This is a genomic window from Pseudorhodoferax sp. Leaf265 (assembly GCF_001422365.1).
GTDB lineage: Bacteria > Pseudomonadota > Gammaproteobacteria > Burkholderiales > Burkholderiaceae_C > Pseudorhodoferax.
Window position 1 is genome coordinate 1 of sequence record NZ_LMMT01000017.1, and the last position, 54641, is coordinate 54641.

The following is a 54641-nucleotide window of genomic DNA, read 5'->3' on the forward strand; positions in this document are numbered from 1 at the left end:
ACCGAAGAAGTTATCCACACCATGAGTCCCGCTGGGCTCTATCCAGGGTGGGTCAAGGTTCGATGGAAATGGCGGGTCAGGAATACGTGGAAATCAACACAGGGGCAAGGGCGGCACATTCTTCGAGGTCTGGGTGCTGCTCAGCCCACGGCGTCTGGAAGCCATTGAGGCCGAGCGCGCGACCCTTCGCAGCAGGGTCACCGTCGAAGTCGGCGCCATGGTGTTTGCTGGCCTGCAGTCCTCTCTGGAAGGAGCCACGGCATGACGTACCGCCCCCGCCCCGAGAGCCTGGCCGCCAAGGTCTGCTGCTGGTTCGCCCTGCATCCCGAATCGGCGCTGACGCTGGCCGACATCGTTGACCGGTTCGTCATGCCTGGTGACAGTCGCAACGTGCACGCCCAACTGGTCGTGGCCATGGACCACGACTTGATTACCTTCAGCGGCGACGACAAGATGTTCCGCAAGGGCCCCGCTGACTTGCCCAGCTGCGCCCTGCCCCATGACGACAGCGAGGATCGCGATGACGAGGCGCCTGTGGACGAAGGAGGACGAGGACCAGCTGCGGGCCCTGTACCCGGTGACGAGCGTGGAACAGATCTCGCAGCTGACGGGACGCAACGTGCCGGCGATCTACAAGCGGGCGTACGAGCTGGGGCTGAAGAAGCTTCACCATCCGGCGCGCAACTGGAGGCCTATCGGGTCGGAGCGGTTGGACCGCGGCATCTTGATCCGGAAGGTGACGGACACCGGCAACCCCAAGAAGGACTGGAAGCGGGTGGACGTGATCGAGTGGGAAGCCAAGAACGGCCCGATCCCACCGGGGTACAGCCTGATGCTCAAGGACGGGAACGGCCCAAGGACGCAGGACAACCTGGCGCTGTTCACGAAGAGCGAGCATTTCGAACGGGCGAGCGTGCGCGCCATGCCGCCCGAAGTGGCCGCTTTGTATCAGCTCAAGGGGCAGATCACGCAGGCGATCAACAGGCGGACACGGACGGCCCAACAAGCCCCATCGCTGCCATCCGACGACACCTGATGGCCACGCTGGCGGATCTGCGCGACCGTGAGAACCCGATGCCTATCGACCGCGCCAAAGCCGTGGCCGAAGTGGCCACGGTGCTGATCAACAGCGCCAAGGTGGAGGTCGAGTACATCAAGGCGACGAAGCGCAAGTCCGGCGAGTTCTTCCGGCCAGGGAAGGTGATCGAGAACGGAGGCTCCAATGGGTGAACAACGCCGAGTTCGGGCCATCCCTGGACCAGGCGAACAGCGCGGCCTAGCGCGGCTCAACGTCGCGCGACAGAAGAAAGACCTCGCCGTCAGCAAATCCAGGGTGCGCCCGCGCAAGCCTATGTATCAGCTCCCAGAATTGGCGATAAGCCATCACAGGTGCTTCGCCGCCGATGAGGCTGCGTCCTGCCAACAACTCAAGTGCAGGAACACTGATCCGGCAGGACCGATCGCTCCCATGAGCAAGGAATTCAACGCGTCGCGGGTTGATCCGGTACTGCGCGTGCTGGTCGGCTCTCACTTCGGTCTTTTCGGGGCCTCACTGGGGTCAAAGCAGCAGTGTGGCGCACGGCTGGGAAGACTGGTACATCAAAAGATGTCCTCAGCGCCGATTCGCAGCTTCGAGCGCACGGGCCGGAAATTTCCCGGCATCCGCGGCAAAGTCAGGAGCGAGGAGTGCCGACCATGAACGCGACTGTTCGATGGGTCACCGTCGCGCTGGCGTCCGAGCTGACCGGCTTCACCGAGGAGTTCTTCGCGGAGCACTCGCGCGGCGGCCTGTGGATCGAGGGGAAGGTCTGGAAGTGGGTTCAGGGCCGGCGCCTGTTCGACATGTTGGCTCTGTACGAATGGATCGACCAGCAGCCGAGCATCCCGACCAAACGCGGCCGCAAGCCGAAGGCAGAGCAAGGCGAGGTGATCGACGTATGAGCGGCGTGATCGTGCGCGACCGGCACCTACAGATTGACCTGCGCGCCCAAGGCTACGGCCGCGAGCGCCTGGAGATCGAGCCCACGCCGGTCAACATCAAGTACGCCGAGCGGCTGCGCCTGGAGATCCTGGGCAAGATCGAGCGCGGCACTTTCGCCCTGGGCGACTACTTCCCGAGCTCGCCGCGGGTGGCGAAGGATGCGCCGAGCATGACCTGGGCCGAGGTCGCGGCCGAATGGAAGAAGGTCAAGCGCGGGGAGATCGAGCACAGCACTGCGCACAGCTACGCGCAGACGCTGTCGTCCAAGCACTTTGCCGACTGGCAGGACATGCGCATGAACGCGTTGGACTATCGGGCGCTGATGGCCAAGCTGGCCACCCTGCCGCAGCACCCGAAGACCTGGAACAACATCGCCAGCGTGCTCAGCATGGTGCTGGAGTACGCCTTCAAGGCGAAGCTGGTGCGCGAGCCGCTGCACGAGCACATTGAGATGCGCCGGCCGACGAAGCCACAGCCGGACCCATTCACCCTGAGCGAGGCCGAGCTGATGCTGTCGAAGATGCGCAACGACCGCGGCCGCCGGTACTACGAGTTCGCCTTCTTCAGCGGCCTGCGCCCCAGCGAACAGATCGCGCTGCGCTGGTCCAAGGTGGACTTCAGGCGCGGCACCGTCACGGTGGACACGGCCTTCACGCGCAGCGCTGAGAAGGGCACCAAGACCGGCGTGTCGCGCGAGGTCGAGCTGACCGGCCGGGCCCTGGCCGCGTTGGAACAGCAACGCGCTGTCAGCCAGCTGGCCAGCGACCACGTATTCCTCGGCATGGACAACCTGTTCTACACGACCACCAAGGGCCCGCTGGACTGCTGGTGGAAGCCGGCGATGAAGCTCTCCGGCCTGCGGAGCCGAGACGCGCGGCAGACCCGGCACACGTTCGCCACGATTTGCCTGCACGCCGGCAGCACGCCGGCCTGGGTCGCGCGCCAGCTCGGGCACTCAGTCGAGATGTTCTACCGCGTGTACTCGAAGTGGATCGAGGCGGCCGACGCCGGGTCGGAAGTCAGGCGCCTGAACAGCTTCCTGTCGGGCCAGAAAACCGGGACACAAACCGGGACATGACCCCTGTTTTCGGCTGCGCTCGCCGGACCGTTTCAGAGGGAGAACAGCAGAGCAAAGGAATTCGGCTGTTTTCCATTTGCCTATAGGCGCGGGTTCGATTCCTGTCGAGGGGACCAGCAGGCTCAGGCCATTTCAGCCAGCGCCTCCTTGACACCCTCTTCCCGCAGCGGGAAGTCCGCGCCTTCCAAATGCAAGGCCGCATCCTTGGGCGTCGGCGTCGCGCACTCCTTGTAGATGACCCCGTCCTTCATCACCAGCTGGATCTTCGCCGGGTCGGTCAGGATGGACAGGTCCTGCAACGGGTCACCGTCGACCAGCACGATGTCGGCGGTGTAGCCGGCCTTCAGCTTGCCCAGCGTGTCGGGCTGCATCATGATCTCGCCGCCCAGCGCGGTCGCCGCCAGCAGCGCCTCCTTGGGCGTCATGCCGATGTAGTCGACGAAGTACTGCAGGTCGTTGGCATTGGTCCCGTGCGGCATCCACGCAAAGCCGTAGTCGCCGCCAGGCAGGATGCGGATGCCACGCTTGTGCATCTCGCGCAGGCTCTGCGCGGCCACCTCGAGTTCGCGCTTGTAGCCCATCTGCGTGGCCACGGCCTCGGTGATGCCGTACTCGGCCGCGTGGTAGGTGGTGCGCACCAGCCAGCCGATGCCCGGGGCCACGAAGTGCCTGTCCTTGGCAGCCTCGAGCATGTCCAGCGCTTGCGCGTCGGCGAAGCTGGCGTGGTAGACCATCTCGATGCCATGCCGCACGCACAGCTTGACGGATTCGCTGGAGCGTGCGTGCGCCGCGATGCGCTTGCCGTAGCGCTTGGCCTCGCGTGACAGCATGGCCACCTCTTCTTCGGAAAACGGCGACATCTCGGCCGGCAGGCCGGCGATGTACTCGCCCGACAGGTTGATCTTCAGGTGGTCGACGCCGTACTTGATGAAGGTGCGCGCCGCGCGGCGGATCTCCTCCGGGCCGCTGCAGACGCTGCCGAAACTCAGCTCTTCGAAGGGCATGTGCGGCAGCGTGTTGTCACCCAGCGCCCCGATGGTCGTGATCTCCTGCGAGCCCGCCAGGTAGCGCGGGCCCGGGAACTCGCCCGCGTCGATGGCGTTGCGCAGCACCACGTCCAGCCGCGGCTTGGCGGCGGCCGCACCGATGGCGCAAGTCCAGCCCATGTCCAGGTAGCGCTTTGCCACGCGCACGCACCAGAGCATGTGCTCTTCCGGCGGCATAAACTGGATGGCGGCCAGCGAGGGCTGGTCGTTCCAGGAGAAGTGCGTGTGGGCCTCGGTCATGCCGGGCATCAGGAAGCGGCCACGGCCTTCGAACACGCGTGCGCCTTCGGTGCCGACCTTTTCCGGCGCGCGGGCGACCTGGATGATTTTCTTGTCCTCGACCAGCACGTCGCCCAGGTACGGGTCCTCGCCCGTGCCGTCGAAGATGCGAACGTTCGTGAATGCATACCGCGTCATCTCTGTCTCCTTGACCTGGTGGTCACGTGGGGTTCCCGGCCGGGCCGGAAGGGGTGGCAAACGAGGGTGGGTTCAGCGCAGGCGCGCGTGGAAGGCTTCGAGTTCCTGGGCGCAGCGCTGGGGCTGCTCCAGGGTGGTCCAGTGACCGCAGCCGGGCAGCACGGCCATCGAGGCATCCGCCAGGCGATGGGCCATGGTTTCGAGGCTGCTTGGCGGCGCCACGCCGTCCTGGTCGCCGGTCACCAGCAGCACGGGCGCCGCGATGGATTCCAGCGCCGCAGACTGCGCCGCAGCCAGCGCCTCGCAGCTCTGCGCATAGCCCTCGCACGGCTGGCGCATGATGAGCTCGCGCACTGCGGCCACAACCACGGGGCGGTCGGCCTTGGTCTCCCTGCTCGTGGCGCCTTGCACGATGGCATCGGCGATCTCCTGCATGGCGAGCACGCCCTGGCGGGCCAGTGCGGCACGTGCGCGGATGCCGGGGCGGCCGGCGTCTGGCGGACACACCAGCGGACCGAACAATGCGAGCGAGCGCACCAGCGGAGGGTGCGCCACGGCCAGGTGCTGGGCCACGATGGTGCCGAGCGAGTGCGCGACCACGTGAACCGACTTCAGCTCCAGCGTGTGCACCAGCCCCGCGATGGCCTGCACGAGGCTTTCGATGGAAAGCGGGCCGGGCGTCAGTGCGGAGCGCGCGCTGCCAGGCAGGTCGGGGGCGATGCGCTGGAACGGCTGCAGCGCGCCCGCGATGGGCGTCCACACGTTGGATGAGCCACCCAAACCGTGGATGCACAGAACCGCATCGCCCTCGCCGGCGATCTCGACGGCCAGGCCGTTGATGCATTGCGTGGCCATGGCGTTCAGACGAACCTGTTCTCGATGGCCCCCAGGCCATCCACCTCGATGCGCACGGCGTCACCGGCGCGCAGGTAGCGCGGGGGCACGAGGCCCATGCCCACGCCGGCCGGCGTGCCGGTGGCGATGACATCGCCCGGGTACAGCGTGATGCCGCGCGAGATGGTCTCGATCAGCGTCGGGATGTCGAAGATCATGTTCTCGGTCGGGCCGTCCTGGCGCAGCTCGCCGTTGACCCAGCAGCGCACGCGCGTCTTCGTGCCATCCAGTTCGTCTGCCGTGACGATCCACGGGCCCATGGGACAGAAGGTGTCGAACGACTTGCCCATGTCCCACTGCTGGTGGCGCATCTGCACGTCGCGCGCAGTCACATCGTTGACGATGGTGTAGCCGAACACATGCGACAGCGCCGCCGCCCTGGCGATGTTCTTGCCGCCCTTGCCGATGACGACGGCCAGTTCGGCCTCGTAGTCGATCTGCTCGGAGAGGTCGGTCGGAACATGGACGGCATCGTGTGGGCCCACGACGCACTCGGGCACCTTGGTGAACACGATGGGCCAGGACGCAGGGTTGGCATCGTTGTCCTTGAACACCGAGGCCGAGAGTTCCTTCGCGTGCGCGTGGTAGTTGCGGCCCACGCACCAGATGTTGCGGCGTGGTTTGGGCAGCGGCGCGTCCAGCTGCACGCCCTTGACGTGGAACCGGCGGTCCGTTGCCGCAGGCAGCGGCCTGCCCTCGGCCAGTGCCTGGATGACGGGCAGCACGCCATATGCGGCCTGGGCGGCAGGCACATCGAGCGCGGTGATGGTGTGTCCGGTGGGGTCGACCAGGCCGACATGGGAATGCCCGTCGACCAGGAATGCAGCGAGACGCATGGGATGCTCCAGAAGGTTGGGGGGACGGCCTGCCTGCCCATCTGGCGGGGCAGCACAGACCGCTGGCAAAACTGTAGGAGCCGGCCGCCCGGCGCGCTTATCGCCGAGTCGCCCGGCGTATCAAAGAGTCAGATGCATTCCTCAGGGCTTACCCGAGGAGCCTGACGTTGACGCCGGCCGGGGCACCAGAATCCGCGCCACGTTGTGGGAGTTGGGGCATGGCAGAGGCGTACGCACTTCACGAAGGAGCCTTCGGCACGGCCATCGTGCTGGAGTTGCGGGGCAACCTGGTCCCGCACGCGCATTCGGAAGCGCAGATCGCGTTCTGGCTGGGCGGGGCGCGCGGCACGGCGCGCGTCGGCGATGAACGCGTCGAGTACAGCGAAGACCTGGCGCTCGGTGTCAACGCCTTCGAGTCGCACGACTTCGCGATGCACGAGGACAGCGGGGTCGCGGTGTTCCTCGTGTTCATGGTGCGGCACGAGTGGCTCAAGGAGCGAGCCGACGCCGCGGGGCGCGGGTTCCGCTTCGCGACCCCAAGGGTTCACATCGACGCAGCACTGCGCCGGGCCTGCTGGCAGGTGCTGGACCTGATCCTGTCGGCACAGTCGCCGCGCGCCGCGGTCGACGACCAGGTGGAGCGGCTGCTCGAGGCCGCCACCGATGCCGCCAACGAGGTGGCACCGTGGCCGCACATCGCGCTCGGCGCATCGCTGGACCACCGCCTGCGCGCGGCCATCGCGCACATGCGCGCGCACGTGTCCGACAAGGCCACCATCGACGAGATCGCGGGCCGCGTCGGCCTGTCACGCGGCCACCTGTTCGCGCTGTTCCGCGACCAGTTGAACACGACGCCCCAGGTGTTCTGGAGCGCGGTGCGCGTGGAAGAGGCGATGCGGCGCGTTGGCGACGGCGCGCCGCTCACCGACGTTGCGCTCGATCTCGGTTTCTCGGCGCCTGGCAACTTCTCGCGCTTCTTCAAGGAGCACACCGGCGTGTCGCCCTCGATCTTTCGGCGGGCCGTGCGCGCGCCAATGCCATCGACCGTGACGGGCGTTCCACGCTGAGCGCCGCCGGCGGGTCCGCGCACATCGAAGCGAGGCCCGTCTCTGTAGGACTTTTGCCATTCAGTGTCAGAACTTTCCTACACCACCACCCGCCTCACAACAAGAGAACAAACCTTGTAAAACGTCGATTTTTTTGACAACTAGCACTTCATCTGCTCCTTTTGCGCGCGCTAACTACCTGGTACTAGACGCAAAAATCGAACAGGCACGGCATTTGCGCGTTGCAGCATTCGCCGGGTCCCAGACCTGTTCTTTCCCTCAACGCAAAGGAAATGCAATGCGCTCTCTGAAATCAAGCCGTGTCGCCATGGCCGTCGCTGTTGCCCTGGCAGCATCGGCCGCGAGTGCCGCTCCTGTCGCCAACTGGACCTACGAGGTGACGAGCGCGTTCGACACGGCCCCCGCCGCCACGACGTTCGTGAACTCGGGGACGAATCCGGGCCCCGTCAATCCATCCACCGGCTACTGGACCAGCGCGAACCTGCTGCAGTGGGGCCAGAACGACGGCAGCATCGCCACCGGCACCCGCAGCGGCCTGGAGATCACCAACTCTCCCTCCAACGGCCCGATCGCCACCAATGGCGCCTTCGTCCCGGCCAACAGCTACACCCACTACAACAACGCCGCACTGGGCGCCAACAGCTGGACGTTGAGCACGACCAAGATCGACTCGACGCTGAGCCTGTCTGCACCTGGTGTGGACAAGCTGTTCGAGACCTCCTACAGCGTGTACTTCACGGAAACGCCGAACCGCAACACCGGCTGCCCGTCCGCACCCGAAGCCAACCCCTGCAGCGACATCTTTGTGCTGGTGGGCGGCTTCGGCGAGTCGTTCACCTACGACGGCTACGAGTACAGCTTCCAGTTCATCTCCGACCCGGCGTTCACCGAGTTGAGCGATGCCCAGTGCGTCGCCGCTGGCTACCAGGCTGGCTGCTTCGGCTTCGCCACGCCAGAAGGCCAGGACTACACCGTGGACTTTGCGTTCCGCCTGGTCGCAACGGAAGTGCCCGAGCCTGCCACCCTCGCGCTGATCGGTGCGGGCCTGCTGGGCATGGCCGGTCTGCGTCGTCGCCAGCAAGGCAAGTGCTGAGCACTCGGCGGCCTCAGCCAACCCCGCTTTGGCGGGGTTTTTTGTGTCCAGTGCTGGCATCGCGTCCATGCCACGCCACGGAGAAATGCGCGGCCTAGAATTCGGCGCAGCTCCGCACCCGCACCAACCAGGACGTCGCCATGGCCCGCCACCTTCTTCGCAGTTGCACCATTGCCCTCGCCGCGCTGACCGCCCTGTCGGCACAAGCGGCGAGCCCGCTCGACAGGCTCAAGAGCGCGGCCGGCGAACAGTTGGGCGCCGGCAGCAGCAGCGGCGCGGCCGGCATGCTGGGGGGCCTGGGTCTGCCCAGCATCGGCGGCGGCACGGCCAGCAACGCGGCGGGCGTGCTGCAGTACTGCATCGAGCGCAAGTACCTGGCCGGCGGCGCGGCCGGCATCAAGGACAAGTTGCTGGGCAAGATCGGCCTGGGCGGCGGCAAGGAAACGCAGGACAAGGGCTACCAGAGCGGCCTGTCCGGCATCCTGAGCGGCAGCGACGGCAAGTCTTTCGACATGGGCAAGATCCAGGACCAGCTCAAGGACAAGGCCTGCGAGTACGTGCTCGACAACGCCAAGTCGCTGATCTGACCAGGCCTCAGTGCCAGACCCCGGGGAACGCCCAGACCAGCGACCCCGTCATGAGCAGGTAGCGCAGGAACTTGCCGATGGCCATGTAGAAGAGGCAGGGCCAGAACGGCAGCCGCAGCCAGCCCGCCACCGCGCACAGCGGGTCGCCCACCGCGGGCAGCCATGCCAGCAGGCAGGCCTTCGGCCCCAGCTTCTTCAGCCAGCCCAGCACCCGCACGTGGTGCGAGGAATGGCTGTAACGGTCGGCCACCTTGTGGGCGCCGTAGCCCAACCACCAGTCCACCGCACCGCCCAGCGTGTTGCCCACGGTGGCCACGACAATGGCCGGCCAGAACATCTCCGGGTTGAGCTTGACCAGGCCGAACACCACGGGTTCGGAGCCCAGCGGCAGCAGCGTCGCCGAGATGAAGGACACGACGAACACCGTGCTCAGGCCGAACTCGGGCAGCGCCAGCGCACTCAGCAATTGGTTCAGCCAGGCTTCCATGAGCGGGCCAGTATAGGGGCCGCCTCCGGCCCGCCATGTAGGCAAGCAGCCGTTTCAATTGCTGAAATTTGAGGCAGCTAGAATCCCTCCCCCGCCTCCGACCCTCCCCCGCACCCCAGCATGCAGATCGGCCAGTTCACTTTGGCGAACAACGTGTTTGCCGCCCCCATGGCCGGGGTGACGGACCGCCCGTTCCGCCAGCTGTGCAAGCAGCTGGGGGCGGGTTACGCGGTCAGCGAGATGGTGACCTCGCGGCGCGACCTGTGGACTTCGCTGAAGACCTCGCGCCGCGCCGACCATACCGGCGAGGTGGCACCGATCGCCGTGCAGATCGCCGGCACCGATCCCGAGACGATGGCCGAGGCGGCCGCCTACAACCTGGAGCGCGGCGCCCAGATCATCGACATCAACATGGGTTGCCCGGCCAAGAAGGTCTGCAACAAGTGGGCCGGCTCGGCATTGATGCAGAACGAGGCGCTGGCCGTGTCCATCGCCGAGGCCGTGGTGGCCGTCTGCGCACCGCAGAACGTGCCGGTCACGCTCAAGATGCGCACGGGCTGGTGCGCCGAGCAGCGCAACGCCGTGGTGCTGGCGCGCGCCTTCGAAGGCGTGGGTATCCAGATGCTGACCGTGCACGGCCGCACACGCGAGCAGGGCTACAGCGGTCACGCCGAGTACGACACCATCGCCGCCGTGAAGGCCGCCGTGCGCGTGCCGGTGGTGGCCAATGGCGACATCACCACGCCGCAGCAGGCGCGCGCGGTGCTGGCCGCCACGGGCGCGGACGCCGTCATGATCGGCCGCGCGGCCCAGGGCCGGCCCTGGATCTTCCGCGAGGTCGTGCATTTCCTGGCGACGGGCGAACACCTGGCGCCGCCGCTCGTGGCCGAGGTCCGGCGCCTGCTGCTGGACCACCTGGCCGAGCATTACGCCCTGTACGGTGAGTACACCGGCGTGCGCTCGGCGCGCAAGCACATCGGCTGGTACGTGCGCCAGTTGCCGGGCGGCGAGGCGTTCCGTCAGCGCATGAACCGGCTGGAGACGCCGGCCGAACAACTGGCCGCCGTGGCCGAATTCATGGACGAGATGGGCAGCCTTCAGGAGCGCATGCCCGCCACCGTGACCAGCGAAGAACTTCTGGAGGAGAGCGCAGCGTGAGCAAGAAAAGTATCGAAGAGTGCGTGCGCAGCAGCCTGGAAACCTACCTGAAGGACCTGCACGGGATCGAGCCGGGCGGGGTCTACGACATGATGATCCGCGCCGTCGAGAGGCCCATGCTGGAGGTCGTCATGCAGCACGCCGAGAACAACCAGTCGCGCGCGGCCGAGTGGCTGGGCCTGAACCGCAACACGCTGCGCAAGAAGCTGGTCGACCACAAGCTCATCAAGTGAGCCAGCCCCCCATTCCTTAGCTTTATTCCTCCGATCCGATGAACGCACTGATCTCCGTTTCCGACAAGACCGGCGTGCTGGCGCTGGCCCAGGGCCTGCACGCGCTGGGCGTCAAGCTGCTGTCCACCGGCGGCACCGCCAAGCTGCTGGCCGATGCCGGCCTGCCGGTGACCGAGGTCGCCGACCACACCGGCTTCCCCGAGATGCTGGACGGCCGCGTCAAGACGCTGCACCCCAAGATCCACGGCGGCCTGCTGGCGCGCCGCGCGCTGCCTGCCCATGTGGCCGCGCTGGCCGAACACGGCATCGAGACCATCGACCTGCTGGTCGTGAACCTCTACCCGTTCGAGGCCACCGTGGCCAAGGCCGGCTGCACGCTGGAAGACGCCATCGAGAACATCGACATCGGCGGCCCGGCGATGGTCCGCAGCGCCGCCAAGAACTGGCAGGACGTGGCCGTGCTGACCGACGCCTCGCAGTACGACGCTGTGCTGGCCGAACTGCAGGCCGGCAAGGGGAAGCTCTCGGACAAGACGCGCTTCGCGCTGTCGGTGGCCGCGTTCAACCGCATCGCCGACTACGACGGCGCCATCAGCGACTTCTTGTCGGCCGTGGACTTCGAGGCCAGCGCCGGCCAGCCGGCGCCCGTGCGCGCGCTGTTCCCGGCGCAGAGCAACGGCCGCTTCGTCAAGCTGCAGGATCTGCGCTACGGCGAGAACCCGCACCAGCAGGCCGCGTTCTACCGCGACCTGTACCCGGCGCCCGGTTCGCTCGTCAGTGCCAAGCAGCTGCAGGGCAAGGAGCTTTCGTACAACAACATCGCCGATGCCGACGCGGCCTGGGAATGCGTCAAGAGCTTCGACGTGCCCGCCTGCGTGATCGTCAAGCACGCCAACCCCTGCGGCGTGGCCGTCGGCACCGACGCGCTGGACGCGTACAGCAAGGCCTTCCAGACCGACCCGACATCGGCCTTCGGCGGCATCATCGCCTTCAACCGCCCGGTCGACCTGGCCACGGCGCAGCAGGTGCACAAGCAGTTCGTCGAGGTGCTGATGGCACCGGGCTACAGCGACGAGGCGCTGGCGCTGTTCCAGTCCACCAAGGCCAAGCAGAACGTGCGCGTGCTGCAGATCGCCCTGCCCGCAGGCGGCGCCACCGACTGGGACAACGGCCGCAACGCCATGGACGTCAAGCGCATCGGCTCGGGCCTGCTGATCCAGACCGCCGACAACCACGAGCTGCAGCTGGCCGACCTCAAGGTCGTGACCAAGAAGCAGCCCACGCCGCAAGAACTGCAGGACCTGCTGTTCGCCTGGAAGGTGGCCAAGTACGTCAAGAGCAATGCCATCGTGTTCTGCAAGAACGGCATGACCATGGGCGTGGGCGCGGGCCAGATGAGCCGCCTGGACTCGGCCCGCATCGCCAGCATCAAGGCCGAACACGCCAAGCTCTCGCTGGCCGGCACGGTGGTCGCGAGCGATGCCTTCTTCCCGTTCCGCGACGGCCTGGACGTGGTGGTGGACGCGGGCGCGACCTGCGTGATCCAGCCCGGCGGCTCCATGCGCGACCAGGAAGTGATCGATGCCGCCGACGAGCGCGGCGTGGCCATGGTGTTCTCGGGCGTGCGGCACTTCCGCCACTGAGCCGCGGTTTCGCCCAACAAAAAGCCCGCTCTCGCAGCGGGCTTTTTTGTGGGCGCAGACTTCAGCGCCAGTGGTGCGGGCGCCCGTAGTAGTAACGCGGGGGCGGGCCGTAGTGCCGGTGCGACAGGTTGGCGCCGATCACGCCCAGGCCAATGCCGATGGCCAGCGGTGCCACGTAGGAGGGTGGGCTGTAGACCGGTGCCGATTCATAGACCGTGGTCACCGGCTCGCTCTGGTAGACCGTCGCCGGCTGCACATAGGTCGTGCTCGAGATGATGCGGGCCGGCGCACGCACCGGGGCCTGCTGCACCGGCGGCACGCTGCCGATGGGCGTGACCTGCAGCGGCACGGTCGGGCCCGGATCGTTGGCCATCTGCACCTGGTAGCGCCGGCCTGCGTACTCGTAGACCACGTCGTAGTACGAGGTCTGGTTCTGGTAGAAGGTCTGCGTGCTGCAGTTCTGCACGGTGCGGACCTGGTCGGGCTGCTGGCCCTCCACCTGGTTGCCGAGCACCGCACCGCCCAGGGCGCCAAAAGCCGTTGCCGCCACCTGGCCGCTGCCGCCACCGAAGGCACTGCCGAGCAGACCACCGGCGATGGCGCCGACAACGGCGCCGGCGCCGGAGGGCTGCGAAGCCGTGACGACCTGCTGGTTGTTGCAGACCAGGCGCGGCACGGCCACCTGCTGCATCACTGGCGTGGCCGAAATCACCGTGCCGTATTCCTGGGCCAGCACCGAGGCGCTCAGCAGGCTGGCGCCGGCAAGAAGCAAAAGCTTTTTCATGGTGATCCTTACGACCTGTCGGCCTGCCAAAAGTTTAGGCCTTTACACAGGCTTTTCAACGCCCGGGCAGCGCCGGGCGTTGACGGCGGTGATCAGCCGCGCGCCAGCAGGCGGAACACGGCGCGCGCCGCATCCACCGTCTGCGCGATGTCGTCGTCGCTGTGGGCCGCGCTGACGAAGCCGGCTTCGTACAGGGCCGGTGCGATGTACACACCGCGCTCCAGCAGGCCATGAAACAGTGTGTTGAAGCGTGCGCCATCGGTGGTCATGACGGTGCGGTAGTTCTGCGGCAGCGCGTCCAGCAGGAAGAAGCCGAACATGCCGCCCTCGCTGTCGCCGCTGAAGGGCACGCCCTCGTCGGCCGCGGCCTGGCGCAGGCCGGCCACCAGGGCTTGCGTGCGCCGGGCCAGCGCATCGTAGAAGCCCGGCTTGCCGATCTCGTGCAAGGTGGCCAGGCCGCAGGCCGTGGCCACGGGGTTGCCCGACAGCGTGCCGGCCTGGTAGACCGGGCCCAGCGGCGCCAGCTGTTCCATGACGGCGCGGCGCCCGCCGAAGGCCGCCAGCGGCATGCCTCCGCCGATGACCTTGCCCAGCACCGTGATGTCGGGCGCGAAGCCCGGGATCTCACGTGCATAGACGCTCTGGGCCCCGCCCAGCGCCACGCGGAAACCTGTCATGACCTCGTCGAACACGAACAGCGCGCCGTGCTGCGTGCACAGTTCGCGGCAGCGCCGGATGAAGGGCACGCTGGCGCGCACGAAGTTCATGTTGCCCGCGATCGGCTCGATCATGAGGCAGGCCAGCGCCGCGCCATGCTCGGCAAAGGCCTGCTCCAGGCCCGCGAGGTCGTTGTACTCGAGCACCAGCGTGTCCTGCACCACCTCGGGCGGCACGCCGGCGCTGGTCGGGTTGCCGAAGGTCGCCAGGCCCGAGCCGGCCTTGACCAGCAGCGCATCGGCATGGCCGTGGTAGCAGCCCTCGAACTTGATGATCTTCTTGCGGCCGGTGGCGCCGCGCGCCAGCCGGATCGCGCTCATCGCGGCCTCGGTGCCCGAGCTGACCAGGCGCACCATGTCCATGGACGGCAGGTGCGCGAGGATGGCCTCGGCCAATTCGATCTCGCGCTCGGTCGGCGCGCCGAACGAGAAGCCCTGCACGGCAGCCTCCTGCACCGCGGCCAGCACGGCCGGGTGGCCGTGGCCCAGGATCATCGGGCCCCAGGAGCCGATGTAGTCGATGTAGCGCTGGTCTTCGGCATCCCAGAAATAGGCGCCCTGGGCGCGCTGTACGAAACGCGGCACGCCGCCCACGGCGCGGAAGGCGCGCACAGGGGAATTCACGCCGCCGGGGATCACGCGCTGCGCGCGTGCGAACAGTTCTTCGTTGGTGCTCATGGTGGTCAGTGGCGCACGGCGCCTGCGTCGTTGTCGGCCTCGGGCGGCTCTTCGCCCTGCGCCTCTTCCTCGCCCTCTTCGGGCTGGGCCCAGAACATGCGGTCCGGCAGCACATGGCCCATGCCGGGGCGGAAGCCGCCATCCAGGCTCTGGTCCAGGTAGGTCAGCGCCTCGACCACGGCCTCGTTGAGTTCGGAGCCGCTGGCCAGCAACGCGGCCAGGGCCGCCGCCAGCGTGTCGCCGGCCCCCGTGAACTGGGCCTCGAAGAGTTCGAAGCGCGCATTCGCAAGCACGGTCTGCGGCGTCGCCAGCACGTTGTCCACGTGCTGGTCGGGCAGCAGGATGCCGGTCACCAGCGTGTAGGGCGCGCCCTTGTCGGCCGCGGCCTTGGCGATGTCGCGCGGCGAGGGGCTGCGCTGGCTGCTCCAGTCCGGCAGCAGCCAGCGCCACAGCGTGCTGTGGTTGCCCACCAGCACCGTGGTCTGCGGCAGCATCAGTTCCTGGAACGCGTCCAGGTAGGCGTCGATCTGGTCCTCGTCCCACCACGACAGGTTGGGCATGTAGGCCACCACCGGCAGGTCGGCGTAGTCGGCCGTGAGCTCGGCGATGGCCGAGAGGTTCTCGGGGCTGCCGACGAAGCCGACCTTGATGACCTGCACCGCCATGTCCTCGAGCACGGCGCGGGCCTGCTCGGTCACGGCCTCCTCGTCGAAGGCGAAGTGCTCGAAGATCTCGGCGCTGTCGCGCGCATAGGTGCCCGTCACCACCGGCAGCGCGTGCGCGCCCACCGATGCGATGGCCACGGCATCGGCCGACAAGCCGCCCGCGCCACTCGGGTCGTTCGCATTGAAGACCAGCACGCAGGCCGGCCCGGCGTCCTCGTCCGTGTCGGACAGCTCGGGCTCGGAACCAGGGGATGCGGCGGAGTCGGTCATGCGGATGGGCGGTCTTGGAAGGGGGTGGAGCGGCGTGCGCTGGAGCCTTTGCCACCGGGCATTGCGCCCGGGACGCCTCTATACAATCGCCGGCATTCTATTGGAACGCCCCCCGAACACTGTGACCGACCCTAAAACCTGGATGTGCCTGATCTGCGGCTGGATTTACGACGAAGCGGCAGGCGCGCCGGACGATGGCATTGCGCCCGGCACCCTGTGGGCCGATGTCCCGATGAACTGGACCTGCCCCGAGTGCGGCGCGCGCAAGGAAGACTTCGAGATGGTCCAGATCTGAGCGCCAGCCCAGAAACCGAAACACCATGACGGCCACCACCCCCAGCCTGCGCGTGATGGTGGTCGATGACAGCGCCACCATCCGCCGCAGCGCCGAAATCTTCCTCAAGCAGGGCGGCCACGAGGTCCTGCTGGCCGAAGACGGCTTCGACGCGCTCGCCAAGGTCAACGACCACGCGCCGCAGCTGGTCTTCTGCGACATCCTGATGCCCAAGCTCGATGGCTACCAGACCTGCGCCATCATCAAGCGCAACGCGCGCTTCGCGGACATCCCGGTGGTCATGCTGTCGTCCAAGGACAGCGTGTTCGACAAGGTACGCGGCCGCATGGTCGGCGCGCTCGACCACCTGACCAAGCCCTTCACCAAGGACCAGCTGCTGCAGGCCGTGCTGCAGTACGGGCGCGCAGGCGCGTGACCCCACCCGACACCGGCAGCGCGATGGCTGCGCACGACACCGCCTCCGCTCTGCCGCCCGCGCACTGGCTGGCCGTGCAGGCCGGCGGCCAGCGCTGCCTCGTGCCACTGGCCCAGGCCGGCGAGATCTTTCCGTGGACCGCCGTGCAGCCCACGCCCTACACGCGGGCCTGGTTCCTGGGCGTGGCCAACCTGCGCGGCGAGCTTTGCGGCGTGGTCGACCTGGGGCGGTTCCTGCACGGCGGTCAAGAGGCCGCGGCGCCCGACCCCAAGCTGCTGGGCTTTCACCCCGCCATCGGCCTGAACTGCGCCCTGCGCGTCGACCGGCTGCTGGGCCTGCGCACGGCCGAGGACTTTGTGCCCGCGGCAGCCGATGCCCCGCGCGCGCAGCCCTGGCTCGGCCCGCTGCACACCGATGCCGACGGCCTGGCCTGGCAGACCCTGGATCTGCAAGCGCTGGCACGGGCGCCTGCCTTCCTGGCCATCGATGCCTGAGCACGCTGCGGCCGGCCTGCACGGCGCCATCGGCGCCATGAACACGCTGCGCGTGCAGATCCAGGACGCGGCCAAGCGCATCAAGCGCCTGGGCGAATCGGCCCAGCAGATGGGCGAACTCGCGGTCCTGGCCGCCGACCTTGCCGAGCAGGCCCAGGTGTTGGCGCTGAATGTCGCCATCCAGGCCGCGCCGGCCAACGCGTCCGGCCAGGGCCTGGCGACGGTGGCCGGCGAGGCACAGCGCCTGGCGGTGCGCTCGGCCGACGCCGCCAGGCTGGTCGCCGGGCTCGTGCAGGCCCTGCAGTCCGACACGCACGATGCGGCGGCTTCCATGGAGCGCGCCACCCAGGGCGTGGTGGCCGGTGCGCGGCTGCTCGACCGCCTGGCCGCGTCCTCCCCCGTGCCCAGTCCGACAGAACCGACGTGAACGAAACCAACGCCCTGCCGTCCCCGGCCCACGACCTCGGCCCCGTGGCCTGGGTGCTCGACGAACTGCGCCGCACACTGGACGCCGCCGCCAAATGCCTGCACCGCTACCGGCGCGAGGCCGATGCCGCGGCCAGCGACTTCCACGTGCCGGGCCTGCAGCACCTGCTCCAGGCCGGGCAGCTGCTGCACCAGTGCGCGGGCGCGCTGCACCTGGTCGGGCAGCCGGCCTGCGCGGCGCTGGCCGACGCCATGGAAGCCGCCGTCCAGCGCTTCGCCGAGCAGCGCACGCCCTGCACCGACGAAGCCATCGCGCAGGTCGAGCAGGCCGGCCTGGCCATCACCGAATACCTGCAGGCCCTGTTGTCGGGCAAGCCCGTGGCACCGGTCGAATTGTTCCCGCAGTACCGCGAGGTGCAGGCCCTGGCCGGTGCCGAGCGCAGCCGCCCGGTCGACCTGTGGACCCCGCCGCCGGCCGACGCCGCGCCGCCCGCGCAGTTGCCGGCCGGGATCCAGGCGCTGCAGCCCGATCCCGCACTGCGCAGCCGCCTGGACCAGGCCGTGCTCAAGGTCGTGAAGACCGCCGACCCGGCCGCCGCGCTGGCGCTGCACGACCTGGCCCTGGGCCTGGCCGCCGGCAGCGAAGCGCCGGCACGGCGCAGCTTCTGGCAACTGGCGGCGGCCTACTTCCAGGCCCTGGCGCTGGGCCTGGTGCCAGCCGACCTGTACACCAAGCGCATCGCCTCGGGGGTGCTGACGCAGTACGCCGCGCTGGCGCGCGGCGAGGCCGAGCCGGCCGCCGCGCTGCTGCAGGAGCTGCGGTTCTACTGCGCCGGCGCGGTGCCGTCGGCCGATACCGACCAGGCCGACACGCTGGCCGCCGTGCGCGCCGCCCACGGCTTCGGTGCCGCTGGCACGGCCGACTACGCGCAACGCCGCTTCGCCCGCTTCCCTCCGGCCCCGCTCGCGCAGGCCCGCAAGCGCATCGCGGCGGCCAGCGAGACCTGGGCGGCGGTGGCTGGCGGCGACGCCCACCAGCTGCGCGCCGCGCACGAACAACTGCTGCCGCTGGCCGATGCGCTGGCACGGCTGCACGACGACAGCGCGCCGCTCGCACAGGCCCTGCTGCAGGCCGTCGAGGCCGCCTGGCGCGTGGGCGGCACACCGCCCGTGCCGCCCTCGCCCGCACTGGCGCTCGAAGTGGCCACGGCGCTGCTGTACCTGGACACCGCCTACGCCGACCTGGACCGCAGCGGCACCGAGCTGCGCGCGCGCGCCGCGCTGTTGGCCGAGCGTCTCGCGCTGGTGCAGCAGGGCCAGGCGCCCGAGCCCATGGAAGACTGGATGCAGGCGCTGTACCACGGCGTCAGCGAACGCCAGACCATGGGCAGCGTGGTGGCCGAACTGGGCCGCCTGCTTGCCGAGATCGAACAGGCGCTGGACCAGTTCTTCCGCGCGCCGCGCGAGAAGGGCGTGCTCGGCAAGGTCGTCGCCCAGCTCACGCAACTGCGCGGCGTGCTCTCGGTGCTGGACCTGGAGCAGGCCGCCCATGCCGTGCTGCGCATGCGCGAGACCGTGGATGGCTACATGGCCGACCAGGTGGACGACGCGGCCTTGCGCCACACCAGCTTCGAGCGCCTGGGCAGCAGCCTGGGTGCGCTGGGTTTCCTGGTCGGCATGCTGGGCTACCAGCGCCACCTGGCGCAGCAGCTGTTCGTCTACGACGACGCGCAGGGTCTGTTCCGCCTGCGTGTGGGCCGGGCTGCGGACGGCGCCGAGCCGGTGCCGGAGCCCCCGTCCGACGCGGACGGTGAAGCACCGGCCGACCCGGACGCCCAGGCCGACCTGCTGCAGATCTTCACAGACGAGGCGCAGGCCGTCGTGCAGGACGGCCAGGCCGCCCTGCTGGCGCTGCAGGCCGCGCCCGGCGAACGCGCGCCGCTGGAGCAGCTGCGCCGCGCCTTCCACACGCTCAAGGGCAGCGCCCGCATGGTGCAGCAGGACGGCTTTGCCGCGGCGGCCTGGTCCTTCGAGGACGCACTGAACGCCCTGCTGGAAGCATGGGGGCCGGCCGATGCCGCGCTGCTGCAGGCCACGCAGCAGGCCTTGCAGGCGCTGGCCGGCTGGATCGCCGACATCGCGGCCGGACGCGATGGCGCGCACCGTCTGCCTGCCTTGCAGGAAGCCGCGACCGCCCTGCGCCAGCCGCCGGTCGCCGAAGCGCCGCCCGCCCCGGTCGAGGCAGCCGCAGCGCCGGCCACCGACCACGCGGATGGCGGCGACGACGACCACTTCCGCCAGATCGGCCCGCTGCGCATCGCGCTGCCGCTCTACAACGCCTTCCTCAACGACGCCGACGAGTGGTCGCGCCAGTTGCAGACCGAGCTCGGCGAATGGGCACTGCAGCAGCCGCTGCCGCCTGCGGCCAGCAGCAGCGCACTGGCCCGCGCGCTGGCCGAGAGCGCGGCCAGCGTGGGCTTCGACGCGCTGGCCCAACTGGCCGACCTGCTGGCCCGGGTGCTGGACGGCAGCCCCCTCCGCGCCACCCAGCCCGTGCTGGACGCCGCCGAGGAGATCCGGCGCCTGCTGCACCAGTTCGCAGCCGGCTTCCTCAAGCCCGCGCGCGACGGTGTCGTGCAGGCACTGCAGGCCTTGCTGCAGGCCGCGCCGGACGGCGCCGCGTTCGAGGACGACAGCGACAGCCAGGACGCCATCGACGCCGACCTGTTCCCCGTCTTCGAGGACGAGGCCGCCGAACTGCTGCCGCAGCTGGCGGCGGCGCTGCGCCAATGGCAGAGCGTGCAGGCCACGCCGGCGAACGGCTCGGCGCGCCAGGCCGTCCTGCGCGCCTTGCACACACTCAAGGGCAGCGCGCGGCTGGCCGGCGCGCTGCGGCTGGGCGCGCTCGCGCACCGGCTGGAGAGCGCGGCCGAGCAGGTGCCCGACGACGCGCAGCCAGCGCAGATCGACCCGCTGCTGGCCCATGCCGACCGGCTGCAGCAGGCGTTCGACCAGCTGCGCGCCCCGGCCCTGGCCGCGCCGCTGGACGAGGCCGCGGTGGTGCACGCCGCCCGCCCCGTCTCCGGCCAGTCGGTGCGCGTGCGCGCGCAGCTGCTGGACCAACTCGTCAGCGGAGCGGGCGAAGTGCTGATCACGCGCGCGCGCATGGAAGCGCGTCTGGGCGAACTCGGCGGCGCGCTCGGCGCGTTCGACAGCCGGCTCGAGCACCTGCGCCAGCAGCTGCGCGAATTGGAGACGCAGACCGAGTCGCAGATCCAGGCCAGGCTGGCGCAGGCCGGCGACGGCGGGGACGCCTTCGACCCGCTGGAACTCGACCGTTTCACGCGCACGCAGGAGCTCGCGCGCGGCATGGCCGAGGCCGTGGCCGAGCTGGCCGCCGTGCAACGCCAACTGCAGCGCGGCCTGCAGGGCACGCAGGACGACCTCTCCGTCCAGGGCCGGCAGGCCCGCGCGCTCCAGCGTGAACTGCTGCGCACACGCATGGTCCCGTTCGAGGCGATGGCCGAACGGCTCTACGGCGCCGTGCGCCAGAGCGCCAAGGAGACCGGCCGCACGGTGCGGCTGGATCTCGCCGGTGGCGGCATCGAACTGGACCGCGGCGTGCTCGACCGCCTGGCGCCGGTGTTCGAGCACCTGCTGCGCAACGCCGTCACGCACGGCATCGAGGACGCCGCAGAACGTAGCGCGGCCGGCAAGCCGGCCAGCGGCGCCATCGCGGTCAGCGTGGCGCACGGGGCCAACGACATTGCCTTCACCATCACCGACGATGGCCGCGGCCTGGACCTGCCGCGCATCCAGGCCCGGGCCGCCACGCTGGGCCTGCTGGCGAACGAGGCGCCGCTCACCCCCGACGAGGCCGCCGCGCTGGTGTTCCTGCCCGGCTTCACGACCGCCACCGCGGTCACGCCCATGGCCGGCCGCGGCATCGGCATGGACGTGGTGCGCACCGAGGTCCACGCGCTGGGCGGCCGCATCGAAACCGCCAGCACGCCCGGCCAGGGCACGCAGTTCAAGCTCGTGCTGCCGCTGACCACGGCCGCCACCCAGGTGGTGCTGGTGCGCGTGGGCCAGCAGACCTTCGGCATTCCGACGCACCTGGTCGAGGCCGTGCGCCGGCTGGCGCCGGCCGAACTGGCGCAGTGCTATGCACGCGAGCAGTGGGTCGAGGACGGCGAGCCGCTGGCCTTCTACTGGGCCGGCGCGCTGCTGCAATGCGCGGTTGCGCAACCGGCCGCGCGCGAGCGCCATGCCAGTGTGTTGCTGCTGCACAGCGCGCAGCAACGCCTGGCCCTGCATGTGGACGAGGTGCTGGGTCACCAGGAGGTGGTGGTCAAGAACCTAGGGCCGCAGCTGGCGCGCCTGCCCGGCCTGGCCGGCATGTCGGTGCTGGCCTCGGGGGCGGTGCTGCTGCTCTACAACCCGGTGGCGCTGGCCGCCGTCTACGGCGTGATGGCACGCCAGGCCCAGCGCGAACAGGCGCTGCGCAACGGCGATGGCAGCCCGGCCGCCGACCCGACGGTCGCGCCGGCCCCACTGGTGCTGGTGGTGGACGATTCCGTGACGGTGCGCCTGGTGACGCAGCGCCTGCTGCACCGGGCGGGCTACCGCGTGGCATTGGCCGCCGATGGCCGGCAGGCGCTCGAACAGCTGCAGGCCGAGCGGCCGGTGCTGGTGGTGACCGACATCGAGATGCCACAGATGGACGGCTATGCGCTGACCCAGGCCATCCGCGCCGACGCGGCGCTGGCCGAGCTGCCCATCGCCGTGATCAGCTCACGCACAGCCGACAGGCACCGCGACCATGCGCTCGCGCTCGGCGTGGACCACTACCTGGGCAAGCCCTATGCCGAAGAGGAACTGCTGAGCCTGGTGCGGCGCCATGCCGCCGCGCCAGCCCCCTGAGTGTGGGCGCGGGCAGCCACCGGCACGCGCGCCAACCGCATCGCCCAGCCTACGCACGGCGTGGGCCGGCACCGACAGCCGCGCCGGCCTGCGCGTGCGACAACCACGGACATGGGGGCCGCCGGCCTCCCCAACTGCAAGGAGAACTCCATGTCCAGTCCCACCATCACCTCCGACAAGGTCGAAGGCACGACCGTCTACGACGCCAAGGGCGGCAAGCTCGGCAGCATCGACAACCTGGTCATCGACAAGCGCTCGGGCCTGGTGCGCTATGCCGCGCTGGAGTTCGGCGGCTTCCTGGGCATCGGCACCGACCGCTACCCGATTCCCTGGCCCATGCTGAAGTACGACACCGCGCTGGACGGCTACGTGGTGCCGCTGGACGCCAACACGCTGGACAACGCGCCGCGCTACGCCCGCGAGGAGCGGCCCGACTACAGCGACGACTACGGCCGCCGCGTGTACGAGCACTACGGCGTCACCTGGTGATCAGCGCCGCTTGGGCGGCTTCCTGCCGGTCAGCGGCTTCTTGACCACTGCATAGCGCGCCAGTGTGCGCTCGCGCGCCTCGGCGTGGTCAACCACAGGGCGCGGGTAGTCGCGCCCCAGCTCTACGCCCGCGGCCGCCAGTTCGATGGCACTGGCCCTCCAGGGTGCGTGGAGCAGCGGCGCTGGCAGGTTCGCCAGCTGCGGCAGGTAGCGGCGGATGAACTTGCCCTCGGCATCGAAGCGCTCGCTCTGCGTGATGGGGTTGAAGATGCGGAAGTAGGGCTGTGCATCGCAGCCTGTGGAGGCCGCCCACTGCCAGCCGCCGTTGTTGGCCGACAGGTCGAAGTCGTTGAGCTTCTCGGCGAAATAGGCCTCGCCCCAGCGCCAGTCCAGCCCCAGGTGCTTGGTCAGGAAGCTGGCCGTGACCATGCGCAGCCGGTTGTGCATGTAGCCGCTCTGGTTGATCTGGGCCATGGCGGCATCGACCAGCGGGTAGCCCGTGCGGCCCTCGCACCAGGCCGCGAACAGCGCCTCGGCGTGCTTGCCGCGCTCCCACTTGATGGCGTCGTACTCGGGCTTGAAGGCCGATTCCGCCGCATGCGGGAAGTGCGCCAGGATCTGCATGTAGAAGTCGCGCCAGATCAGCTCGGAGAGCCATACGGCCGGCCCCTGCATGCCCTGCACTGCGAGCTGCTGCGCGCTGGAGGCGAGCTGGCGGATGGACACCGTGCCGAAGCGCAGGTGGACGCCCAAGTAGCTCGGCCCCTTCACCGCCGGGTAGTCGCGCGCCAGGTGGTACTGGTCCATGCGGTCGAAGAACTCCTCGAACAGCTGCTGGCCGCCGCTGGCACCCAGCGGAATCTTCAGTTCCGCCAGGTTGGTGGGCTCGAAACCGATGTCCGCCAAGCTGGGGATGGGCCGGCGCTCGCCCTCGGGCCGCGGCGCCAGCGCCTCGGCATATCGCGCCACGGGATAGGACGAGAGGTAGAACGCGTCGACCTTCTTGAGCCAGGCCGTCTTGTAGGGCGTGAACACGGTGTAGGGCGTGCCGGCCTGGGTCACCACCTCGCCGCGCTCGAAGATCGCCTGGTCCTTGCTGGTGAGCAGCGCCGCGCCCATGCCGGCCAGCGTGCCGCGCACTTGGGCGTCGCGCGCCATGGCGGGCGGCTCGTCGTCGTGGTTGGCGAACACGGCCTGGGCGTGCAGGGCGTGGGCCAACTCGGGAATCTGCTGGCGTGCCGAGCCCAGGCGCCAGATCAGGCCGGCATCCGGCGCCAGCCGGCGCAGCGCGGCGTCGAGTTCGTCCAGCGCCGCCAGGATGAACTCCACGCGCCGGTCGGCCCGCGGCAGCGCGTCCAGGATGTCCGTGTCCAGGATGAACACGCAGTGCAGCTGGCGGCAGGCGCGCAGCGCGTGGTAGAGCGCCGCGTTGTCAAAAGCGCGCAAGTCGCGCCGGAACCACATCAATCCAGTGGCGTACTTCTTGTCCATGCAGCAAATCCGGAACGGGGCCGTCGCTAAAATCGCGGCTTATGAGCTCAGATTCTGCGCCGATGAACCTCACGCATCATTTCCTGATCGCGATGCCGGGTTTGGAAGACGAAAACTTCGCGCGCAGTGTGGTCTACCTGTGCGAGCACAGCGAACGCGGCGCGCTGGGCCTGGTGATCAACAAGCCCAGCGACATCAACCTCAAGAAGCTGTTCGACAAGGTCGATCTGCCGCTGCGGCGCGACGACCTGACCGACAGCCCGGTGTTCCAGGGCGGCCCGGTGCAGACCGAACGCGGCTTCGTGCTGCACGAGCCCGTCACGGCCGCCCCGCCGCACGACAGCGAGAGCATTTACGCCTCCACCATGACCATCCCGGGCGGACTGGAGATGACCACCTCCAAGGACGTGCTGGAGGCCCTGTCCACCGGCGCCGGCCCCAGGAAGGTGCTGGTCTCGCTGGGCTACTCTGCCTGGGGCGAGGGCCAGTTGGAGTCCGAACTGGCCGAGAACAGCTGGCTGACGGTGGAGGCCGACGCCGCCGTGATCTTCGACACGCCGATCGAGCAGCGCTACGACCGCGCCCTGCTGCTGCTGGGCCTGCAGTCGTGGATGCTGTCGCCGGATGCGGGGCACGCGTGAGTCCAGCGCCAGCCACGTCCGACGCCGTTCCCGCGCAGTTCCAATCCTTTCTGGCTTTCGACTACGGTACCAAGCGCACCGGGGTCGCGGTCGGCAACCGCTTCACGCGCACGGCCACGCCACAGGGCACGATCCGCGCCGAGGGCGATGCGCGCTTCGCCCAGATCGACGCCCGCGTGCGCGAATGGCAGCCCGACGCCTTGGTCGTCGGCGTGCCCTTCCACCCCGACGGGGCCGCCCACGAGAACACGGCACGCGCGCAGCGCTTCGCGCGCCAGCTGCGCGGGCGCTGCAAGCTGCCCGTCTACGAGGTGGACGAGCGCTACACCACCACCGAAGCCCACAGCCTGGGCGCGCGCGACGCCGATGCGGCCGCGGCCTGCATCATCCTCGAGCAATTCCTGAGAAACCTGCCATGAGTACCCTGACCCTCGACGCCGAGGCCTTGTACGCCGAGCTGCTGCGCGGCGTGCGGCCGCTGTGCACGGCCGACACCCAACTCGTCGGCATCGCCTCCGGCGGTGCCTGGCTGGCCGAGCGCCTGCAGGCCGACCTGCAGCGGCCCGGCAAGCCCGGCGTGATCTCGTCCGCCATGCACCGCGACGACTACGGCCAGCGCGGCATGGTGGCCGGCGCCAGCGCCACCGCCCTCACCTTCGATGTCACCGGTGCCCACATCGTGCTGCTGGACGACGTGCTCTACACCGGCCGCACCATCCGCGCCGCGCTCAACGAGCTGTTCGACTACGGCCGCCCGGCCAGCGTGCGCCTGGCCGTGCTGGTGGACCGCGGCGCGCGCGAGCTGCCCATCCAGGCCGACTTCGCCGCCGCGCGCGTGACGCTGCCGGCCAGCCAGTTGCTGGCCCTGGCGCGCAAGGACAACGGCCGCTTCAGCTTCGAGATCAAGGGATGAGCATGCTGGCCCGACGCAACCCCCAACTCAACAAGAACGGCGAGCTGATCCACCTGCTCTCCATCGAAGGCCTGCCCCGGGAGATCCTCACGCAGATCCTGGACACCGCAGCCAACTTCGTCAGCGTGGGCGACCGCGAGGTCAAGAAGGTGCCGCTCCTGCGCGGCAAGAGCGTGTTCAACCTGTTCTTCGAGAACAGCACGCGCACGCGCACCACCTTCGAGATCGCAGCCACGCGGCTGTCGGCCGACGTGATCAACCTGGACATCGCGCGCTCCTCGGCCGCCAAGGGCGAATCGCTCCTGGACACCATCGCCAACCTGTCGGCCATGGCGGCCGACCTGTTCGTGGTGCGGCACAGCGAATCGGGTGCGCCCTACCTGATCGCCCAGCATGTGGCGCCGCACGTGCATGTCATCAACGCCGGCGACGGGCGGCACGCGCACCCTACGCAGGGGTTGCTCGACATGTACACGATCCGCCACTACAAGAAGGACTTCAGCAAGCTCACGGTGGCCATCGTCGGCGACGTGCTGCACTCACGCGTGGCGCGTTCGGACATCCACGGCCTGACCACGCTGGGCTGTGCCGAGGTGCGCGTGGTCGGCCCCAAGACCCTGGTGCCCGGCGACATGGCCCAGATGGGCGTGCGCGTGTGCCACACGCTGGAGGAAGGCATCAAGGGTTGCGACGTGGTCATCATGCTGCGCCTGCAGAACGAACGCATGAGCGGCGCGCTGCTGCCCTCCAGCCAGGAATATTTCAAGAGCTTCGGCCTCACGCCCGAGAAGCTCGCGCTGGCCAAGCCCGACGCCATCGTCATGCACCCGGGCCCGATCAACCGCGGTGTGGAGATCGATTCGGCCGTGGTCGACGGCAAGCAGGCCGTGATCCTGCCGCAGGTCACCTTCGGCATCGCCGTGCGCATGGCGGTGATGGGCATCGTTGCGGGAAATGAAGCATGAAGACGCTGATCCAGAACGGCCGCGTGGTCGACCCGGCCTCGGGCCGCGACACCACCGCCGACATCGCCATCGCCTCGGGCCGCATCGTGTCCATCGGCAACGTGTCGCCCGAGTTCAAGCCCAACCGCACGCTGGATGCCAGCGGCCTGGTGGTCATGCCCGGCCTGGTGGATTTGTCCATGCGGCTGCGCGAACCCGGCCACGAGCACGAGGGCATGCTGGAAAGCGAGATGGCCGCGGCCGTCGCCGGCGGCGTGACCAGCCTGGTCTGCCCGCCCGACACCGACCCCGTGCTCGACGAGCCCGGCCTCGTGGAGATGCTCAAGTTCCGCGCCGAAAAGCTGCACCAGGCGCGCGTGTTCCCGCAGGGTGCACTCACGCGCGGCCTGGCCGGCGAGGTGCTGACCGAGATGGTCGAGCTGACCGAGGCCGGCTGCATCGGCTTCGGCCAGGCCGAGGTGCCGCTGGCCAACACCCAGGTGCTGCAGCGCGCGCTGCAGTATGCGGCGACCTTCGGCTTCACGGTGTTCCTGCGCCCGCAGGACCGCGACCTGGGCAAGGGCGTGGCTGCCAGCGGCCCGCTGGCCACGCGCATGGGCCTGTCGGGCGTGCCCGTGATCGCCGAGACCATCGCGCTGCTGACCATCTTCGAACTCATGAAGGTCACGGGTGCGCGCGTGCACCTGTCGCGCATCTCCAGCGCGGCCGGCGTCGAGCTGGTGCGCCAGGCGCGTGCCACGGGCCTGCCCGTCAGCTGCGACGTGAGCATCAACTCGCTGCACCTGACCGACCAGGACATCGGCTACTTCGACAGCCGCGCGCGCGTGAACCCGCCGCTGCGCCAGCAGCGCGACCGCGATGCGCTGCGCGCCGCGCTGGCGGACGGCACGGTGCAGGCCCTGGTGTCGGACCACACGCCGGTGGACGCCGACGCCAAGACCCTGCCCTTCGCCGAGGCCGAGCCCGGCGCCACGGGCGTGGAACTGCTGCTGAGCCTGGCCCTGAAGTGGGCCGAGGAACAGGGCGTGCCGCTGCCACAAGCACTCGCCACGGTCACGAGCCAGCCGGCCGCGCTGCTGGGCGGCGCGCTCGGCACGCTGCAGGCCAGCCTGGGCCAACTGGTCGAAGGCGGTGTGGCCGACATCTGTGTGTTCGACCCGGCCGCGCGCTGGGTGGTGACCGATGAGGCGCTGCAGAGCCAGGGCAAGCACACGGCGTTCACGGGCTACGAGCTGCCGGGCCGCGTGCGCTTCACACTGGTCGGCGGCCACCTGGCCTACGACGCGGCCTGAGCCCATGCGCCATGCGCGCGCGCTGTGGCGCTTGCTGCGCCTGATCGGCCATGCGGCATCGGGCCTGTGGACCATCCGCACGCGCTTTCCCGGCTGGAGCCAGGCCCAGCGCGAGCAGGCCGTGCAGGCATGGGCCGCGCGCCTGCTAACCCTCACCGGCATCCGGCTGCAGACCAGCGGCGCGCCGGTGGCCGCCGGCCCGGTGCTGCTGGTGGCCAACCACATCTCCTGGCTGGACATCGTGGTCATGCACGCGGCGGGCTACTGCCGCTTCGTCTCCAAGGCCGATGTGGCGCACTGGCCGCTGATCGGCAGCCTGGCCACAGGCGCGGGCACGCTCTACATCGAACGCGCCTCGCGCCGCGACGCCATGCGCGTGGTGCACCACATGCGCGACCGGCTCGCGGCCGGCGATGTGGTGGCGATCTTCCCCGAGGGCACGACCGGCGACGGCCGCGCGCTGCTGCCCTTCCACGCCAACCTGGTGCAGGCCGCGATCAGTGCCGACGCGCCCGTGCAGCCGCTGGCGCTGCGGTTCGTGGACGGCACGGGGGCGACCAGCTTCGCGCCGAGCTTCATCGGCGACGAGACGCTGGTCGGCTCGGTCTGGCGCACGCTGGCGGCCGAGGGACTGGTGGCGCAGGTGCGGTATGGGGCGCCGCAGGAGCATGGCGGGCGCGATCGGCGGGCGTGGGCGCTGGCGTTGCAAGGCAGCGTGGCGCAGCTGCGGGCCGAACTTGGCCACCTTTGAGCATCCAGGACTCGCGCAGTCCTGGAATGCGGGCAGGTAGTCATGAAGTGCCTCTGCCTGCGGCAGGCAGCCTGCCATCATGGTGCTACCGCAAACGACCGCTCAAGACTGGGTGCGGCCGGTCGCTTTCGTCATGGGGGATGACGGCGGCCGCCGGAACCGGCCCGTCACCTACCAGCAGCGCGCACGACCGCTATGCCCTGGAAGCCGCCGCACAACCGGTTAATGTGAGGTGATCTCTAGTAGGCCACTAGTTGCCCCAAGGAACGATATCTATGCGGACTCGGCCTTTAATCCGGAGGCGCAGTGCGGCCCCTGGCGATGGCCGAATCTGAGACGACAGATCGGCTTGTTACACAGAGAGTGGCGAAAATTTAGGCTTGGGCGAAATAATTTTGGGCGCCATCTGCTTGATGTGCAGCCACTCCGGCGCATTAACTCCGACAAGTTGGTGGGCAATGCCAACGAGATCCTGCTGAGCCGCCTCATTCAAAGCCTCTTCGACCTCAATGGCTCTTGCATCCCCATACTTCTCAAGCTGCTCCTGAATGCGTTGTGCTGCTGGCGTTGGCTTAACGTAGTACGGAGGCTGCGGCAACTTGCCAAGCGTCAACATGGCGCGCGCCACTGCATGGTATGCATCGTTGAAGAGGCCCATAAACCCATCCGGGTCCGCCAACGACACTTGCCAAAGTCCAACTTTGTTGTTGTAGTGGATTCCGGCCTTTTGATCCTTGTGTTCTGGCACTATGCCTATGCGTAGACCTTGGCCACCCTCCAGGGCCAATGCGGTTGATTTGACAGTGACAGCAAGGTGCCGGGGGTCGCCCTCGGCATTGACGAACAAGTCGGTCTTCCAAATTTTCTTGATACGTTCCTTAAGCAAATATTCGGCGTCGTGACCGCGAGCTGCGATCGAAACCCACGGACCAAACCTGAACGGTCGCCCTTGAGCCTCTGGAAGCAGATAGGCATCGACTCCGGCGGTATCGACCATCGCATCTATAAAGCCTAGGTAGCGAGCACGCTCCTGGCCAAAAAGCAGCGACTGCGGGATCGCATCCTTGATGCTTTTCGAGCAGCGCCTTAAGGCGTGCGCAATGGGTTCGATGACGCTGGGCTCCTTGCCCATGATGGCCTCGTGAACTGCCCATTCAAAGCCATCCCCCTTCATGCCCTTGTCGCGCTCCAGACGAGCCACCTTCGCCAATTGACGCAGGCGCACCTCGTTCAGCGGGGTATTCAGGTCCGTCAAATCCTCTGCTGTCAGAGAGTCGATGAGCGCACGAATCACCGACCGGGTGACGGCATACATTGCTCTGCCTGGTTCGTCGACGGGTTCGTTCTGCTGTATGAAAGTAACGTTCGCAGCCATTAAGTCGTCCTTCTGTTGTAATGCGATGTTGCCATAGACGAAGCACTAGATGGCTTTCCGGTGCGCCGCAGCCACGTCGTCTTCTATTTCCTGTGAGCCAATGGGATGGACGCCCCATCCGCAGTAGAGCAAACCTGCCACAGTAGCGGTGTCACAAACCACCGGAGCTGAAAGGAGCGTCCACCATGAGGATCTCGACTGTTGGCATCACCGCAGCAGCTCACGCATCCAATCTGCACATTTGGCAGCGGCCGCCATCAGCCAGGACACCGTGATCGTCGTGGCACCGCGGTGCACGTCATTGAATGCCCGCAGGCCACTCCAATGCGGTCGTTCGGGCAGCGCGAGCTAAAGAGGCATTAGCGACCGCAAACTGGTGCAGACCATTCGCTCACCGTTTGGGTAGCAAATGCCGCAATCGCTGCACTGCCGCCATTCAACTTCGCCACGCGACCGATAGCAGTGGGCGCATAGCCGGTGATCGCCCTTCGCCAAAAAGACCTGTTTCACAGAACGCAAAGCCCAACCCGATGCGGTCTGATCGATGCCCAGCGTACTCGGCTTGCTTGCCGATACCGCTGAGGCGACAAAGTCCTTGCCGCGGGTCCCCAACCAAGACGGCAGCAGATTCTTCGACGAGGCCAATGAATGACGGAACTATGAGCCGTCCCCGACGATCACGCGCAGCCCTGCGAGCCGTGAGAAATCACGGTCGTGTGACCAGGGCGACAGCGCCGATCTCCGGCGCGGTGGCTGCCTGCAAGGCATCGGGCAGCCGCAGCCCCGTGCCGGCACGTAGGCGTGCGACCGTCACGGCGATGTCCTGCGACACAGGCACGAATTCGAAGTCCGCGAGCACCTTCTCGTAGCGTTTGGCCAGCGCTTCCTGGCCGTGCTTGAACGGGCCGGCCAGCACCTCGGCCACCGCAATGGTGGAAACCGCAATCCGCATGTCGCCATGCTCGTAGGCCTCGAATACGCCTCGGAAGAGAGGTGGAAACACAGGATGACCGTCCAACAAGTACATCAGCGGCGCCGCATCCGCCACGACGAGATCACCGCGCTGCAAGCCGCCCCAGAGGCCTGCCACTGCCGCACGAGCCGACCTCTTGCGGGCCGGTACGGACGCAGCCGCCATAGGCCGACTCGTCGCGCAGTTCCGCCACGGCGTTGGCCGGCAAAGCACCCCACAAGCCCCTACCCGTGCCGCGCAGCGCCAGGAACCGCGCGCGCGGCCGCGCCTGCGCCAGCATCTCGAGCGGCACGATGGCAGCGTAGGGTTCACCGTGGCGTGTCAACAGGCTGGGCTCGCCGGCATGCGCGCGCGAGGCCAGTTCGGGCAAGGTACCGAGCCCTTATTCCAGTCCAATGGTGCGTAAGGTCATGCGGGTAGTTCCGTACAGTCTGCATCGTAGGAGAGACGCCGCCATCTGGCGCACCGCCCTACCCACCCCGCGGAAACATCACCACATGGTCCAGATCCGCCCGCACCCCGATCCACTCGCCGATGCGGTGGTCGTGGTGGCTAGGCACATGCGCCAGCACCGTCTCGCCCGATGCCAGCCTGAGCGTGTAGAGGAACTCCGAGCCGCGAAATGCCTTGCGGATCACCTCGGCCTTGACCGGCGCCTCGTCGTCGTGCACCACGTCGTCGGCGCGCAGCAGCAGATCCTGGGGACCGCCTTGCGCGAGGCTGGCAGCGGCCTGCGCCGCGGCCGCGCCGTTGACCGGGCCCAGTGGCGTTTCCAGCACCACACGTCCATCCATGGTCGAGACCGTGGCCGGCGCGAACACCCCATGGCCGATGAAGTCGGCCACGAAGCGCGTGGCCGGCCGGTGGTACAGGGTGTAGGCATCGGCCCACTGGTGCAACTGCCCCTCGTGCATGACGCCGATCGCGTCGCCGATGGCGAAGGCTTCCAGCTGGTCGTGCGTGACGAACAGCGCCGTGGTCTTCGCGGCCTTGAGGATGGCGCGCACCTCGTGCGCGAGCCGCTCGCGCAGCTCCACGTCGAGGTTGGAAAAGGGTTCGTCCAGCAGCATGAGCTGCGGCCGCGGCGCCAGCGCGCGCGCGAGCGCCACGCGCTGCTGCTGGCCGCCTGACAGCTCGTGCGGCGCACGCCGCTCGGCGCCGGCCAGGCCCACGAGTTCCAGCACCTCGGCCACGCGCGCGGCGCGCTCAGCCTTGGGCAGCGCCGACAGGCCGAAGCCCACGTTGCGGCCCACGTCCAGATGCGGGAACAGCGCGTAGTCCTGGAACACCATGCCGATGCGGCGCTGCTCGGCCGGCAGCTGCAGGCCCGGCGCGCTGACGGGCGTGCCCGACAGGCGGATCTCGCCGCCCTGCGCCGGCTCCAGCCCGGCCACGGTGCGCAGCAAGGTGGTCTTGCCGCAGCCCGAGGGCCCGATCAGCACACCGATCTCGCCGGCCGCCAGGCCGAAGCTGACATCGGCCACGGCCGGGCGCGCGCGGCCGGCGTACTGCACGACCAGGTGAGAGACATCCAGGAACATGGACGGCGATTGTAGGCAGCGTGATGCGTACAATTCTCATCCCCCGACGCGCCAGCCGCGCACGCCCCGCTCCTCTCCTCCCTTTTCACGATGCCCCGTCGCTGGCTGTCCCTGCCTTGCATGTTGCTGGTCGCGACGCTGCTCACCCTGCCCGTGCTCGCGGTGCTGGCATCCTGGACACAGTGGGATGCGCAGACCGCGCAGATCCTGCGCGAGCTGCGCCAGACCGTGCTGCCCGGCTACATCGCCACCACGGTGGGCCTGTCGGCCATGGTCGGCGTGGGCGTGGTGCTGGTGGGCACAGGCGCGGCGGCCTGCGTCACACTGTTCGACTTCCGCGGCCGGCGCACACTCGAATGGGCACTGCTGCTGCCGCTGGCCATGCCGGCCTACGTGGTGGCCTACGCCTACACCGATTTCCTGCAGTTCGGCGGCCCGGCCCAGACCTGGCTGCGCGACAGCTTCGGTCTGCGCGGGCGCGTGCTGCCCGAGGTGCGCAGCCTGGGCGGCGCGGCCATCGTGTTCACGTTCGCGCTGTACCCCTATGTCTACCTGCTGGCCCGCACCGCACTGGCCGAGCGCGCTGCGCACCTGATGGAGGCCGCACGCCTGCTCGGCGCACCGCTGGCCCGGCGCATCCGCCAGGTCGCGCTGCCGATGGCGCGGCCGGCGATCGCGGCCGGCACGGCGCTGGCGCTCATGGAAACGCTGGCCGACTTCGGCGTGTCCAGTTACTTCGGCATCCAGACCTTCACGGCCGGCATCTACAAGGCCTGGCTGGCCATGGACAACCGCATCGCCGCGGCCCAGCTGGCGACCATGCTGCTCGTGTTCGTGGTGGTGCTGCTCGCACTCGAGCAGCGCGCCCAGGCGCGCATGCGCTTCGCCAGCACACGCGGGCGTGCCGGCAGCCACGACGGCCGCCCGCTGGTGCTGACCGGCGCACGCCAGCTGCTGGCCCAGGCGCTGTGCGTGTTCCCGGTGCTGATGGGCTTCGTGCTGCCGGTGGCCTTCATGCTGCGGCCGCTGGCGGCCGACTGGTCGGTGCTGCCCTGGGACCGCTTTGTGCAATGGGCTACCAACAGCATCTGGCTCGGTGCGCTGACCTCGGCCATCGCCGTGGCGCTGGCGCTGTTCCTGGCCTTCTGCGTGCGCCGCACGCCGCAAAAGCTGCAGCGCGCCGCCGTCCAACTCGTGGGCCTGGGCTATGCCGTGCCGGGCGCGGTCATCGTGGTCGGGCTGCTGCTGCCGGTGGGTTGGCTGCAGCAGACCATGCCCCAGCTGGGCGCGGCCTACTGGGTGACGGCCACGGCGCTGGGCATCGTCTGGGCCTACCTGGTGCGCTTTTGCGCCGTGGCGCTGCAGTCCATGCAGAGCGGCTACGCGCGCATCCCGCAGAGCTTCGACGACTCGGCGCGCACCATGGGCACGGGCGGCTTCGGGCTGATGGCGCGGGTGCACTGGCCGCTGCTGCACCGCTCGGCGGCGGCGGCGGCACTGCTGGTGTTCGTGGACGTGATGAAGGAGTTGCCCGCCACCATGGTGCTGCGGCCGTTCAACACCGACACGCTGGCCGTGGTGGCCTACCAGTTGGCCCGCGACGAGCGCCTGGGCGAAGCCGCCCTGCCCTCGCTGGCCCTGGTGCTGGTGGGCCTGCTGCCGGTGGTGCTGCTGAGCCGCACCTTGCGCAGCAAGCCGACGTGATGCTCAGCGCGGCCCGCGCGTCTCGAGGTGGCGGAACTTGATGCGGCCCTTGCTCAGGTCGTAGGGCGAGAGCTCCAGCGTCACGCGGTCACCCGCCAGGATGCGGATGTGGTGTTTGCGCATCTTGCCGGCGCTGTAGGCCACCAGGCTGTGGCCGTTCTCCAGTACGACGCGGTAGCGCGAGTCGGGCAGCACTTCCTCGACCACGCCGTTCATCTCGATCAGGTCTTCCTTGGCCATCGTCAGCTTTCGGTCTGTTTTGCCTTTCGACCCACCGTGCCAAGCCCGGCAGGCCATCCCCATCCATCGGAACAAGTCTTGTGCGACCAAAGCCGCTCGAGCGGCAAGGCCGCCCGTGCACAACACGGGCTTGCAAATGCGGGCGAAAGTCTAACGGATCGGGGGCGGCCTCAACCGTCCTGCAGCGCCGCGCGCAGCCGCGCCGCGTGGTCCTGCAGCACCGCGGCCCCCGGCTCCTTGCGCGGCCAGGCCAGCGCCATGCCGTCGTCTTCGTGGCGCGGCAGCACGTGCAGGTGGAAGTGGAAGACGGTCTGCCCGCCGACCGGGCCGTTGGCCTGGAACAGCGTCATGCCGGGCGGATCGAACGCCGCCTGCGCAGCGCGCGCCACGCGCTGCGCGGTCTGCAGCACGGCGGCCGCCTCCTCGGGCGTGATGTCCAGCAGCGTGACGGCATGGCGCCTGGTCGCCACGAGCACATGGCCGGGATTGACCTGGCCGATGTCCATGAAGGCGACGGTCAGCTCGTCCTCGCAGACCTTGGCGGACGGGATCTCGCCAGCGACGAGGCGGCAGAAGATGCACTGGCCGGGCGGCGAGTGGTCGACGAACATGGGCATGCGGGCGGTCTCCTTTGCGGCCCATGGTAGCGACGCCCGCCCGGCATCCCTGGTTTGCTAACATTCAAATGAGAATTCTTTTCATTTGAACGCAGCTTCCGAAGGGCCCAGACCGATGCACGCACGCCGCCTCCTCCGACCGACGCCCATTGCACTCGCACTGCTCGCCTTCAGCGCCTGCGCCACGGCCCAGACCGCCGGCACGCTGGACCAGGTCAACGTGCGCAGCAAGTACGAGCGCGAAGACCTGCCGACGCGGGCCGCCGGCAACAAGGCCGCCTCGGGCGCGCGCCTGGGCATCCTCGGCGCCACCTCCATCATGGACGCGCCCGTGCACGTCAACGCCTACACGCGCGAGCTGGCCGAGGACTGGTCGGCGCTGACGCTGCAGGACGTGCTGGAGAACGACCCGGCCGTGGTCTTCACGACCAACAAGAACCACCTGCTGCAGAACTTCAACCTGCGCGGCCTGGACATGGGCGCCATGGACATCGCCACCAACGGCCTGTACGGCATCGCACCGGCCAACGCCGTGCCGATCGAGATCTTCGAGCGCATCGAGGTGCTGCGCGGCCCCAACGTGCTGCTCTCGGGCATGCCGCCGGGCTCCAGTGTGGCCGGCACCGTGAACATGGTCACCAAGCGCGCGCTGGCCCAGCCCATCGCCGACCTGACGCTGACCTACGGCACGCACTCCTACTTCCAGGCCCATGCCGACGTGGGCAAGCGCTTCGGCGACGAGAAACGCCTCGGCCTGCGCTTCAACGGCGTCTATGGCGATGGCGAGATGGGCGCCCAGGACGAGAGCCAGACGCGCCGCGTCGGCGCGCTGGCGCTGGACTACCAGGGCGACCGCGCGCGCTTCTCGCTGGACCTGTACGACAGCGTGAACAAGATCGAGAACGGCAGCCCGGGGATGTTCAACTTCCAGAGCGTCCGGGTGAACCCCACGACCGTGATCCCCGGCGTGGGCTACCTGCTGTCGGCGCCCGATGGCGACACCAACATGTTCCGCGGCACGCATGGCCGCTACGACAACACCGGCCTGCTGGCCCGCGCCGAGGTCGATTTCAATGCCGACTGGCAAGGCTACCTGGCGCTGGGTGGCTCCGAGGCCAAGGGCACGGGCCTGCTGTTCGGCACCCGCGCCATCGTCACCGGCGCGGATGGCACCACACGCGGCGCCATCTACAACGTGCACACCGAGTCCGAGCGCCGCACGGCCGAGACCGGCGTAATCGGCAAGTTCGCCACGGGCAGCGTGCAGCACCGGTTGCAGCTGTCGGCCAACGTGCTCAAGCACAAGGAAGGCTCCTACAACACGGCCTGCGCCTACTGCTACACCACCAACATGTACGACCCGGTTGCGCCGACCTTCCCGGCGGCGCCGACCTGGGGGGGCTACACCGTCGAGAACGACTTCCGCTCTCTGGCGATCGCCGACACCATGGGCTTCGCGGGCGACAAGGTGCTGCTGACCGTGGGTGGGCGCTACCAGACCGTGAAGCAGACCAACGCCGCCACCGCGACCACGCCGCGCACCGACTACAGCGAAAGCCGCTTCTCGCCCATGGTCGCGGCCGTAGTGCGGCCCTGGGGCGAGACCGTCTCGCTGTTCGGCAACTACACCGAAGGGCTGGAGCCGGGCCAGATCGTGGGCGTGGGTTACGCGAATGCAGGCGACGCGTTGCCGCCCAAGCAGACCAAGCAGATGGAACTGGGCGCGAAGCTGCAGTCCGGCGCGCTGACCCACACCGTCAGCGCATTCCAGATCAAGCGTCCGTCCTTCACCGGCACCGCGCCCGCGGCCCTGGTGGAAGGCGGCGAGCAGCGCCTGCGCGGCCTGGAGTGGAGCATGTACGGCCAGGTGCTGCAGACCGTCTCGCTGCTGGGCGGCATCACCCACATCAAGTCAGAACAGCGCAACACCGGCCTGGACACCTACGGCGTGCCCGAATGGCGCGCGCGCATCGGCGCGGACTGGCAGACGCCGGTGGCCGGCCTCAAAGTGGGCGGCCGCATCGTCTACACCGGCTCGCAATGGGCCGACTCGGGCAACCGGCTGAAGGTGCCCTCCTGGAACCGCCTGGACCTCAACGCCAGCTACGCCACCCGGTTCGGCAACACGCCCGTGCGCTTCAACGCCAGCGTGGAGAACGTGACCGACAGGAACTACTGGATCGGCCTGTTCGGCGACGGCTTCGTGATGGCCGGCGCACCGCGCACGGCCAAGCTGTCGGCCACGGTCTCGTTCTGATCGCCTAGTCGCGCGCCTGCGCCCGCCGCAGGATGTAGTCGATGAACGTCGCCATCGCCCGCGTGTGGTGGCGGTTCGGCATGTACAAGAGGTGCATGCGCGTGCCGAAGATCGACAGCCGCCAGGCGTCCAGCGCGGTCACCACCGTGCCGGCCTGCACCAGGTCGCGCACCGTGTAGTCGGGCACCAGGCCCACGCCCAAGCCGGCCAGCACGGCGTCGCGCAAGAACATGAAGTTCTCCGAGATCAGCGTGGGCTCGATCAGCACCTCGTGCCGCTCCTCGTCCTGGTAGGCGGCCAGACGCAGCTGCTTGCCGATCACGGCGGCCGTCAGCAGCGGCGTGTGCTGCAGGTCTTCCAGCCGCTGCGGCAGGCCGGCCCGCTCGGCATAGGCACGTGAGGCGCAGGCAACGAAGCGCACCGGCCCCAGGTCGCGCGCCACCAGGTTCTGCGGCGGCTCGGACAGCACGCGCACGGCCACGTCCACCTCGTCGCGCATGAGGTCTTCCACGCGGTTCTCGAACAGCACGTCCAGCACGATGGCCGGGTACTGGCGCTTGAACTCCAGCAGCCAGGGCGACATGGCCAACTGCCCATAGCCGCTGGGCACCGACAGGCGCACGCGGCCGCTCAACTCCTGGCCCAGCGTGGCGATGGATTCGCGCGCGGCCAACAGTTCGTTCTGGATCACGCGGCCGTGTTCGTAGAGCTTCAGGCCGATCTCGGTGGCCTCCAGCCGGCGCGTGGTGCGGCGGATCAGCTGCTGGCCAATCGCGCGCTCCACCTGGTTCAGGTGGTAGCTCACGTTGGCCCGGCTCATCTTCATGCGGCGCGCGGCCTCCGCCAGGTTGCCGGCGTCCAGGATCTGGACCAGCAGGGTCAGGGACTGGACATCCAGGCTCATTGTTCAAATTGGCTTGACGGTGTGTTTGAAGTCCATGCCATTGTCAAGCCGCAATCGCGGGCGAACAATGCCCGCTCCCCAACGCTAGGAGACAAGGCATGGCGAATTCGCCCGACGAACAGGTGGTGCGCACGCAGCTGCACGGCAAGGTGCTGCTGGTCACCGTGGACAACCCACCCGTCAACGCCCTGGGCGCGGCCGTGCGCCGCGGCCTGGCCGATGCGATGGAACGCGCCGAGACGGACGCCGCCGTGGCGGCCGTGCTGATCGTAGGCGCCGGCAAGAGCTTCATCGCGGGGGCCGACATCCGCGAGTTCGGCTTGCCGCCGCAGCCGCCCCTGCTGACCGATGTCTGCAAGCGCATCGAATCCTCGAAGAAACCCGTCATCGCCGCCATCCACGGCGCCGCCCTGGGCGGCGGGCTGGAAGTGGCCATCGCCGCGCACTACCGCATCGCCGTGGCCAACGCCAAGCTGGGCCTGCCCGAAGTGCTGCTGGGCCTGTTGCCCGGCGCGGGCGGCACACAGCGCGCGCCGCGCCTGGTGGGCGCCGCCGCCGCGCTCGACATCATGCTGACGGGCCGCCACGTGGGCGCGGCCGAGGCCTTGAAGCTGGGCCTGGTCGACCGGCTGGCGCAGAGCGACGACACGCTGGCCGAGGGCCTGGCCTACGCGCAGGAACTCCTGGCATCCAACGCCGGCCCGCGCCGCTCGCGCGATGCCGCGGGCCTGGCCGATGTGGAGGCCAGCCGCGCCGCCATTGCCGCCGCGCGTGCCGAGCAGGGCAAAAAGGCGAAGAATCTGTTCTCGCCGCACCGCATCGTCGACGCGGTGGAAGCCGCGCTCGACAAGCCCTTCGACGAGGCCTTGAAGTACGAGCGCGAGCTGTTCATGCAATGCCTGGCCAGCCCGCAGCGCGCCGGCCTGATCCACGCCTTCTTCGCCGAGCGCGACGTGGTCAAGGTGCCCGAGGCCGCAGCCGCCGAGCCGCGCGCCCTGGCCCGCATCGGCGTGGTGGGCGGCGGCACCATGGGTGCCGGCATCGCCGTCTCCGCGCTGGACGCCGGCCTGCCCGTCGTGATGGTGGAGCGCGACGCGGCCTCCATCGCACGCGGCCAGGCCAATGTCGAAAAGGTCTACGACGGCCTCGTCGCCAAGGGCCGCATGACGCCCGAGGCCAAGGCCAAGCTCATGGCCCGCTTCAGCGGTTCCACCGACTACGCCGCCTTCGCCGAGGTCGACATGGTCATCGAAGCCGTGTTCGAGGACATCGAGGTCAAGAAGGCCGTCTTCCAGGAACTCGACCGCGTCTGCAAACCCGGCGCCGTGCTGGCCACCAACACCTCCTACCTGGACATCGACGCCATCGCGGCCAGCATCTCCCGGCCGCAGGACGTGATCGGCCTGCACTTCTTCTCGCCGGCCAACATCATGAAGCTGCTGGAGATCGTGGTGCCCGCGAAGGTCAGCGCCGACGTGGTCGCCACGGCCTTCGCGCTGGCCAAGAAGCTCAAGAAGGTGCCGGTGCGCGCGGGTGTCTGCGACGGCTTCATCGGGAACCGCATCCTCGCGGTGTACCGCCAGGCCGCCGACCACCTCATGGAAGACGGCGCATCGCCCTACGCCATCGACGCGGCCGTGCGCAACTTCGGCTACCCCATGGGCCCGTTCCAGGTGTCGGACCTGGCCGGCGGCGACATCGGCTGGGCCACGCGCAAGCGCAAGGCCGCCACGCGTGATCCGAAAGCCCGCTACGTCCAGGTGGCAGACCGCATCTGCGAACGCGGCTGGTTCGGCCAGAAGACCGGCCGCGGCTGGTACCAGTACCCGCAGGGCGCACGCACGGGTGTGGAAGACCCCGAGGTGCTGGCCATCGTCGACGCCGAGCGCCAGCGCGCCGGCATCACGCCGCGCCAGTTCACCGAAGAAGAGATCATGCGCCGCTACATGGCCGCCATGGTCAACGAGGGCGCCAAGGTCGTGGCCGAGGGCATCGCGCTTCGCCCGCTCGACGTGGACGTGACCTTCCTGTACGGCTACGGCTTCCCGCGCTTTCGCGGTGGCCCCATGCACTACGCCGACACCGTGGGCCTGCCGAAAATCCTGGACGACATCCGGACCTTCGCCAAGGAAGACCCGCTGTTCTGGCAAGCTGCGCCGCTGCTGGTGCAACTCGTCGCCGAAGGCCGCAATTTCGCGAGCCTCAACAAGTCCTGATTTCCACACCACCACCGGAGACATCCCCCATGCGCGAAGCCGTCATCGTTTCTACTGCCCGCACGCCACTGACCAAGTCGCACCGCGGCGAATTCAACATCACGCCCGGCCCCACGCTGGCAGCCTTCGCCGTCCGCGCCGCGGTCGAGCGCTCGGGCCTGGACCCGGCGCTGATCGAGGACGTGATCATGGGCACCGGTTACCCCGAGGGCACGACGGGCCGCAACATCGGCCGCCAGGTCGCGCTGCGCGCCGGCCTGCCGCTCGAGGTCGCCGGCCAGACCGTGAGCCGCTTCTGCGCCTCGGGCCTGCAGGCCATCGCCAGCGCGGCCGGTGCCATCGTGGCCGGCGCCCCGGCCATCGTGGCGGGCGGCGTGGAAAGCATCTCGCAGATCCGCACGCGCAGCGCCACCGATGCCGGCGACTCCGGCTTGGACCCCTGGCTGGTCGAGCACAAGCCCGCGCTGTACATGGCCATGATCGAAACGGCCGACATCGTGGCCGCGCGCTACCACATCAGCCGCGAAGCGCAGGACCGCTTCTCGGCCGAGAGCCAGCGCCGCACCGAGGTGGCGCAAAAGACCGGCATCTATGCCGACGAGATCGTGCCCTGCACGACCACCATGGCCGTCACGGACAAGGAAACCAAGGCCGTCACGCACCGTGAAGTGACCGCCACGGTGGACAACTGCAACCGCCCCGGCACCACCTACGAGGCGCTGGCCAAGCTGCAGCCCGTGCGCGCGCCCGACCAGTTCATCACCGCCGGCAATGCCTCGCAACTCTCCGACGGCGCATCGGCCTGCGTGGTGGTCGAGGCCAAGGAAGCCGAGCGCCTGGGCTTGAAGCCCCTGGGCGCCTTCCGCGGCTTCGCGGTCGCCGGCTGCGAGCCCGACGAGATGGGCATCGGCCCGGTCTACGCCATCCCCAAGCTGCTCAAGCGCCATGGCCTCACGGTGGACGACATCGACCTGTGGGAACTCAACGAGGCCTTCGCCTCGCAGGCCCTGTACTGCCAGCAGCAGCTGGGCATCCCGCACGAGAAGCTCAACGTGAACGGCGGCGCGATCTCCATCGGCCATCCCTTCGGCATGACAGGTGCACGCCTGGCGGGCCACATCCTGTTGGAAGGCCGCCGCCGCAAGGCCAAGTACGCCGTGGTCTCCATGTGCATCGCCGGTGGCATGGGCGCCGCCGGCCTCTTCGAAATTTACTGAGCACCCCACCATGGACCTGAACTTCACGCCCGAGGAACTCGCGTTCCGCGACGAGGTGCGCAGCTTCCTTGCGAACAAGCTGCCCGCACGCATCGCCGCCAAGACCAAGGCCGGTCAGCGCCTGACCAAGCAGGACCAGGAAGAGTGGCACGCCATCCTGCAATCGCGCGGCTGGCTCGCCTACCACTGGCCCAAGCAGTACGGCGGCCCGGGCTTCACGGCCGTCGAGAAGTTCATCTTCGACACCGAGTGCTGCCTGGCCGGCGGCCCGCGCATCGTGCCCTTCGGCGTGAGCATGCTGGGCCCGGTGCTGATCAAGTACGGCAGCCAGGCCCACAAGGACCACTACCTGCCACGCATCCTGAGTGGCGAAGACTGGTGGTGCCAGGGCTACAGCGAGCCCGGCGCCGGCTCGGACCTGGCTTCGGTCAAGACCACGGCCGTGCGCCAGGGCGACCACTACATCGTGAACGGCCAGAAGACCTGGACCACCCAGGGCCAGCACGCCGACAAGATCTTCAGCCTGGTGCGCACCGACCGCGAGGCCAAGGCCCAGTCGGGCATCAGCTTCCTGCTCATGGACATGAAGGCGCCCGGCGTGGAGCTGCGCCCGATCCGCACGCTGGACGGCGACCGCGAGGTCAACGAGGTGTTCTTCACCGACGTGAAGGTGCCCGTGGAGAACCTGGTCGGCGAGGAAAACAAGGGCTGGACCTATGCCAAGTACCTGCTGACCTACGAGCGCACCGGCATCGCGGGCGTGGGCTATTGCGTGGCCACGATGGAAAAGCTCAAGGTCATCGCCGCCAAGGTGCGCAAGAACGGCAAGCCGCTGGACCAGGACCCGCTCTTCGCCGCACGCATGGCCCGCGTCGAGATCGACCTGGAGAACATGAAGACCACCAACCTGCGCGTGCTGTCGGCCACGGCCCACGGCGCTGTGCCGGGCGCGGAAAGCTCCATGCTCAAGATCCGCGGCACCGAGCTGCGCCAGGAGATGCTCTCGCTGATCCGCCGCGCCATGGGGCCGTATGCCGCGCCCTACATCGAGGCCGCGCAGTACGAGGGCTACACGGGCGAGCCGCTCGGCCCCGAGGCCGCCGCCACGGCCGCGGCCAGCTACTTCAACTACCGCAAGCTGTCGATCTTCGGCGGCTCCAACGAGATCCAGAAGAACATCATCTCCAAGATGATTCTTGGGCTCTGAGCAGGGGAGCGACACCATGAACTTCACACACACCGAAGACCGCCGCATGCTGGCGGACTCGCTGGACCGCTACCTGGCCGAGCAGTACGGCTTCGTCGAGCGCGACCACATCGCCTGGAGCGAGGCCGGCTGCAGCGACAAGCACTGGAACCAGCTGGCCGAGATCGGCGCGCTGGGCGCACTCTTCCCCGAATCCGTGGGCGGCTTCGGCGGCGGCGGCTTCGACGTGGCCGTGGTCTTCGAGAGCCTGGGCAAGGGCCTCGTGGTCGAGCCCTTCCTGGGCGCGCTCGTGGTCGGCCGCGCCATCGCGCAGGCCGGCAACGCCGCGCAGCAGGAGCGCATCGCCGGCCTCGTGGACGGCAGCACCGTGGCTGCGCTCGCGCACGATGAGCCCGGGTCGCATTACGAGCCCACGCTGGTCGCCACGCGCGCCGAGAAGAACGCGGGCGGCTGGGTGCTGAATGGCGCCAAGGCCGTGGTGCAGCAGGGCCAGCGCGCCGGGCTGCTGCTGGTGTCCGCGCGCACATCGGGCAAGGCCGACGATGCCCAGGGCATCTCGTTGTTCCTGGTGCCTGGCGGTGCCGAGGGCCTCGCCTTGCGCGGCTACGCCAAGATCGACGGTGGCCGCGCGGCCGAAGTCACTCTGGAGAACGTGCAGGTCGGCGCCGACGCGCTGCTGGGCACCGAGGGCGCCGGAGCGGACGTGCTGGAACACGCCACGGGCTGGGGCCTGCTGGCCCTGGCCGCCGAGTCGCTGGGCGCGATGGAAGTGGCCAAGCGCGACACGCTGGAGTATCTGCGCACGCGCAAGCAGTTCGGCGTGCCCATCGGCAGCTTCCAGGCCCTGCAGCACCGCATGGCCGACCTGCTGATCGAGGTCGAGCAGGCGCGCTCGGCCGTCATCAACGCGGCCGCCGCGATCGATGGCGACGACCGCATCGCGCGCGAGCGTGCGCTGTCGGCCGCCAAGTTCAGCGTCGGCAAGATCGGCACGCGCGTGGCCGAGGAAGCCATCCAGCTGCACGGCGGCATCGGCATGACCTGGGAGCTGCCGCTGGCGCACTACGCCAAGCGCCTCGTGATGATCGACCACCAGCTCGGCGACGAGGATTTCCACCTGGAGCGCTACATCGCGCTGGGCCGGGAGGCCGCATGACGTCCGACGCATTGCTCACGCGCCGCGAAGGCGCCGTGCTGGTCCTGGTCAACAACAACCCGGCCGCGCGCAACGCGCTGTCGGCCGAGTTCTACACGGCCGCCACCCAGGCACTCGCCGACGCAGAAACAGACCCCACCATCGGCGCCGTGGTGCTGACCGGCGCGGGCAACTTCTTCTGCGCCGGCGGCAACCTGAACCAGCTCATCACGCGCCGCGACATGGCTCCGCACGAGCGCCGCGAGCGGCTGGAGTTGCTGCACGGCTTCGTCCGCCGGCTGCGCGACAGTTCCAAGCCCGTGATCGCGGCCGTCGAAGGCGGCGCGGCCGGCGCCGGCCTGTCGGTGGCGCTGGCCTGCGACCTGCTCGTGTCCTCGCGCGAGGCCTTCTTCAGCGCCACCTACATCAAGGTCGGCCTCACGCCCGACGGGGGGCTGACCTCCTTCCTCGCCGAGTTCGTCTCGCGCCAGCTGCTGACCGAGCTGTGCCTGACGGGCGAGCGCGTCACGGCCGAACGCCTGCATGCGCTGGGCGCCGTCAACCGCCTGGTCGATGCGGGCCAGGCCGAGGCCGCTGCCATCGCGCTCGGCGCGCAGCTGGCGGAAGGCCCGGCCCGCGCCAGCGCGCGCATCAAGGCGCTGTGCCGCGGCGCGCACGCGCGCACGCTGGACGAACAGCTGGAGCTGGAAGCCGCCTCCATGGTCGAGAGCCAGGGCGACGACGAAGCGCAGGAGGGCATCGGCGCCTTCCTTGGCAAGCGCAAAGCGGACTTCGCCGCGCTGCGCCGGCGCTGACAATCGCGCATCCACAACGAACGGAGACTGTTCCCATGACCGCTACCTCCCCTGGACTGCCGCTGGCCGGCGTGCGCGTGCTCGACTTCTCGCGCGTGCTGGCCGGGCCGCTGTGCGCCCAGGTGCTCGGCGATTTCGGCGCCGACGTCGTCAAGATCGAGCATCCCCAGCGCGGCGACGACACGCGCGACTGGGGCATCCGCGTCGGCAAGACCGAGACCACCTACTTCAACAGCATGAACCGCAACAAGCGGTCCATCGCGCTGGACCTGGCCACGCCCGAGGGCCAGGACATGGCGCGCCAGCTGGTGGCCAAGGCCGATGTGCTGGTGCAGAACTTCAAGACCGGCGGCATGGAGAAGATGGGCCTGGGCTACGAGCAGCTGCGCGCCATCAACCCGCGCCTGGTCTATGTCTCGGTCACGGGCTACAACCGCGGCGGCCCCGAGGCCAAGCGCCCGGGCTACGACCTCGTGATCCAGGGCCAGGCCGGCATCATGGCCATGAATGGCGAAGAGGGCCAAGGCCCACTCAAGTTCGGCATCGCCGCGGTCGACCTCATGACCGGCATGGCCAGCGCCCAGGCCGTGCTGGCCGCGCTCTACCAGCGCGAGAAGACCGGCACCGGCCGCCATGTGGAGATGGCGCTGTACGACTGCGGCCTCATGATCACGGCCTACAGCGGCCTGGAGGCGCTGCACCTGGGCGAGGACCCGCCCAAGTACGGCAACGCGCACCCGTCCATCGTGCCCTACGGCGTGTTCGACGCGGCGGACGGCCCGGTCATCATCAGCGTGGGCAACAACGCGCAGTTCGAGCGCCTGTGCATCGACGCGCTGCAGCGCCCCGACCTGGCGGCCGACGAGCGCTTCAAGACCAACCTGGGCCGCGGCCAGAACCGCGCCGCGCTGCTGCCCGAGCTCTACAAGGAGATCGGCAGCCGCCCGCGCGACCAGCTCGTCGCCGCCATGACCAAGGCCGGCATCCCCTGCGGCGAGGTGCTGGGCCTGCACCAGGCGCTGACCTCGCAGCGCACCCAGGAAGGCGGGCTGGTCACCGAGCATCCGCACCCCGTGGCCGGCACGACCCAGGTGCTGGCCCCGCCCTACCGCATCGACGGCGAGCGCCTGCCGGTGCGCCTTGCGCCGCCGCAGCTCGGTGCCGACCGCGACACCGTGCTGCGCGACTGGCTCGGCTGAGCCGCCTCTTCTTCCTCGACCCATTGTTCTGCATGACCGATCTGCAACGTCCCACCCTCACCCGCCGCAGCCTCACGGCCCTGGCCCTCGGCACCGCGCTGGCACCACTGGCCGGCCGGGCCCAGGGCTTCCCGAGCAAGCTCATCACTTTGTACGTGCCGTTCCCGCCCGGCGGGCCGACCGACACCGCCTCGCGCATCGTGGGCCAGAAGCTGGGCGAGATCCTCAAGCAGACCGTCATCGTGGAGAACCGGCCCGGCGCCTCGGGCTCCATCGCCGCAACCGCCCTGGCGCGCATGCCGGCCGATGGCCACAGCCTCATGATGCTGGCCACGCCCACGCTGCTGGCGCCGCACCTGTACCCGGCCGTCAAGTTCGACATCAACAAGGACTTCACGGCCGTGGGGACGACCTACGACCTGCCCATCGTGGTGGTGGTCAACCCCACGCAGCTGCCCGACGTGCGCACGCTGCCGGAGCTGATCGCCAAGGCCAAGGCCAGCAAGCCGCCGCTGAACTACACGAGCTCGGGCCAGGGCAGCTTCGGCCACCTGACCATGGAGCTGCTCAAGATCCAGGGCGGCTTCGACATGACGCACGTGCCCTACAAGGGCGGCGTGCCGGCCATCACCGACCTGCTGGGCGGCCAGGTGCCCGTGATGTACGCCGACATGGTCGCTGCGCTGCCGCACATCCAGGCCGGCAAGCTGCGCGCCATCGCGGTCGGCTCGCCCCAGCGCGTGCCTTTCCTGCCCGACGTGAAGACGGTGGCCGAGCAGGGCTTCCCGGGCTTCTCGGCCGTGTCCTGGGGCGGCCTGCTGGCCCCGGCCGGCACGCCGGCGGCCGTGGTCAAGACGCTCAACGATGCGCTCAAGCAGGCACTGGCCGACCCCATGGTGCAGGACAAGCTCAAGACTGCCGGCACCTTCGCGGCGTGGCAGTCGCCGGCCGACACGGCCGCGCGCATCCGCAGCGACGACCAGCAGTGGGGCACGCTCATCAAAGAAAAAGGCATCGCCGGCAGTTGAGCCGACGGCATGCGCTCAGCGCATGCGGCGCAGCCGCTCGATCTCTGCCCGGCCCAGTGAGGTGATGTCGACGACGATGGCGCGGTCGCCTTCGCCGCGGCCGTCGTCGTAGGTCACGGCCGCCTCCACCATGCCCTGCTTGCGCAGCACGTCGACGAGGCGCACCGCGCTGCCTGACACCGGCAGCGGAAACAGCGCCTGGGCGAGGCCGACCAGGTAGTCGCTGTCGGATGGTTCGCGCGCGGCGGCAGGCTTCCCGTCGGCCTCCGCCAGCCGGGCGCACACCCAGGCACTGCCGCCCCGCGCGCGCAGCTGCTCCGCCTCGGCCTGCGAGAGTTCCAGCTGCACGGCCACCATCTTTTCCGGCTGTGGCGGCACAGCGACCGGCGTGGCAGCTCGGACATCGACATTCGGTTCCATGGGCTTCTCCGTGGTGTGCGTGGTCGGCCCGGCGGGCCATTTCAGCGCCAGGTTAGTGGACGCGTACACCGGCACGGCGGCTGCGGGGCGTCACCGCCGCGGGCCGTCAGCGGCCATGCCGTGCGCAGGTGGCAGGCCCAGACGGATCGGGCCACCCAGCGCCGTCGCGTCCACCGGCACACCGCCGCGCGTCACGTGCAGCCGCCCCGCTTGCACCAGCTGCTGTGCCACCCCACGCACCTGCGGCATCAGGCCGCGCCAGCGCGCGCCCTCCGGCTCCAGCGTGCGCGCCACCTCGGACGGGCACACCGTGGCACCGGGCCTGCGGGCGGCCAGCAGATCGAAGATGCAGCGCTCGACCGCGGCGTCCGTCATGGCCCGCCCGCCAAGGCCTGCAGGCGCAGCGCATCGGACGCCGCAGCGCCCGATGCCGTGTTGTCGAAGATGCACCAGCGCTCGGCGCCGGCCGGCCAGTGCGCCAGTTCGGCCGCACGGGCCTGCAGCCAGTCGTCGCCATAGGCCGACCAGTAGGTGTGCGGCGATCCGTGCCAGCGGTGGTACAGCACGGCGCCCGCGCCGTCACCCGCCGGCCCCAGCCAGCCGCCGGGCACGGCAGCCGCTGGCCAGCGCGCCGGATCGGCCGCGACACGGCCAACGCGCCAACGCACCAGCGCGCGGTCGGCCGTGGCCTCGAACCAGCTCGCGTGGCGCGGCTCGCAGACCACCGCGCCGTCGAACAGGCGCGCCAGCAGGCGGAAGAACGTGCCCACAGGCCGGGCCTCGAAGGCCAGCGAGGGCGGCAGCTGGACCAGCAGCACGCCCAGCCGGTCGCCCAGGCCTGCCACCTCGGCGAGGAAGCGTTCCAGCGGCGCCCGCGCGGCACGCAGCCGCCCTTCGTGCGTGATGGCGCGCGGCAGCTTCACGGCGAAGCGAAAGCCCGGCGGCGTCTGCGCGGCCCAGCGCGCATAGACCTCGGGCCGGTGGCTGCGGTAGAACGAAGTGTTGATCTCCGCGCAGCCGAGCACCCGGGCGTAGCGCGCCAGGTGGCTGCCTTCGCCGGCGAAGCGCTCGGCCACCGCGCGCGGAACACTCCAGCCCGCCGTGCCGATGCGCAGCGTCTGCGGGTTCATGGGAAGCGCCGGCTCACGAAGCACGAGCCCTGCAGCCCGAAGCGCCACGGCATCTCCTGCGCCTTGGAGATGCCGATGCGCGGGCCGACGATCACCTCCACCGGCTGCGGCGCGGACCGCAGTGCGAAGGGCGCCCGGTCCAGCGGCAGGCCGTCGTGCGCGCGCGTGATGCCCAGCGCCTGCCCCACACGGCCAGGGCCGGCGCACAGCAGCAAGTCGGCGACCGGTCCGCGGCGCGCACGCATGCGCTCCTGGCCGTGCGTGGGTTCGATCGCGCGGACCAGCACCCCGGCGCCATGGCCGGCCTCGCGGCAGACCAGGTTGAGGCACCAGTGGATGCCGTAGGAGCGGTACACGTAGGCATGGCCGGGCGGGCCGAACATGCTGGCGTTGCGCGGATCGGGTCCGCGGTGGCTGTGCGAGGCCGGATCCTCGGCGTCGTAGGCCTCGGTCTCCACGATGCGGCCGCCGACACCGTCGACGAGCAGCACCGCGCCGATCAGGGCGCGGGCGAGGTCGACGGACGAGCCCTGGAAATCGAGCGCGGCAGCGGCTGGCATGGCCGCATGCTAAGCACGGTCCAACGGCGCGCGCGTCAGCCACCGCCGTGCACGCGCGTCGCCGCGCGTGCTGCGCGTTGGTGCCCTACTCGGCCTTGATGTTGTTGTCCTTGACCACCTTGGCCCAGCGCACGGTCTCCACCTGCATCCACTCGGCCATCTGCTGGCGGCTCATGTCCGAAGGCTCGGAACCGAGCTCGGCCAGGCGCTTGGCCACGTCGGGCCGCGCCACGATCTGCTGGACCGTGGCCTGCAGCTTGTCCAGCACCGCGGGCGGCGTGCCGGCCGGCGCCAGCAGGCCCTGCCAGGAGCCGGTCACGAAGTCCGGAATCTGCGAGGCCACCGTGGGCACGCCCGGCGTGGCCGCGAAGGGCTTGGCGCTCGTCACCGCGATGGCCTTGATCTTGCCGCCCTGCACCAGCGGGTTGGTCGCCAGCACGCTGGCCATGGCGCTGTCGATCTGCCCGCCGGCCAGGTCCGCCAGCGCCTGGGCGCCGCCCTTGTAGCCGATCACGTTGAACTCGAAGCCCTTGTTCTGCGCCAGCAGGATGCCGGCCAGCTGGCTGATGGACGCCAGCGGCGTGCCGAAGCTGATCGGCTTGCCCGACTTCTTGGCGTAGGCGGCCAGCTCGTCGATGTTCTTGACCGGCAGGTCCTGGCGCACCACCAGCAGGTGCGGCGAATAGGCCGGCATGGTGACGGGCGTCAGCTCCTTGAGCGGGTTGTAGTTGAGCTGGGCCACGCTGGGGCCGATGGTGGCGTTGCTCATGTCCATCAGCAGCAGCGTGTAGCCGTCGGGCGCGGACTTGGCCACGAAGGACGCGCCGATGTGGCCGTTGCCGCCGGCCTTGTTCTCCACGATGACGGGCTGCTTGAGCGTCTCGCCGAGTTCCTTGGCGAGCAGGCGGCCCAGCACGTCCGAGGTGCCGCCCGCGGGGTTGGGCACGATGATGCGGATCATCTTGTTCGGATAGTCCTGCGCGTGGCCGGGCCATGCGGCGCAGGCCAGCAGGGCCGTGGCGGCGATGCCGAGTGCGCGGCGGGAAAGGGTGAGGGTCTTGGATGCCATGCTTGTCTCCGGTGGTGGGTGTGGTGTCTCAGGTGGCGGGGTGGATCACGTTGCGCAGCGGCTGCCCTTGTTCCAGCCGCGCGATGTTGTCGGCCATGAAGCCGTAGCGCCGCGCCAGCAGCGCCGGCGTGATGGCCGAGATGTGCGGCGTCGCGCGCACGTTGGGCAGCGCCTGGATCGGGTGGCGCGAGGGCGCGACGGGCGGCTGGCCCTTCTTGGGGTACTGGTACCAGACATCAAGTGCGGCGCGCCCCAGACGCTGGGTCTTCAAGGCCTCGTACAGCGCTGTTTCATCGACGACCTCGGCGCGCGCCACGTTGACGAGCAGCGCGCCGGCCGGCAGCAGCGCCAACTGCTGTGCGCCGACCAGGCCGCGCGTGCCCTCGTCCAGGGGGCAGGCCAGCACCAGCACGTCGGCGCGCGGCAGCACGCCGTCGAGCGCGGCGACGGCCACGCTTTCGTCCGCAAGGTCGTGCGGCCGGCCGCTGCGCGTGACGGCGAGCACCTGCATGCCGAAGGCGCGCGCGCGGCGCGCGATCTCCTGGCCGATGTGGCCGAAGCCGACGATGACCACGGTCCGCCCCGCCGCCTCGCCATGCTGCGGCCGTGCGGCGTAGACCTCGGCAAAGGCCTCGGCATCGAGCCGCGCCGGGTACTGCCAGAGCTGCAGGCAGTGCTCCAGGATGGCGTGCAGCGTGAACTCGGCAATCGGCACCTCGTGGCCGTGCACGTTGCAGACCGTGGTGCCGGCCGGCAGCGCGGGCAGCGCGACCTGCTCGGCGCCGGCGCCCGGCACATGCACGAGGCGGCAACGCAGGCGCACGGCGGCGTCGGCATCGATGGCGTTGGCGATGACCACGTCGGCCGCGATCTCGCCCTGGGCGGGGAAGGCATCGAGCGCCTGCACCGCGTGCGCGGCGCCCAGCAGCGCGCGCAGGCGCGGCGCGTTGGGGGCATGGAGTCCGACGATCTTGATCAGCATGGGTGTCTCGTATGAAGGCTCAGCGGCTCTCGCGCACGATGAGGCCGGCCTGTTGCTTGAAGGCGTCCTGCAGCCGCGTGCCCAGGCCGGCCGCGGCCGGCGGCTGGGCCAGGCCATCCTCGATCACGGGCAGGCCGGTCACGATGTCGCGGTACCAGGTGGCCAGCGTGGCGCGCACCACCTCCTGGTAGATGGCGGTGGGCGCGTGCAGCGCCATGTGCAGGCCGGCCATCAGCGTCACGGGGCCGGTGCAGTCGTGCGGCGCGAGCGGCCGGTTGTAGGCCTGGGCCAGCGCCGCGATCTTGCGGCCTTCGGTGATGCCGCCGCACCAAGAGAGGTCCAGCATGACCACGTCGAGCGCGTCGCCGGCCAGCAGGTCGCGGAAGGGCCGCAGGCCGCCCAGCGTCTCGCTGCCGCAGATCGGCACGCGCGTGCGCCGGCGCAGGTCGGCCAGGCCCGCCACGTCGTCCATCTTGCCCAGCGGATCCTCGACCCAGAACACGTCGTACTCCTCCAGCGCCTGGCAGATGCGCAGCGCCGCGTGACCGCCGAACAGGCTGTGCAGCTCGCACATGACCTCGATCTGGTTGCCCACGGCCTCGCGGATCTGGCGGAAGGGCCGCAGGCCCTTCTCGAGGTCCGCCAGCGTGATCAGGTTGCCGCCGCTGGAAGGCACGTAGATGTCGAAGGGCCAGATCTTCATGGCCTTGTAGCCCTCGGCGAGCAGGCTCTTGGCCAGCGCCCCGGCATCGCGCATGAACGCGACCTGGTCGTCGTAGGGGCCGGCGGCCTCGTCGCCTGCGCCAATGTCGCGGCGCTTGCCCGTGGTGTTGTAGGCGTAGCCCGCGCAGGTGTTGTAGACCGGCACGCTGGCACGCGCACCGCCGCCCAGGGCCTGGTACACGGGCACGCCCTGGCGCTGGCCGGCCAGGTCCCACAGCGCGATGTCGACCGCGCTGGCCGCGCGCACTTCGGTGCCCGAGCTGTTGTAGCCCACGTAGGGCGTGAGCAGGTGGCGCGAGATGCCTTCGATGTGGCGCGCGTCGCGGCCCAGCAGGAAGGGTGCGAGCTCTTCGTGCAGGCAGGTTTCGACGGTGGCGGCGCCGCGGAAGGTCTCGCCCAGGCCGACGAGGCCGTCGCTGGTCTCCAGTTCCAGCCAGATCAGGCTGGGGCGTTCGGGCAGGCGGTAGGTGCGCAGGGCACGGATGGTGGTCATGGGGTTCCGTCAGCGGTGATCGTGCGGCTGTCGACGGACGTCTGCCAGCGTGTGGATTCCTTGGCCTGCAAGGACGTGGCGTCGGCCGGCGTGTTGTTCCGCGGATGCGCATCGTCGGTGCGCGCGACACGACATGTCAATTTGAGCCGCGAGTTGTCAGACAAGTTGCTATAGTGCGCTGACAACTCCTGCGCAAGCCCCGCCGTGCCTGCCCCCCTGCTGACCGACACCGTCTACAACCACGTGCTGGCGCTGATCCGCCACGACAAGCTGGCCGCTGGCGACCGGCTGCCCGGAGAGCATGCGCTGGCCGAGCGCTTCGGCGTGTCGCGGCCCGTGGTGCGCCAGGCTCTGGCCCGCTTGCGTGCCGAGGGCCGAGTGACGGCCGCGCACGGCGCGGGCCACTTCGTTGGCGAGGAGCCCGCGCTCAAGAGCATCGACTACGGGCCGATCCAGGGCATCCCCGACGTGCGCAGCTTTCTGGAGTTCCGCTGCATTCTCGAAGGCGAGAGCGCTGCGCTTGCGGCGCAAAGTCGCGACGCACGGCGGCGCGCGGCCGTCACGGCGCGGCGCAAGGCCATGGAGGCCGCCACGCAGCGCGGCGAGCCCGGCATCGAAGAGGACATTGCCTTCCACGCCGCCATCGCCAGGGCCAGCGAGAACCGCTACCTGGTCATGACCATCGCCGCACTCATGGCGCACACGCGCGTGGCAATCCGCCTCGTGCGTGAGCTGTCGCCGCAGCCCATGATCCACCGCTGGCGCGACGTGCGCGCCGAGCACCTGCGCATCGACGAAGCCATTGCGGCGCGCGATGCAGTGGCCGCGCGCGAAGCCATGACGCAGCACCTGCGCAGCGGCATCGCGCGGCTGTTCCCGCGGCAGGGCTGAAGGCGCACGCCTGGCTCAGCCAGCGCGGCAGCAGCGGCTCACGGCGCCCCGATGCCGTCCGGATCGGGATCAGATGCCAAGGGTCCGGACGTGCGCCAGTCCCGCGCCTGCGCAGCCCTGGCCCGGTGGGCCGGCTCTGCCGGGCGGGCCGGCGCGGCCCCGGCCCAGCGGCGCAGGCCATCGCGGCCGGACGCGGCGCGGAACAGCAAGGCCCCGGCCAGCATGGCGTGCAGCACGGCACCCAGCCGGCTCTGCGCACGCAGGGCGCACAGTGCGAACGCCCCGGCGCCGAGCAGCGTGGCCGCATGTTCCTGCGGTGCGCTGTCGCGCGCATCGTCGTAGTCGATGATGTCGCGCACCTGCTGCTTCAGGCCCGATGCCTGGCCGGTGCGGTGGTCGAGTTGGTCGAAGGTGTCGTGCATGGTTGATCTCCAAGGTCGCGACCACTGTGAACGGAACAGGGACCCGCCGCGCGCTGCCATGCGGCCGTTGCCTTGTCGGAGAAGACGCCGTCGCCGCCTGCGTGCCAGGCTGGGACCTCCGAACGCAGGTCTGGCCGCGTCGGACGGCAGGCCTGCCCGCGCCGGATGCCGTCCCACGTCCACATGTGGCAACGCCTTCGCGCGACGGCACCGGCGCATCGGCACGCTTGCAGCATGCACCCCACCAACACATCCGCCCTGGCAGAGCCGGCCCATGCAGCGACGCCCACCGCCCTGCCGCGCCAGGCCTATCCCTGTTCCGACGACCGCTACCCCGCCAGCATCGGCCACGCACTGGCGCCTGCGCGCGCCAGCTCGTACCGGGCCGTGTACGAGGAACTCGTACACCCCGCCACCGACCGGCTGGCGGCGCAGCGCCGTTCGCTGGCGCTGCTGCGCGATGCGCTCGATGCCGTGGCGAGCCAGCCGGACGACCTGCCGGACTCGCCCGAGGGACTGGTCGGCTGGATGACGGCCTCGGCGAAAAAGGCCACCGATGCCTACCAGGACTATCTGGCGCAGCGCCGCGCCGGTGCGCCGCGCCGCTTTTTCTCCAACCGCACGCACGCGCTGTACTTCCTGCAAGCTGTGGCGCCGACCAAGCTGGTCGACGGCTCCTGGCTGTTCGGCTGCACGCGCCATGCGCGCGACCCGCGCATGGCCGGCCTGGCGCAGACCTACCTCGAGGAACTCGGCAACGGCGATGCCAGCAAGAACCATGTGCTGCTGTACCGC

56 protein-coding genes and 1 pseudogene (1 of these 57 running past the window's edge) are annotated in these 54641 nt (G+C 69.4%); 34 read left to right on the plus strand and 23 right to left on the minus strand.

What is annotated here, in order from left to right; translation table 11 throughout:
• Positions 1–520: 520 nt before the first annotated feature.
• The 5 genes from ASF45_RS16580 (at position 521) to ASF45_RS16595 (ending at position 3059) form a co-directional block, all read left to right on the plus strand.
• A complete protein-coding gene (locus tag ASF45_RS16580) occupies positions 521–1036 on the plus strand; it encodes a hypothetical protein (RefSeq protein WP_156473046.1) in 516 nt (171 codons plus the stop codon).
• The gene (locus ASF45_RS16585; protein ID WP_056664755.1) at positions 1036–1230 is read left to right on the plus strand and encodes a hypothetical protein; all 195 of its coding nucleotides are present in this window, start codon (positions 1036–1038) and stop codon (positions 1228–1230) included. Before ASF45_RS16580 ends, ASF45_RS16585 begins: the two co-directional genes overlap by 1 nt.
• Positions 1231–1468: 238 nt before the next feature.
• On the plus strand, positions 1469–1699 hold the full coding sequence (locus tag ASF45_RS35390) for a hypothetical protein (protein ID WP_156473047.1): 231 nt from the start codon (positions 1469–1471) through the stop codon (positions 1697–1699).
• Complete coding sequence (locus tag ASF45_RS16590) at positions 1696–1941, plus strand: hypothetical protein (protein ID WP_056664757.1); 246 nt, start codon at positions 1696–1698, stop codon at positions 1939–1941. Before ASF45_RS35390 ends, ASF45_RS16590 begins: the two co-directional genes overlap by 4 nt.
• A complete protein-coding gene (locus tag ASF45_RS16595; RefSeq protein ID WP_056664759.1) occupies positions 1938–3059 on the plus strand; it encodes a site-specific integrase in 1122 nt (373 codons plus the stop codon). The genes ASF45_RS16590 and ASF45_RS16595 overlap by 4 nt, the downstream gene beginning before the upstream one ends.
• A gap of 122 nt (positions 3060–3181) precedes the next feature.
• Here the strand turns inward: ASF45_RS16595 and ASF45_RS16600 are convergent, their stop codons facing one another.
• The 3 genes from ASF45_RS16600 to ASF45_RS16610 form a co-directional block, all read right to left on the minus strand.
• A complete protein-coding gene (locus ASF45_RS16600; protein WP_056664764.1) occupies positions 3182–4522 on the minus strand; it encodes an amidohydrolase family protein in 1341 nt (446 codons plus the stop codon).
• A 72-nt stretch (positions 4523–4594) separates the two neighbouring features.
• On the minus strand, positions 4595–5377 hold the full coding sequence (locus tag ASF45_RS16605; RefSeq protein ID WP_056664769.1) for an alpha/beta fold hydrolase: 783 nt from the start codon (positions 5375–5377) through the stop codon (positions 4595–4597).
• 5 nt (positions 5378–5382) lie between these two features.
• Positions 5383–6252: a fumarylacetoacetate hydrolase family protein gene (locus ASF45_RS16610; protein WP_056664773.1), complete on the minus strand. Its 870-nt coding sequence runs from the start codon at positions 6250–6252 to the stop codon at positions 5383–5385.
• Positions 6253–6470: 218 nt separating this feature from the next.
• On the opposite strand from ASF45_RS16610, the gene ASF45_RS16615 reads away from it, so the two are divergent.
• From ASF45_RS16615 to ASF45_RS16625, 3 genes are all read left to right on the plus strand, one after another.
• On the plus strand, positions 6471–7319 hold the full coding sequence (locus ASF45_RS16615; protein WP_056664776.1) for an AraC family transcriptional regulator: 849 nt from the start codon (positions 6471–6473) through the stop codon (positions 7317–7319).
• 307 nt (positions 7320–7626) lie between these two features.
• The gene (locus ASF45_RS16620; protein ID WP_056664779.1) at positions 7627–8412 is read left to right on the plus strand and encodes a THxN family PEP-CTERM protein; all 786 of its coding nucleotides are present in this window, start codon (positions 7627–7629) and stop codon (positions 8410–8412) included.
• 140 nt (positions 8413–8552) lie between these two features.
• Positions 8553–8999 carry a DUF2501 domain-containing protein gene (locus ASF45_RS16625; protein ID WP_056664783.1) on the plus strand — a complete coding sequence of 149 codons (447 nt, stop codon included), beginning with the start codon at positions 8553–8555 and terminating at the stop codon, positions 8997–8999.
• Between the two features lie 7 nt (positions 9000–9006).
• Here ASF45_RS16625 and ASF45_RS16630 read toward each other — a convergent pair whose 3' ends face one another.
• Complete coding sequence (locus tag ASF45_RS16630; RefSeq protein WP_056664785.1) at positions 9007–9486, minus strand: YqaA family protein; 480 nt, start codon at positions 9484–9486, stop codon at positions 9007–9009.
• A gap of 120 nt (positions 9487–9606) precedes the next feature.
• Between ASF45_RS16630 and dusB the strand changes: the two genes are divergently transcribed.
• From dusB to purH, 3 genes are read left to right on the plus strand one after another with little or no spacing between them, the layout of a single operon-like run.
• Complete coding sequence (dusB, locus tag ASF45_RS16635; RefSeq protein ID WP_056664793.1) at positions 9607–10644, plus strand: tRNA dihydrouridine synthase DusB; 1038 nt, start codon at positions 9607–9609, stop codon at positions 10642–10644.
• On the plus strand, positions 10641–10877 hold the full coding sequence (locus ASF45_RS16640) for a Fis family transcriptional regulator (protein ID WP_056664797.1): 237 nt from the start codon (positions 10641–10643) through the stop codon (positions 10875–10877). Before dusB ends, ASF45_RS16640 begins: the two co-directional genes overlap by 4 nt.
• A 38-nt stretch (positions 10878–10915) precedes the next feature.
• Positions 10916–12520 carry a bifunctional phosphoribosylaminoimidazolecarboxamide formyltransferase/IMP cyclohydrolase gene (gene purH / locus ASF45_RS16645; RefSeq protein ID WP_056664800.1) on the plus strand — a complete coding sequence of 535 codons (1605 nt, stop codon included), beginning with the start codon at positions 10916–10918 and terminating at the stop codon, positions 12518–12520.
• Between the two features lie 61 nt (positions 12521–12581).
• Here purH and ASF45_RS16650 read toward each other — a convergent pair whose 3' ends face one another.
• The 3 genes from ASF45_RS16650 to ASF45_RS16660 all read right to left on the minus strand — a co-directional run bounded on the left by ASF45_RS16650 (position 12582) and on the right by ASF45_RS16660 (position 15633).
• Positions 12582–13304, minus strand: coding sequence for a glycine zipper 2TM domain-containing protein (locus ASF45_RS16650; protein ID WP_056664803.1), 723 nt, complete (start codon positions 13302–13304; stop codon positions 12582–12584).
• Positions 13305–13396: 92 nt separating this feature from the next.
• Complete coding sequence (gene hemL / locus ASF45_RS16655) at positions 13397–14698, minus strand: glutamate-1-semialdehyde 2,1-aminomutase (protein WP_056664806.1); 1302 nt, start codon at positions 14696–14698, stop codon at positions 13397–13399.
• A 5-nt stretch (positions 14699–14703) separates the two neighbouring features.
• Positions 14704–15633: a bifunctional hydroxymethylpyrimidine kinase/phosphomethylpyrimidine kinase gene (locus tag ASF45_RS16660; protein ID WP_056664809.1), complete on the minus strand. Its 930-nt coding sequence runs from the start codon at positions 15631–15633 to the stop codon at positions 14704–14706.
• Between the two features lie 142 nt (positions 15634–15775).
• On the opposite strand from ASF45_RS16660, the gene ASF45_RS16665 reads away from it, so the two are divergent.
• From ASF45_RS16665 to ASF45_RS16690, 6 genes and pseudogenes are all read left to right on the plus strand, one after another.
• Positions 15776–15928, plus strand: coding sequence for a rubredoxin (locus ASF45_RS16665; protein ID WP_056664812.1), 153 nt, complete (start codon positions 15776–15778; stop codon positions 15926–15928).
• 25 nt (positions 15929–15953) lie between these two features.
• On the plus strand, positions 15954–16343 hold the full coding sequence (locus ASF45_RS16670) for a PleD family two-component system response regulator (RefSeq protein WP_056664815.1): 390 nt from the start codon (positions 15954–15956) through the stop codon (positions 16341–16343).
• A complete protein-coding gene (locus tag ASF45_RS16675) occupies positions 16340–16837 on the plus strand; it encodes a chemotaxis protein CheW (protein WP_235580940.1) in 498 nt (165 codons plus the stop codon). The genes ASF45_RS16670 and ASF45_RS16675 overlap by 4 nt, the downstream gene beginning before the upstream one ends.
• A 16-nt stretch (positions 16838–16853) precedes the next feature.
• Positions 16854–17216, plus strand: a pseudogene (locus tag ASF45_RS16680) (methyl-accepting chemotaxis protein); the annotation flags it as partial.
• A gap of 44 nt (positions 17217–17260) precedes the next feature.
• Positions 17261–22186, plus strand: a complete 4926-nt coding sequence (locus ASF45_RS16685) for an Hpt domain-containing protein (RefSeq protein ID WP_056664824.1) — start codon at positions 17261–17263, stop codon at positions 22184–22186.
• Positions 22187–22336: 150 nt separating this feature from the next.
• Entirely contained in the window at positions 22337–22675 is a 339-nt protein-coding gene (locus ASF45_RS16690) for a PRC-barrel domain-containing protein (RefSeq protein ID WP_082551071.1), read from the plus strand.
• Here the strand turns inward: ASF45_RS16690 and ASF45_RS16695 are convergent, their stop codons facing one another.
• Entirely contained in the window at positions 22676–24166 is a 1491-nt protein-coding gene (locus tag ASF45_RS16695) for a deoxyribodipyrimidine photo-lyase (RefSeq protein ID WP_056664830.1), read from the minus strand. It abuts the gene before it with no gap.
• A 41-nt stretch (positions 24167–24207) separates the two neighbouring features.
• Here ASF45_RS16695 and ASF45_RS16700 point away from each other — a divergent pair, with 41 nt between their 5' ends.
• Genes ASF45_RS16700 through ASF45_RS16725 form a run of 6 tightly spaced genes read left to right on the plus strand, consistent with a single transcriptional unit; the run spans position 24208 to position 28728 of the window.
• Positions 24208–24807, plus strand: coding sequence for a YqgE/AlgH family protein (locus tag ASF45_RS16700; protein ID WP_056664836.1), 600 nt, complete (start codon positions 24208–24210; stop codon positions 24805–24807).
• Positions 24774–25226: a Holliday junction resolvase RuvX gene (gene ruvX, locus ASF45_RS16705; protein ID WP_369802141.1), complete on the plus strand. Its 453-nt coding sequence runs from the start codon at positions 24774–24776 to the stop codon at positions 25224–25226. The genes ASF45_RS16700 and ruvX overlap by 34 nt, the downstream gene beginning before the upstream one ends.
• Positions 25223–25720: a bifunctional pyr operon transcriptional regulator/uracil phosphoribosyltransferase PyrR gene (gene pyrR, locus ASF45_RS16710; protein WP_056664845.1), complete on the plus strand. Its 498-nt coding sequence runs from the start codon at positions 25223–25225 to the stop codon at positions 25718–25720. The genes ruvX and pyrR overlap by 4 nt, the downstream gene beginning before the upstream one ends.
• A 2-nt stretch (positions 25721–25722) precedes the next feature.
• On the plus strand, positions 25723–26685 hold the full coding sequence (locus ASF45_RS16715) for an aspartate carbamoyltransferase catalytic subunit (protein WP_056664995.1): 963 nt from the start codon (positions 25723–25725) through the stop codon (positions 26683–26685).
• Positions 26682–27977 carry a dihydroorotase gene (locus tag ASF45_RS16720; RefSeq protein WP_056664848.1) on the plus strand — a complete coding sequence of 432 codons (1296 nt, stop codon included), beginning with the start codon at positions 26682–26684 and terminating at the stop codon, positions 27975–27977. The genes ASF45_RS16715 and ASF45_RS16720 overlap by 4 nt, the downstream gene beginning before the upstream one ends.
• A gap of 4 nt (positions 27978–27981) precedes the next feature.
• On the plus strand, positions 27982–28728 hold the full coding sequence (locus tag ASF45_RS16725; protein ID WP_056664850.1) for a 1-acyl-sn-glycerol-3-phosphate acyltransferase: 747 nt from the start codon (positions 27982–27984) through the stop codon (positions 28726–28728).
• 352 nt (positions 28729–29080) lie between these two features.
• On the opposite strand, the gene ASF45_RS16730 is transcribed toward ASF45_RS16725, so the two are convergent.
• From ASF45_RS16730 to ASF45_RS16745, 4 genes are all read right to left on the minus strand, one after another.
• Complete coding sequence (locus ASF45_RS16730) at positions 29081–30103, minus strand: hypothetical protein (RefSeq protein ID WP_162244016.1); 1023 nt, start codon at positions 30101–30103, stop codon at positions 29081–29083.
• A 706-nt stretch (positions 30104–30809) separates the two neighbouring features.
• The gene (locus tag ASF45_RS34600) at positions 30810–31172 is read right to left on the minus strand and encodes a PIN domain-containing protein (RefSeq protein WP_162244017.1); all 363 of its coding nucleotides are present in this window, start codon (positions 31170–31172) and stop codon (positions 30810–30812) included.
• A complete protein-coding gene (locus tag ASF45_RS35870; protein ID WP_056664859.1) occupies positions 31159–31446 on the minus strand; it encodes a type II toxin-antitoxin system Phd/YefM family antitoxin in 288 nt (95 codons plus the stop codon). Before ASF45_RS35870 ends, ASF45_RS34600 begins: the two co-directional genes overlap by 14 nt.
• A gap of 100 nt (positions 31447–31546) precedes the next feature.
• Positions 31547–32617, minus strand: coding sequence for an ABC transporter ATP-binding protein (locus tag ASF45_RS16745; protein WP_056664862.1), 1071 nt, complete (start codon positions 32615–32617; stop codon positions 31547–31549).
• A gap of 120 nt (positions 32618–32737) precedes the next feature.
• On the opposite strand from ASF45_RS16745, the gene ASF45_RS16750 reads away from it, so the two are divergent.
• Complete coding sequence (locus ASF45_RS16750; RefSeq protein ID WP_235580941.1) at positions 32738–34321, plus strand: iron ABC transporter permease; 1584 nt, start codon at positions 32738–32740, stop codon at positions 34319–34321.
• 3 nt (positions 34322–34324) lie between these two features.
• Here the strand turns inward: ASF45_RS16750 and infA are convergent, their stop codons facing one another.
• Both infA and ASF45_RS16760 read right to left on the minus strand, forming a co-directional pair.
• Positions 34325–34561, minus strand: a complete 237-nt coding sequence (gene infA / locus ASF45_RS16755) for a translation initiation factor IF-1 (protein ID WP_056664868.1) — start codon at positions 34559–34561, stop codon at positions 34325–34327.
• 170 nt (positions 34562–34731) lie between these two features.
• A complete protein-coding gene (locus ASF45_RS16760) occupies positions 34732–35178 on the minus strand; it encodes an HIT family protein (protein WP_056664871.1) in 447 nt (148 codons plus the stop codon).
• Positions 35179–35293: 115 nt separating this feature from the next.
• Between ASF45_RS16760 and ASF45_RS16765 the strand changes: the two genes are divergently transcribed.
• On the plus strand, positions 35294–37435 hold the full coding sequence (locus ASF45_RS16765; RefSeq protein WP_056664873.1) for a TonB-dependent siderophore receptor: 2142 nt from the start codon (positions 35294–35296) through the stop codon (positions 37433–37435).
• A 4-nt stretch (positions 37436–37439) separates the two neighbouring features.
• On the opposite strand, the gene ASF45_RS16770 is transcribed toward ASF45_RS16765, so the two are convergent.
• Positions 37440–38333, minus strand: a complete 894-nt coding sequence (locus ASF45_RS16770) for a LysR family transcriptional regulator (RefSeq protein WP_056664998.1) — start codon at positions 38331–38333, stop codon at positions 37440–37442.
• A 104-nt stretch (positions 38334–38437) separates the two neighbouring features.
• On the opposite strand from ASF45_RS16770, the gene ASF45_RS16775 reads away from it, so the two are divergent.
• The 7 genes from ASF45_RS16775 to ASF45_RS16805 are packed head-to-tail and all read left to right on the plus strand — an operon-like array spanning position 38438 to position 47156.
• The gene (locus tag ASF45_RS16775; protein WP_056664876.1) at positions 38438–40555 is read left to right on the plus strand and encodes a 3-hydroxyacyl-CoA dehydrogenase NAD-binding domain-containing protein; all 2118 of its coding nucleotides are present in this window, start codon (positions 38438–38440) and stop codon (positions 40553–40555) included.
• 29 nt (positions 40556–40584) lie between these two features.
• Positions 40585–41772: an acetyl-CoA C-acyltransferase gene (locus ASF45_RS16780; RefSeq protein ID WP_056664879.1), complete on the plus strand. Its 1188-nt coding sequence runs from the start codon at positions 40585–40587 to the stop codon at positions 41770–41772.
• A 10-nt stretch (positions 41773–41782) separates the two neighbouring features.
• Positions 41783–42979, plus strand: coding sequence for an acyl-CoA dehydrogenase family protein (locus tag ASF45_RS16785; protein WP_056664881.1), 1197 nt, complete (start codon positions 41783–41785; stop codon positions 42977–42979).
• Positions 42980–42995: 16 nt separating this feature from the next.
• Positions 42996–44135 carry an acyl-CoA dehydrogenase family protein gene (locus ASF45_RS16790; RefSeq protein ID WP_056664884.1) on the plus strand — a complete coding sequence of 380 codons (1140 nt, stop codon included), beginning with the start codon at positions 42996–42998 and terminating at the stop codon, positions 44133–44135.
• Positions 44132–44929, plus strand: a complete 798-nt coding sequence (locus ASF45_RS16795) for an oxepin-CoA hydrolase, alternative type (RefSeq protein ID WP_056664887.1) — start codon at positions 44132–44134, stop codon at positions 44927–44929. Before ASF45_RS16790 ends, ASF45_RS16795 begins: the two co-directional genes overlap by 4 nt.
• 35 nt (positions 44930–44964) lie before the next feature.
• Complete coding sequence (locus ASF45_RS16800) at positions 44965–46128, plus strand: CaiB/BaiF CoA-transferase family protein (RefSeq protein ID WP_056664892.1); 1164 nt, start codon at positions 44965–44967, stop codon at positions 46126–46128.
• A gap of 32 nt (positions 46129–46160) precedes the next feature.
• A complete protein-coding gene (locus ASF45_RS16805; RefSeq protein WP_056664897.1) occupies positions 46161–47156 on the plus strand; it encodes a tripartite tricarboxylate transporter substrate binding protein in 996 nt (331 codons plus the stop codon).
• A 15-nt stretch (positions 47157–47171) separates the two neighbouring features.
• Here ASF45_RS16805 and ASF45_RS16810 read toward each other — a convergent pair whose 3' ends face one another.
• From ASF45_RS16810 to ASF45_RS16840, 7 genes are all read right to left on the minus strand, one after another.
• Positions 47172–47576: a hypothetical protein gene (locus ASF45_RS16810; RefSeq protein WP_156473049.1), complete on the minus strand. Its 405-nt coding sequence runs from the start codon at positions 47574–47576 to the stop codon at positions 47172–47174.
• A 90-nt stretch (positions 47577–47666) separates the two neighbouring features.
• On the minus strand, positions 47667–47951 hold the full coding sequence (locus ASF45_RS16815) for a DUF3253 domain-containing protein (protein ID WP_056664904.1): 285 nt from the start codon (positions 47949–47951) through the stop codon (positions 47667–47669).
• On the minus strand, positions 47948–48706 hold the full coding sequence (locus tag ASF45_RS16820) for a DUF72 domain-containing protein (protein WP_056664907.1): 759 nt from the start codon (positions 48704–48706) through the stop codon (positions 47948–47950). Before ASF45_RS16820 ends, ASF45_RS16815 begins: the two co-directional genes overlap by 4 nt.
• Positions 48703–49266 carry a DNA-3-methyladenine glycosylase gene (locus tag ASF45_RS16825; RefSeq protein ID WP_056664910.1) on the minus strand — a complete coding sequence of 188 codons (564 nt, stop codon included), beginning with the start codon at positions 49264–49266 and terminating at the stop codon, positions 48703–48705. Before ASF45_RS16825 ends, ASF45_RS16820 begins: the two co-directional genes overlap by 4 nt.
• Positions 49267–49351: 85 nt before the next feature.
• Complete coding sequence (locus ASF45_RS16830) at positions 49352–50335, minus strand: tripartite tricarboxylate transporter substrate binding protein (RefSeq protein ID WP_056664913.1); 984 nt, start codon at positions 50333–50335, stop codon at positions 49352–49354.
• A 28-nt stretch (positions 50336–50363) separates the two neighbouring features.
• Positions 50364–51317, minus strand: a complete 954-nt coding sequence (locus ASF45_RS16835; RefSeq protein ID WP_056664916.1) for a 2-hydroxyacid dehydrogenase — start codon at positions 51315–51317, stop codon at positions 50364–50366.
• 19 nt (positions 51318–51336) lie between these two features.
• Positions 51337–52533, minus strand: a complete 1197-nt coding sequence (locus ASF45_RS16840; protein WP_056664919.1) for a mandelate racemase/muconate lactonizing enzyme family protein — start codon at positions 52531–52533, stop codon at positions 51337–51339.
• A 204-nt stretch (positions 52534–52737) separates the two neighbouring features.
• On the opposite strand from ASF45_RS16840, the gene ASF45_RS16845 reads away from it, so the two are divergent.
• On the plus strand, positions 52738–53424 hold the full coding sequence (locus tag ASF45_RS16845; RefSeq protein WP_056664923.1) for a FadR/GntR family transcriptional regulator: 687 nt from the start codon (positions 52738–52740) through the stop codon (positions 53422–53424).
• 38 nt (positions 53425–53462) lie between these two features.
• Here the strand turns inward: ASF45_RS16845 and ASF45_RS16850 are convergent, their stop codons facing one another.
• Complete coding sequence (locus ASF45_RS16850; protein ID WP_056664927.1) at positions 53463–53846, minus strand: hypothetical protein; 384 nt, start codon at positions 53844–53846, stop codon at positions 53463–53465.
• A gap of 234 nt (positions 53847–54080) precedes the next feature.
• Between ASF45_RS16850 and ASF45_RS16855 the strand changes: the two genes are divergently transcribed.
• Positions 54081–54641, plus strand: partial view of an iron-containing redox enzyme family protein gene (locus ASF45_RS16855; protein WP_056664930.1) — the start only. It continues 882 nt past the right edge of the window; 561 of the gene's 1443 nt are visible here — the first part of the coding sequence; its start codon is at positions 54081–54083; its stop codon lies off the right edge, out of view.

Excerpts from the sequence above, each read along its gene's own strand:
- ASF45_RS16725 (WP_056664850.1), top strand. The coding sequence starts at position 27,982 with ATGCGCCATGCGCGCGCGCTGTGGCGCTTGCTGCGCCTGATCGGCCAT.
- ASF45_RS16715 (WP_056664995.1), top strand. The coding sequence starts at position 25,723 with ATGCTGGCCCGACGCAACCCCCAACTCAACAAGAACGGCGAGCTGATC.
- ASF45_RS16590 (WP_056664757.1), top strand. The coding sequence starts at position 1,696 with ATGAACGCGACTGTTCGATGGGTCACCGTCGCGCTGGCGTCCGAGCTG.
- ASF45_RS16690 (WP_082551071.1), top strand. The coding sequence starts at position 22,337 with ATGTCCAGTCCCACCATCACCTCCGACAAGGTCGAAGGCACGACCGTC.
- infA (WP_056664868.1), bottom strand. The coding sequence starts at position 34,561 with ATGGCCAAGGAAGACCTGATCGAGATGAACGGCGTGGTCGAGGAAGTG.
- ASF45_RS16610 (WP_056664773.1), bottom strand. The coding sequence starts at position 6,252 with ATGCGTCTCGCTGCATTCCTGGTCGACGGGCATTCCCATGTCGGCCTG.
- ASF45_RS16780 (WP_056664879.1), top strand. The coding sequence starts at position 40,585 with ATGCGCGAAGCCGTCATCGTTTCTACTGCCCGCACGCCACTGACCAAG.
- ASF45_RS16670 (WP_056664815.1), top strand. The coding sequence starts at position 15,954 with ATGACGGCCACCACCCCCAGCCTGCGCGTGATGGTGGTCGATGACAGC.
- ASF45_RS16585 (WP_056664755.1), top strand. The coding sequence starts at position 1,036 with ATGGCCACGCTGGCGGATCTGCGCGACCGTGAGAACCCGATGCCTATC.
- ASF45_RS16825 (WP_056664910.1), bottom strand. The coding sequence starts at position 49,266 with ATGCCAGCCGCTGCCGCGCTCGATTTCCAGGGCTCGTCCGTCGACCTC.
- ASF45_RS16840 (WP_056664919.1), bottom strand. The coding sequence starts at position 52,533 with ATGACCACCATCCGTGCCCTGCGCACCTACCGCCTGCCCGAACGCCCC.
- hemL (WP_056664806.1), bottom strand. The coding sequence starts at position 14,698 with ATGAGCACCAACGAAGAACTGTTCGCACGCGCGCAGCGCGTGATCCCC.
- ASF45_RS16650 (WP_056664803.1), bottom strand. The coding sequence starts at position 13,304 with ATGAAAAAGCTTTTGCTTCTTGCCGGCGCCAGCCTGCTGAGCGCCTCG.
- ASF45_RS16730 (WP_162244016.1), bottom strand. The coding sequence starts at position 30,103 with ATGGCTGCGAACGTTACTTTCATACAGCAGAACGAACCCGTCGACGAA.
- ASF45_RS35390 (WP_156473047.1), top strand. The coding sequence starts at position 1,469 with ATGAGCAAGGAATTCAACGCGTCGCGGGTTGATCCGGTACTGCGCGTG.
- ASF45_RS16630 (WP_056664785.1), bottom strand. The coding sequence starts at position 9,486 with ATGGAAGCCTGGCTGAACCAATTGCTGAGTGCGCTGGCGCTGCCCGAG.
- ASF45_RS16815 (WP_056664904.1), bottom strand. The coding sequence starts at position 47,951 with ATGACGGACGCCGCGGTCGAGCGCTGCATCTTCGATCTGCTGGCCGCC.
- ASF45_RS16800 (WP_056664892.1), top strand. The coding sequence starts at position 44,965 with ATGACCGCTACCTCCCCTGGACTGCCGCTGGCCGGCGTGCGCGTGCTC.
- ASF45_RS16720 (WP_056664848.1), top strand. The coding sequence starts at position 26,682 with ATGAAGACGCTGATCCAGAACGGCCGCGTGGTCGACCCGGCCTCGGGC.
- ASF45_RS16775 (WP_056664876.1), top strand. The coding sequence starts at position 38,438 with ATGGCGAATTCGCCCGACGAACAGGTGGTGCGCACGCAGCTGCACGGC.
- dusB (WP_056664793.1), top strand. The coding sequence starts at position 9,607 with ATGCAGATCGGCCAGTTCACTTTGGCGAACAACGTGTTTGCCGCCCCC.
- ASF45_RS16745 (WP_056664862.1), bottom strand. The coding sequence starts at position 32,617 with ATGTTCCTGGATGTCTCTCACCTGGTCGTGCAGTACGCCGGCCGCGCG.
- ASF45_RS16750 (WP_235580941.1), top strand. The coding sequence starts at position 32,738 with ATGTTGCTGGTCGCGACGCTGCTCACCCTGCCCGTGCTCGCGGTGCTG.
- ASF45_RS16665 (WP_056664812.1), top strand. The coding sequence starts at position 15,776 with ATGTGCCTGATCTGCGGCTGGATTTACGACGAAGCGGCAGGCGCGCCG.
- ASF45_RS16660 (WP_056664809.1), bottom strand. The coding sequence starts at position 15,633 with ATGACCGACTCCGCCGCATCCCCTGGTTCCGAGCCCGAGCTGTCCGAC.
- ASF45_RS16580 (WP_156473046.1), top strand. The coding sequence starts at position 521 with ATGACGAGGCGCCTGTGGACGAAGGAGGACGAGGACCAGCTGCGGGCC.
- ASF45_RS16820 (WP_056664907.1), bottom strand. The coding sequence starts at position 48,706 with ATGAACCCGCAGACGCTGCGCATCGGCACGGCGGGCTGGAGTGTTCCG.
- ASF45_RS16850 (WP_056664927.1), bottom strand. The coding sequence starts at position 53,846 with ATGCACGACACCTTCGACCAACTCGACCACCGCACCGGCCAGGCATCG.
- ASF45_RS16695 (WP_056664830.1), bottom strand. The coding sequence starts at position 24,166 with ATGGACAAGAAGTACGCCACTGGATTGATGTGGTTCCGGCGCGACTTG.
- ASF45_RS16765 (WP_056664873.1), top strand. The coding sequence starts at position 35,294 with ATGCACGCACGCCGCCTCCTCCGACCGACGCCCATTGCACTCGCACTG.
- ASF45_RS16835 (WP_056664916.1), bottom strand. The coding sequence starts at position 51,317 with ATGCTGATCAAGATCGTCGGACTCCATGCCCCCAACGCGCCGCGCCTG.
- ASF45_RS16615 (WP_056664776.1), top strand. The coding sequence starts at position 6,471 with ATGGCAGAGGCGTACGCACTTCACGAAGGAGCCTTCGGCACGGCCATC.
- ASF45_RS16810 (WP_156473049.1), bottom strand. The coding sequence starts at position 47,576 with ATGGAACCGAATGTCGATGTCCGAGCTGCCACGCCGGTCGCTGTGCCG.
- ASF45_RS16760 (WP_056664871.1), bottom strand. The coding sequence starts at position 35,178 with ATGCCCATGTTCGTCGACCACTCGCCGCCCGGCCAGTGCATCTTCTGC.
- pyrR (WP_056664845.1), top strand. The coding sequence starts at position 25,223 with ATGAGTACCCTGACCCTCGACGCCGAGGCCTTGTACGCCGAGCTGCTG.
- ASF45_RS16625 (WP_056664783.1), top strand. The coding sequence starts at position 8,553 with ATGGCCCGCCACCTTCTTCGCAGTTGCACCATTGCCCTCGCCGCGCTG.
- ASF45_RS16620 (WP_056664779.1), top strand. The coding sequence starts at position 7,627 with ATGGCCGTCGCTGTTGCCCTGGCAGCATCGGCCGCGAGTGCCGCTCCT.
- ASF45_RS16605 (WP_056664769.1), bottom strand. The coding sequence starts at position 5,377 with ATGGCCACGCAATGCATCAACGGCCTGGCCGTCGAGATCGCCGGCGAG.
- purH (WP_056664800.1), top strand. The coding sequence starts at position 10,916 with ATGAACGCACTGATCTCCGTTTCCGACAAGACCGGCGTGCTGGCGCTG.
- ASF45_RS16700 (WP_056664836.1), top strand. The coding sequence starts at position 24,208 with ATGAGCTCAGATTCTGCGCCGATGAACCTCACGCATCATTTCCTGATC.
- ASF45_RS16785 (WP_056664881.1), top strand. The coding sequence starts at position 41,783 with ATGGACCTGAACTTCACGCCCGAGGAACTCGCGTTCCGCGACGAGGTG.
- ASF45_RS16600 (WP_056664764.1), bottom strand. The coding sequence starts at position 4,522 with ATGACGCGGTATGCATTCACGAACGTTCGCATCTTCGACGGCACGGGC.
- ASF45_RS16790 (WP_056664884.1), top strand. The coding sequence starts at position 42,996 with ATGAACTTCACACACACCGAAGACCGCCGCATGCTGGCGGACTCGCTG.
- ASF45_RS16830 (WP_056664913.1), bottom strand. The coding sequence starts at position 50,335 with ATGGCATCCAAGACCCTCACCCTTTCCCGCCGCGCACTCGGCATCGCC.
- ASF45_RS16595 (WP_056664759.1), top strand. The coding sequence starts at position 1,938 with ATGAGCGGCGTGATCGTGCGCGACCGGCACCTACAGATTGACCTGCGC.
- ASF45_RS16795 (WP_056664887.1), top strand. The coding sequence starts at position 44,132 with ATGACGTCCGACGCATTGCTCACGCGCCGCGAAGGCGCCGTGCTGGTC.
- ASF45_RS16805 (WP_056664897.1), top strand. The coding sequence starts at position 46,161 with ATGACCGATCTGCAACGTCCCACCCTCACCCGCCGCAGCCTCACGGCC.